At 70.9% G+C, this 49,532-nt stretch carries 48 protein-coding genes and 1 pseudogene; 33 read left to right on the forward strand and 16 right to left on the reverse strand.

The window, feature by feature from the left end; translation table 11 throughout:
• Positions 1 to 152 precede the first annotated feature (152 nt).
• Both ACFCZ1_RS05015 and ACFCZ1_RS05020 read left to right on the forward strand, forming a co-directional pair.
• Complete coding sequence (locus tag ACFCZ1_RS05015; RefSeq protein WP_376676957.1) at positions 153 to 569, forward strand: hypothetical protein; 417 nt, start codon at positions 153 to 155, stop codon at positions 567 to 569.
• Positions 570 to 982: 413 nt separating this feature from the next.
• Positions 983 to 1,315, forward strand: a complete 333-nt coding sequence (locus ACFCZ1_RS05020) for a GYD domain-containing protein (RefSeq protein WP_376676958.1) — start codon at positions 983 to 985, stop codon at positions 1,313 to 1,315.
• Positions 1,316 to 1,656: 341 nt separating this feature from the next.
• Here ACFCZ1_RS05020 and ACFCZ1_RS05025 read toward each other — a convergent pair whose 3' ends face one another.
• From ACFCZ1_RS05025 to ACFCZ1_RS05040, 4 genes are all read right to left on the reverse strand, one after another.
• Positions 1,657 to 2,091, reverse strand: a complete 435-nt coding sequence (locus ACFCZ1_RS05025; protein ID WP_376676959.1) for a VOC family protein — start codon at positions 2,089 to 2,091, stop codon at positions 1,657 to 1,659.
• Positions 2,092 to 2,252: 161 nt separating this feature from the next.
• A complete protein-coding gene (locus ACFCZ1_RS05030) occupies positions 2,253 to 3,542 on the reverse strand; it encodes a hypothetical protein (protein ID WP_376676960.1) in 1,290 nt (429 codons plus the stop codon).
• A gap of 165 nt (positions 3,543 to 3,707) precedes the next feature.
• On the reverse strand, positions 3,708 to 3,929 hold the full coding sequence (locus ACFCZ1_RS05035) for a helix-turn-helix domain-containing protein (RefSeq protein WP_376676961.1): 222 nt from the start codon (positions 3,927 to 3,929) through the stop codon (positions 3,708 to 3,710).
• Positions 3,929 to 4,414, reverse strand: coding sequence for a DUF2975 domain-containing protein (locus ACFCZ1_RS05040; protein ID WP_376676962.1), 486 nt, complete (start codon positions 4,412 to 4,414; stop codon positions 3,929 to 3,931). The genes ACFCZ1_RS05035 and ACFCZ1_RS05040 overlap by 1 nt, the downstream gene beginning before the upstream one ends.
• Before the next feature lie 514 nt (positions 4,415 to 4,928).
• Between ACFCZ1_RS05040 and bla the strand changes: the two genes are divergently transcribed.
• Complete coding sequence (gene bla / locus ACFCZ1_RS05045) at positions 4,929 to 5,843, forward strand: class A beta-lactamase (RefSeq protein ID WP_376676963.1); 915 nt, start codon at positions 4,929 to 4,931, stop codon at positions 5,841 to 5,843.
• 236 nt (positions 5,844 to 6,079) lie between these two features.
• Here the strand turns inward: bla and ACFCZ1_RS05050 are convergent, their stop codons facing one another.
• Positions 6,080 to 6,571, reverse strand: coding sequence for a MarR family winged helix-turn-helix transcriptional regulator (locus ACFCZ1_RS05050; protein WP_376676964.1), 492 nt, complete (start codon positions 6,569 to 6,571; stop codon positions 6,080 to 6,082).
• A gap of 80 nt (positions 6,572 to 6,651) precedes the next feature.
• Here ACFCZ1_RS05050 and ACFCZ1_RS05055 point away from each other — a divergent pair, with 80 nt between their 5' ends.
• Complete coding sequence (locus ACFCZ1_RS05055) at positions 6,652 to 7,599, forward strand: zinc-binding alcohol dehydrogenase family protein (protein ID WP_376676965.1); 948 nt, start codon at positions 6,652 to 6,654, stop codon at positions 7,597 to 7,599.
• A gap of 302 nt (positions 7,600 to 7,901) precedes the next feature.
• Here the strand turns inward: ACFCZ1_RS05055 and ACFCZ1_RS05060 are convergent, their stop codons facing one another.
• Positions 7,902 to 9,518, reverse strand: a complete 1,617-nt coding sequence (locus ACFCZ1_RS05060) for a phospholipase D family protein (protein ID WP_376676966.1) — start codon at positions 9,516 to 9,518, stop codon at positions 7,902 to 7,904.
• A gap of 318 nt (positions 9,519 to 9,836) precedes the next feature.
• On the opposite strand from ACFCZ1_RS05060, the gene ACFCZ1_RS05065 reads away from it, so the two are divergent.
• The 4 genes from ACFCZ1_RS05065 (at position 9,837) to ACFCZ1_RS05080 (ending at position 13,416) form a co-directional block, all read left to right on the forward strand.
• Positions 9,837 to 10,940, forward strand: a complete 1,104-nt coding sequence (locus ACFCZ1_RS05065; RefSeq protein WP_376676967.1) for an endonuclease/exonuclease/phosphatase family protein — start codon at positions 9,837 to 9,839, stop codon at positions 10,938 to 10,940.
• A gap of 247 nt (positions 10,941 to 11,187) precedes the next feature.
• On the forward strand, positions 11,188 to 12,321 hold the full coding sequence (locus tag ACFCZ1_RS05070; RefSeq protein WP_376676968.1) for a molybdopterin-dependent oxidoreductase: 1,134 nt from the start codon (positions 11,188 to 11,190) through the stop codon (positions 12,319 to 12,321).
• Complete coding sequence (locus ACFCZ1_RS05075; RefSeq protein WP_376676969.1) at positions 12,321 to 12,737, forward strand: hypothetical protein; 417 nt, start codon at positions 12,321 to 12,323, stop codon at positions 12,735 to 12,737. Before ACFCZ1_RS05070 ends, ACFCZ1_RS05075 begins: the two co-directional genes overlap by 1 nt.
• Positions 12,738 to 12,873: 136 nt before the next feature.
• Positions 12,874 to 13,416, forward strand: coding sequence for a GNAT family N-acetyltransferase (locus ACFCZ1_RS05080; protein WP_376677103.1), 543 nt, complete (start codon positions 12,874 to 12,876; stop codon positions 13,414 to 13,416).
• Positions 13,417 to 13,540: 124 nt separating this feature from the next.
• Here the strand turns inward: ACFCZ1_RS05080 and ACFCZ1_RS05085 are convergent, their stop codons facing one another.
• From ACFCZ1_RS05085 to ACFCZ1_RS05095, 3 genes are all read right to left on the reverse strand, one after another.
• The gene (locus tag ACFCZ1_RS05085) at positions 13,541 to 13,738 is read right to left on the reverse strand and encodes a hypothetical protein (protein ID WP_376676970.1); all 198 of its coding nucleotides are present in this window, start codon (positions 13,736 to 13,738) and stop codon (positions 13,541 to 13,543) included.
• Between the two features lie 227 nt (positions 13,739 to 13,965).
• The gene (locus ACFCZ1_RS05090; protein ID WP_376676971.1) at positions 13,966 to 14,217 is read right to left on the reverse strand and encodes a hypothetical protein; all 252 of its coding nucleotides are present in this window, start codon (positions 14,215 to 14,217) and stop codon (positions 13,966 to 13,968) included.
• Between the two features lie 37 nt (positions 14,218 to 14,254).
• Positions 14,255 to 14,665, reverse strand: coding sequence for a hypothetical protein (locus ACFCZ1_RS05095; protein ID WP_376676972.1), 411 nt, complete (start codon positions 14,663 to 14,665; stop codon positions 14,255 to 14,257).
• A 355-nt stretch (positions 14,666 to 15,020) separates the two neighbouring features.
• On the opposite strand from ACFCZ1_RS05095, the gene ACFCZ1_RS05100 reads away from it, so the two are divergent.
• Positions 15,021 to 15,518, forward strand: a complete 498-nt coding sequence (locus ACFCZ1_RS05100) for a hypothetical protein (protein WP_376676973.1) — start codon at positions 15,021 to 15,023, stop codon at positions 15,516 to 15,518.
• A gap of 445 nt (positions 15,519 to 15,963) precedes the next feature.
• Here ACFCZ1_RS05100 and ACFCZ1_RS05105 read toward each other — a convergent pair whose 3' ends face one another.
• Positions 15,964 to 16,656, reverse strand: coding sequence for a DUF5701 family protein (locus tag ACFCZ1_RS05105; protein WP_376677104.1), 693 nt, complete (start codon positions 16,654 to 16,656; stop codon positions 15,964 to 15,966).
• Positions 16,657 to 17,178: 522 nt separating this feature from the next.
• On the reverse strand, positions 17,179 to 18,681 hold the full coding sequence (locus tag ACFCZ1_RS05110; protein WP_376676974.1) for a long-chain fatty acid--CoA ligase: 1,503 nt from the start codon (positions 18,679 to 18,681) through the stop codon (positions 17,179 to 17,181).
• Between the two features lie 449 nt (positions 18,682 to 19,130).
• Between ACFCZ1_RS05110 and ACFCZ1_RS05115 the strand changes: the two genes are divergently transcribed.
• The 7 genes from ACFCZ1_RS05115 to ACFCZ1_RS05145 all read left to right on the forward strand — a co-directional run bounded on the left by ACFCZ1_RS05115 (position 19,131) and on the right by ACFCZ1_RS05145 (position 27,409).
• Complete coding sequence (locus ACFCZ1_RS05115; RefSeq protein ID WP_376676975.1) at positions 19,131 to 19,343, forward strand: hypothetical protein; 213 nt, start codon at positions 19,131 to 19,133, stop codon at positions 19,341 to 19,343.
• A gap of 695 nt (positions 19,344 to 20,038) precedes the next feature.
• The gene (locus ACFCZ1_RS05120) at positions 20,039 to 20,275 is read left to right on the forward strand and encodes a hypothetical protein (protein WP_376676976.1); all 237 of its coding nucleotides are present in this window, start codon (positions 20,039 to 20,041) and stop codon (positions 20,273 to 20,275) included.
• A 929-nt stretch (positions 20,276 to 21,204) separates the two neighbouring features.
• Positions 21,205 to 21,690 (forward strand): lamin tail domain-containing protein, encoded by a 486-nt coding sequence (locus tag ACFCZ1_RS05125; RefSeq protein ID WP_376676977.1) that lies wholly within the window; start codon positions 21,205 to 21,207, stop codon positions 21,688 to 21,690.
• A 338-nt stretch (positions 21,691 to 22,028) separates the two neighbouring features.
• Positions 22,029 to 24,551 carry a SpoIIE family protein phosphatase gene (locus ACFCZ1_RS05130; RefSeq protein WP_376676978.1) on the forward strand — a complete coding sequence of 841 codons (2,523 nt, stop codon included), beginning with the start codon at positions 22,029 to 22,031 and terminating at the stop codon, positions 24,549 to 24,551.
• A 68-nt stretch (positions 24,552 to 24,619) separates the two neighbouring features.
• Entirely contained in the window at positions 24,620 to 25,195 is a 576-nt protein-coding gene (locus ACFCZ1_RS05135; protein ID WP_376676979.1) for a hypothetical protein, read from the forward strand.
• Positions 25,192 to 26,055 (forward strand): DUF5995 family protein, encoded by an 864-nt coding sequence (locus tag ACFCZ1_RS05140; protein ID WP_376676980.1) that lies wholly within the window; start codon positions 25,192 to 25,194, stop codon positions 26,053 to 26,055. Before ACFCZ1_RS05135 ends, ACFCZ1_RS05140 begins: the two co-directional genes overlap by 4 nt.
• 130 nt (positions 26,056 to 26,185) lie before the next feature.
• A complete protein-coding gene (locus tag ACFCZ1_RS05145; protein ID WP_376676981.1) occupies positions 26,186 to 27,409 on the forward strand; it encodes an MFS transporter in 1,224 nt (407 codons plus the stop codon).
• A 145-nt stretch (positions 27,410 to 27,554) separates the two neighbouring features.
• On the opposite strand, the gene ACFCZ1_RS05150 is transcribed toward ACFCZ1_RS05145, so the two are convergent.
• Entirely contained in the window at positions 27,555 to 28,145 is a 591-nt protein-coding gene (locus ACFCZ1_RS05150) for a DUF6461 domain-containing protein (protein WP_376676982.1), read from the reverse strand.
• A gap of 100 nt (positions 28,146 to 28,245) precedes the next feature.
• On the opposite strand from ACFCZ1_RS05150, the gene ACFCZ1_RS05155 reads away from it, so the two are divergent.
• Positions 28,246 to 28,863, forward strand: coding sequence for a GNAT family N-acetyltransferase (locus ACFCZ1_RS05155; RefSeq protein ID WP_376676983.1), 618 nt, complete (start codon positions 28,246 to 28,248; stop codon positions 28,861 to 28,863).
• 187 nt (positions 28,864 to 29,050) lie between these two features.
• On the opposite strand, the gene ACFCZ1_RS05160 is transcribed toward ACFCZ1_RS05155, so the two are convergent.
• Positions 29,051 to 30,292 carry a glycosyltransferase gene (locus ACFCZ1_RS05160; protein WP_376676984.1) on the reverse strand — a complete coding sequence of 414 codons (1,242 nt, stop codon included), beginning with the start codon at positions 30,290 to 30,292 and terminating at the stop codon, positions 29,051 to 29,053.
• Between the two features lie 295 nt (positions 30,293 to 30,587).
• On the opposite strand from ACFCZ1_RS05160, the gene ACFCZ1_RS05165 reads away from it, so the two are divergent.
• The 6 genes from ACFCZ1_RS05165 (at position 30,588) to ACFCZ1_RS05190 (ending at position 35,398) form a co-directional block, all read left to right on the forward strand.
• On the forward strand, positions 30,588 to 31,154 hold the full coding sequence (locus ACFCZ1_RS05165; protein ID WP_376676985.1) for a TetR/AcrR family transcriptional regulator: 567 nt from the start codon (positions 30,588 to 30,590) through the stop codon (positions 31,152 to 31,154).
• Between the two features lie 97 nt (positions 31,155 to 31,251).
• Entirely contained in the window at positions 31,252 to 31,812 is a 561-nt protein-coding gene (locus tag ACFCZ1_RS05170) for an SRPBCC family protein (protein ID WP_376676986.1), read from the forward strand.
• 69 nt (positions 31,813 to 31,881) lie between these two features.
• The gene (locus tag ACFCZ1_RS05175) at positions 31,882 to 33,279 is read left to right on the forward strand and encodes a carotenoid oxygenase family protein (protein WP_376676987.1); all 1,398 of its coding nucleotides are present in this window, start codon (positions 31,882 to 31,884) and stop codon (positions 33,277 to 33,279) included.
• A gap of 195 nt (positions 33,280 to 33,474) precedes the next feature.
• Positions 33,475 to 34,050 carry a matrixin family metalloprotease gene (locus tag ACFCZ1_RS05180; protein ID WP_376676988.1) on the forward strand — a complete coding sequence of 192 codons (576 nt, stop codon included), beginning with the start codon at positions 33,475 to 33,477 and terminating at the stop codon, positions 34,048 to 34,050.
• Positions 34,050 to 34,607, forward strand: coding sequence for a hypothetical protein (locus ACFCZ1_RS05185; protein WP_376676989.1), 558 nt, complete (start codon positions 34,050 to 34,052; stop codon positions 34,605 to 34,607). The genes ACFCZ1_RS05180 and ACFCZ1_RS05185 overlap by 1 nt, the downstream gene beginning before the upstream one ends.
• A gap of 236 nt (positions 34,608 to 34,843) precedes the next feature.
• On the forward strand, positions 34,844 to 35,398 hold the full coding sequence (locus tag ACFCZ1_RS05190) for a hypothetical protein (protein ID WP_376676990.1): 555 nt from the start codon (positions 34,844 to 34,846) through the stop codon (positions 35,396 to 35,398).
• A 58-nt stretch (positions 35,399 to 35,456) separates the two neighbouring features.
• Here the strand turns inward: ACFCZ1_RS05190 and ACFCZ1_RS05195 are convergent.
• Positions 35,457 to 36,373, reverse strand: a pseudogene (locus tag ACFCZ1_RS05195) (IS982 family transposase).
• Positions 36,374 to 36,665: 292 nt separating this feature from the next.
• On the reverse strand, positions 36,666 to 37,352 hold the full coding sequence (locus tag ACFCZ1_RS05200; protein ID WP_376676991.1) for a hypothetical protein: 687 nt from the start codon (positions 37,350 to 37,352) through the stop codon (positions 36,666 to 36,668).
• 328 nt (positions 37,353 to 37,680) lie between these two features.
• On the opposite strand from ACFCZ1_RS05200, the gene ACFCZ1_RS05205 reads away from it, so the two are divergent.
• The 6 genes from ACFCZ1_RS05205 to ACFCZ1_RS05230 all read left to right on the forward strand — a co-directional run bounded on the left by ACFCZ1_RS05205 (position 37,681) and on the right by ACFCZ1_RS05230 (position 43,408).
• Positions 37,681 to 38,052, forward strand: a complete 372-nt coding sequence (locus tag ACFCZ1_RS05205) for a hypothetical protein (RefSeq protein WP_376676992.1) — start codon at positions 37,681 to 37,683, stop codon at positions 38,050 to 38,052.
• 261 nt (positions 38,053 to 38,313) lie between these two features.
• Entirely contained in the window at positions 38,314 to 38,523 is a 210-nt protein-coding gene (locus tag ACFCZ1_RS05210; protein ID WP_376676993.1) for a hypothetical protein, read from the forward strand.
• An 85-nt stretch (positions 38,524 to 38,608) separates the two neighbouring features.
• On the forward strand, positions 38,609 to 39,340 hold the full coding sequence (locus ACFCZ1_RS05215) for a restriction endonuclease (RefSeq protein WP_376676994.1): 732 nt from the start codon (positions 38,609 to 38,611) through the stop codon (positions 39,338 to 39,340).
• Positions 39,341 to 39,425: 85 nt separating this feature from the next.
• A complete protein-coding gene (locus tag ACFCZ1_RS05220) occupies positions 39,426 to 39,884 on the forward strand; it encodes a GNAT family N-acetyltransferase (RefSeq protein ID WP_376676995.1) in 459 nt (152 codons plus the stop codon).
• Between the two features lie 440 nt (positions 39,885 to 40,324).
• A complete protein-coding gene (locus tag ACFCZ1_RS05225; protein WP_376676996.1) occupies positions 40,325 to 42,244 on the forward strand; it encodes a hypothetical protein in 1,920 nt (639 codons plus the stop codon).
• A gap of 726 nt (positions 42,245 to 42,970) precedes the next feature.
• Positions 42,971 to 43,408 carry a hypothetical protein gene (locus ACFCZ1_RS05230; protein WP_376676997.1) on the forward strand — a complete coding sequence of 146 codons (438 nt, stop codon included), beginning with the start codon at positions 42,971 to 42,973 and terminating at the stop codon, positions 43,406 to 43,408.
• A gap of 121 nt (positions 43,409 to 43,529) precedes the next feature.
• On the opposite strand, the gene ACFCZ1_RS05235 is transcribed toward ACFCZ1_RS05230, so the two are convergent.
• Positions 43,530 to 44,297, reverse strand: coding sequence for a hypothetical protein (locus tag ACFCZ1_RS05235; RefSeq protein ID WP_376676998.1), 768 nt, complete (start codon positions 44,295 to 44,297; stop codon positions 43,530 to 43,532).
• Between the two features lie 346 nt (positions 44,298 to 44,643).
• Here ACFCZ1_RS05235 and ACFCZ1_RS05240 point away from each other — a divergent pair, with 346 nt between their 5' ends.
• The 4 genes from ACFCZ1_RS05240 to ACFCZ1_RS05255 form a co-directional block, all read left to right on the forward strand.
• On the forward strand, positions 44,644 to 45,078 hold the full coding sequence (locus ACFCZ1_RS05240; protein WP_376676999.1) for a hypothetical protein: 435 nt from the start codon (positions 44,644 to 44,646) through the stop codon (positions 45,076 to 45,078).
• Between the two features lie 278 nt (positions 45,079 to 45,356).
• Positions 45,357 to 45,944: a DUF4232 domain-containing protein gene (locus ACFCZ1_RS05245; protein WP_376677000.1), complete on the forward strand. Its 588-nt coding sequence runs from the start codon at positions 45,357 to 45,359 to the stop codon at positions 45,942 to 45,944.
• A 539-nt stretch (positions 45,945 to 46,483) separates the two neighbouring features.
• Entirely contained in the window at positions 46,484 to 47,572 is a 1,089-nt protein-coding gene (locus tag ACFCZ1_RS05250) for a tryptophan 2,3-dioxygenase family protein (RefSeq protein ID WP_376677001.1), read from the forward strand.
• Between the two features lie 542 nt (positions 47,573 to 48,114).
• Positions 48,115 to 49,532: DUF6777 domain-containing protein (locus tag ACFCZ1_RS05255; protein ID WP_376677002.1), on the forward strand; the 1,418-nt coding region annotated here is incomplete at its 3' end.

The following is a 49,532-nucleotide window of genomic DNA, read 5'->3' on the forward strand; positions in this document are numbered from 1 at the left end:
CCCCGCGCGGCCCGTGGGGGGGCCCGGGCGGGGCGGCCCCCCCCGCCCCCCCCCCCCCGGGCGCCGCCACCTTGCGCCCCCTACCCCGGCCCCACGGCCCCCACTCGATAGACACTGTCTACTCCATGACGGTTCATCAAGGAGCAGACGTGATGCGTGCGAAGAAGACCGCGGCCGTGGCGATGCTGGGAGCCCTCGGCGCGGCCTGCCTGGGGAGTGCCGTGCCCGCCGCTGCCGCGGACGGGGGGATGCTCCCGCACCCCGGGCCCGACGGGCTGGTGTGGGTGGAGGAGTTCCGGGGTGACGGCGGCGTCGCCTCCGGCGGAGCCTGGGAGGGTCTGCCGACCGTCCTCACGGTGGCCTGTGAGGGAGGCGGCAGTCTGAAGGTGACGATGGATTCGAAGGGGTCGGAGGTGGCCGCGTTCGACGTGGACTGCCCGGTGGGCAGCGCCGGGGTCGGCTCGGCGAGCATGAACGCGGGTGTCGTGCGGCCGGGGGACTTCACGATCGTGGTCGACACGTCGGCACAGGACATCCGTTGGTCCCTGACGGTGACGCAGCCGGAATAGCGGCAGCCCGCCAAGACTTCACGACGCCGCCGCGGCCCACCCCGGCGACCCGGCCGACCTCCGTCGGCCCCGGGGTTGACCGACAGCCGGGCGGCTGTGTCGACGGCGTAGCGGGTGGCGGGGACCTCGTGTTCCAGCCACCCGCTGGTCACGTCACCCTGTCGAAGGCGTCGTCCGGCAAGCCGTCCTCACCCGGCGGGAGGTGGCCGACCTGCGCCGGGTTTCCGGGTCCGTCGTCCCCGGACTCGCGGGTGGGGTACGGGCGGCCCGGGGGGGTCCGGCCGTCACGCGAACCCGTCACCGGGTGAGCCGCTGGCGGTCGCCGTCCGCGGCTGTTCGGGGGTACCCGAGAGCCATCCGGCGATTTTGCCGCACGGCGCGGGCATCACTCGCTGAAACGAAAGGGAGACACGATGCCGCTCTATCTGTCGAGGTTCAGCTACACGCCGGAGACGTGGGCGAGGCTGATCAACCATCCCGAGGACCGCGCCAAGGCCGCGCAGTCGTACATCGAGTCCGTCGGCGGGAAGCTCCACGGCTTCTGGTACGCCTTCGGCTCCCACGACGGCTACAACCTGTGGGAGGCTCCGGACAACGTCTCCATGGCTGCGGTTGCGCTGGCGATCGGTGGCGGCGGCGCGCTCAGCTCGTTCGAGACGACGGTCCTCCTGAGCGTCGACGAAACGCTGGATGCCCTGCGCAGAGCCGGGCAAGTCCAGTACCGGGCTCCTGGCTCGCAGGAGTGAGCGCAGCGCCGCCCTTCGAAGCGTCCAAGGCAGCTGCCGACCGCATGTTCCAGCGCGTCGGCGCTCCGCCTGCCCTCCGTACCCGCCGCTGATTCCCGCCCGGGCACCGTGCCGATCGTGGACGGCACCCTGGCCCCCACCCGGAACCGCTCCATCGCCGCACAGTCGAAGAACCATCGCTGCTCGACAAACCGTCAGGTCGTCATCGACGCCGACACCCGCCTGGTCGCCGCCACCGGCCGGGCCGTGGCGGACAACCGCAGCCGCCTGAAGGGCGACGGCGCGCACGCCGCGCCACTCGGCACCGCCCGACTCCACGACCCCGCCGTCTCGGAGGATGCTCAGTCGAGACAGAACTCGTTGCCCTCGATGTCCTGCATGACGATGCACGACTCATTGACACCATCGGCAATCAGCAGCCTCTCGCGCACCGCACCGAGCGCGACCAGTCGTGCGCACTCGGCCTCGAGTGTGGCGAGGCGCTCTTCACCCACGAGCCCGGTGCCGACCCGCACGTCGAGATGCAGCCGATTCTTGGCGACCTTGCCTTCGGGAACGCGCTGGAAATACATGCGCGGGCCCACACCCGAGGGGTCCATGCAGACAAACGCCGCACCCTGACGCTCAGGCGGCAGCGAGCGATTGAAATCGTCCCACGTAGCAAACCCCTCGGGTGGCGGCGGTACGACATACCCCAGCACCTCGCACCAAAAACGAGCGACACGCTCAGGTTCTGCGCAGTCGAAAGTGACTTGGAACTGCTTGATCGATGACATCGGTCCACGGTAGCAGCGGACCCAGTTACTCATTCCTCAACGCCCCGTCATCAAAGGCGTGTTGAGGGAGGAAGGCCCTTGCGGGCCGCTGACGTGCCGTGCGGTCGCAGGGGGGCGAACCGATGACAGCTGCTGCGCGTGAGGGCCGGAGCAGATTCCGGTCAGGTGCGCGGAATCTGGTAACCAGACCTCGAAAATCGGGCAAGCCATCCATTCGGGGCAACAACGACTGAATCCATCCCCGTATCACCAGGCGACATCTCGACCAAATTCTGCCGCTCAAGTTCGGCGGCACATCGCTTCATCTTATCGACACTGGGGAAATTGAAGAGCTCGTAATCCTCAAAATCACAGGATCCCTCATTGTCAACCATGTCGTCCAGGAGCCTCCAGCCGTCCGAAGAGATATTGGGGTTGTTTGCATATTCATCCGAAAGCAGAGTCAGCCAGGATTGCAGAAGCGCAACATGTTCCATCTCCCCCACACCCAGGATCTCTTCATCATGCAGCCAGAAGCTAAAATCCTCGCACTTCTGGAGGGTGTTCCTGAGATTGCACTTCAGAACCTCGTAGAGGTATTGGAAACCGATGGGGCCGACCGGGGGTGCACCACCCGTCGAAAACTCGCCGATCCGAGCCTCCAGTGCGTTGATCGCATCGTCCATGGACAAAGGCTCAACCGCGAGAGGGTGGCACAGGCGGCCCTGAAGGCGCGGTGAGGCCGCCGCCGTGCGGACTACTCCTCGCGCCCCGCAGATCACCCATCTCAAGCCCGGCTCGGCGAGGATCGTATCGCGAATCTCTTCGAGCGCCTGCCGTGCAGAAGTCGAGCTGACGAGAAGCTCCAGGTTGTCCAGTACGCACACAAAGTACCCGCAGCCCGGAGGATCGAAGCACTCACTCATCCACGTTCGAACCGTATGGGCGAGACCAGATTCCGCGAATGCGCTCGAGGCGTTCACGGATTCACTCCTGGACGCGTTCACACTAAACCCGACAGCAGAGACGCCGGCCGCGATCGATTTTATGATAGGCGAATTCATCCATTTGTTTACGTCTGCCACTTTAGGTGCGTCGTAGCCCCATGCCTGGAGTTCGTCCCGGTACCGTATGAACGCTTCCGCGATCGCGCGATAAACTGCAGCCTCAAGCAGTTTCACGCCTTCCCTGGTTGTGATCTGGAAAGGTTTTTCAATGGGGAGGAGGACTGGACTCCTGGCCTTGTCGCTATTTCTCTTCATGCGGTAATTCGCGATGGTGATCAGGCTGGTCTTCCCAACCCCAGACTCACCTTCGACCGTCACGTGACTCGAAGTCGACGCCAGCCGATTCACCAGGCGTCGTATATGCGCCTCTCGCCCCACCAGCAGTCTTTCTCCGATGGCCGTCGGAGGAAGGGATTTAGTGTCGTACGGGCTCTGAGTAAAACCCAAATCGGCCCAAATCGTCATGACGCACCAACTCGTAAGTTGCTGAAACGCCGACAGCTCAAGCTGGACTGAATTGCCCTTGTCGTCAACGGTACGCGGGACTGGCTACGGCCTCAACTGCACGTTACGGTCGTCCGCTTCACGCAACCTTCGCCCGGACGGAGGAGCCGGTCGCTCCCCAGGGCGTCATCCGCCCGCGGCGTCCTCGACCTCCCAGCGCAGCAGGTCGCCCGGCTGGCACTCGAGCACCTCGCAGAGCGCGGCGAGCGTCGCGAAGCGCACCGCCTTGGCGCGGCCGTTCTTGAGTACCGCCAGGTTGGCGGGCGTGATCCCCACCCGGTCCGCGAGCTCGCCCACGGACATCTTCCGCCTGGCCAGCATCACATCGATGTCGACGGCGATCGGCATCAGATCACCTCGTCCAGCTCGGCCTGCATCTGCGCCGCTTCGCCGTCGCGCGCGACGGCCTGGGCGAGCAGCATCCGCAGCACGAGCACGATGAGCGCGACCCCCAGGATGGCCACGCCGACCCCGCCCATGATGACGGTGACGCCCGGGTCGTCCCGCTGGCCCGGCGCGTTGATGGCCGTGACCGCGAACCACACGAGGGAAGCCGCCACGATCGCGCCGATCACACCGTCCACGTACCGGAAGGCGGCGTGCGAGAACACGGTTCCGCGTCGCACCATCGTCACGAGCCGCCATACGCAGACCAGGGCGACCTGGGCCGACACCATGCCCAGGATCGTGATCACGCGCAGCGGGGTCAGCGGGAGCGACCCGTCCTCCGGGTCGGTGGCCAACGCCCACACCATCAATGCCTGTACGAACACGGTGCCGGCGAGCACCACCACGAGCACGGCGCGCAGCGCACCTACTGTCAGCTTTCCCATGACCCAGCCTTCCATCGAGTTACGATGGGAATCTATCGAGTTTCGATAGATGAGGCAAGGGTCGGGAGGGAGAGTGGGCGGCGCTTCCACACTGTGGCGGGACGCCGCCGCCTCCCACGGGATGGCGTTCCCGCGAACCGCCTCGATCTCGTCGCAGTCGGCCTCGCTCGACCACAAACCGGACGCCACCCGACTACGCCGATGCCCTGGACCAATCCCCCGCCTGCGCCGGTACGGCGTGATCGCTCAGGTCGGAGCCTGACCCGGTTCCGCAGGGGTCTGCGGCGAAGCGGCCCCACCAGACCGGGTTCCACCTGCGCGGACATCTGATCCCCCGCACCGTGGCAGACGGCCTCGCCCTCCTCTGGGCCAGGACGTGGACAGGACATCGCGGCCAGGTCGGAGCCGCTCCTCATGCGCTCACATCACGCCAAACGATAGGAAAGCGAACTGGTGGGGCGCCTGAAGGCGTCCTACCTCTCACATGGACCACAGCAGAAGCGGAGACCCGATCATGGAAACCACAGGAGCCCGTCCAACCCGCCGCACCGTGCTGACCGCCGGAGTCGGCGCGGCGCTGGCGGGGGTGCCCCTCAGCGGCACGGCGTTCGCAGCCGGCTCCGGGCGGGAGAAGACCGTCGAGCGGCTCCGTGCTCTCGAACGGGAGCACTCCGCCCGGCTGGGGGTGTTCGCACGGAGCACGGCCAGCGGCCGGACGGTCCTGTACCGGGCTGATGAACGCTTCCCGATGTGTTCCGTGTTCAAAACCCTCGCAGTGGCCGCCGTTCTGCGCGACCTCGACCGGCACGGAGAGTTCCTCGCCAAGCGCATCCACTACACGGAGCAGGAAGTGACCGATTCCGGATACGGGCCGGTCACCGGGCTGCCCGAGAATCTGGCCAACGGAATGACCGTCAGCCAGCTCTGCGCCGCCACGATCTGCCGGAGCGACAACGCCGCCGGAAATCTTCTGCTGCGTGAACTGGGCGGCCCCCGTGCGGTCACTCGTTTCTGTCGGTCAGTGGGAGACGGAACCACTCGGCTCGACCGCTGGGAGCCTGAACTGAACTCCGCGGAGCCCGACCGCCTGACGGACACCACCAGCCCGCGCGCCATCGGCCGGACCTACCAGCGCCTTGCGCTCGGCGACGCACTCACACCCCCGGACCGGGAGCTTCTGACGGGCTGGCTGCTGGCCAACACGACCAGCACGGACCGCTTCAGGGCCGGCCTGCCGGCGGACTGGACCCTGGCGGACAAAACCGGTAGCGGGAAGTACGGGACGAACAACGACGCGGGCATCACCTGGCCCCCGCAGAGTGCGCCCATCGTCATGGCCGTCCTGACGACCAAGGATCAGCGCGACGCCGCGGCGGACAACCTGCTGGTGGCCAGGACTGCCGAGCTGCTGGCAACGGCGCTCGCCTGACGGCCACGGCCGCCAAGCCGACGGTGGTGGGGCCGCGTCTTTCGACCGCGGTCACAAGGTACGGCCCCACCACTCTGCTCTGTCGACGCACCAGGTGTCCCGCTGCCTGTTTCGCCGAAGCCCAGCGGCGCACCGCGCGAGCCGGCCCAGCGGTCAGCCATCGCGGGCGGGACGATCGGTTCCATCGCGGAGCGGGTACGCGGACCTGGGCCCCCGCGCGCTTGACGGCCGCGGGCTCAGCCGGCGGGCGGGGCCGTCGCGTGACGCGTCTGCTGGACCAAGACGGTGGTGGCACGTTCCAGAAGTTCGCAGAGTGCGGCGTGTTCGGAGGGCGTGAACGCGTCGGTGAGCGCGCGCTCCAGGATGACCACCTCCTGGTAGGCGCGGTCCAGCAGCGCCTGGCCCGCCCCGGTGAGGCTGGCGATCTGCACCTTGGCGTGCACGGGCGACGTCTCGCGGCGGATGAGTTCCTTGGTCTCCATGTTGGCCAGCACGCTGCTCATGCTCTGCTGCGTGACGCCGCAGGACCGGGCCAGTTGGGCGCCGGACAGGCCGCCCTCGCGCGCCAGGATCAACAGCACGGTGTACTGCGTCATGGTCAGCCCGTAGACGCGCAGCACTCCCTCGTGGTGCGCCATCAGCGCCTGCTCCGACCGCCTGATCCGGGTGCAGAGGTCGTTCTCGATCGGGGCTTCCACCGCGCACTCCCACTCCATTAACAGGTTCATGGGTTGACTCATGAACCTTATACATCTACCGTCTCGACTGTAAGGATACTGAGACTGGAACAACACAGGGGGCCGTGACCATGAAGGCTGTCGTTCTCGATGCCGATGACCACTACCGCGTCGCCGAACTCGATGAGCCCGTCCCCGGCCCCGGCCAGGTGGCGATCCGTGTGGCCTACGCCGGGATCCAGTGGGGAGACACCATGGTCCGGGACGGCCACTTCCCCGTACCGCGTCCCTTCGTCCCCGGCTTCGAGGCCTCCGGCCACATCGTCGCGGTCGGCGAGGGCATCGACGCAAGCCGTGTCGGCGAACCCGTCACCGCGCTGACCACGGCGGGCGCCTATGCCGAGGTGGCCCTGGCGCCCGCCGTACTCACGTGGGGAATCGGTGACATGCCGCTGCGGACGGCCGCAGGACTCGGGTGGGGCGCACCGACCGCCTACGACCTGATCAACACCGCCGCGCGGGTGCGGCCCGGCGAGAGCGTACTGATCCACGCCGCCGCCGGCTCGGTCGGCACGCTCGCCGCCCAGTTCGCCCGACTGGCCGGAGCCGGCCGGATCGTCGGTGTGGTCGGCACTGCCACCCGGGCCGAGTACGCGGCACAGTTCGGCTACGACCAGCTCCTGCTCCGCAGGGAGTTCCCGGCCGGGCTCGGCGACGAGAAGCCCGACGTGATCCTCGACCCGGTCGGGGGCTCGACACGCACCGCCGGCATCGAGCAGCTCGCGGCACACGGCCGCCTGGTGGCATACGGCAACCTCGCCACGCACGATCCGGTCCTGGCCAGTACCAACGACCTCCTCATGCACGGCAAGTCGCTCCTGACCTACAACAGCAACCTGCTCGGCCAGACCCATCCCGAACGGCTCGCCGACAGTGCCCGCCGCGTACTCTCCCTCGTCGCGGACGGCAAGGTCCGCACGGACATCACCACCGAGTACGCCCTCGAAGACCTGGCCGTGGCCGTGCAACACCTCGCCGAGGGCACGACCCACGGCAAGAGCATCCTCCGCGTCGCCTGACACCGCGCAGAGAGCGGCGGCCACGAGGGGCTCCCACGATGAACCCCACCAGGACATGAAGGACCTGCGTCCGTCATCGGTGCCTGGGCAGCGGCCCAGGCCGCTGCCCAGGCACCTGGCCCGGGCCTGAACCGCCCCCGCCGGTCCCGAGCGCCGCAGCCGCAGCCGCAGCCACGGCCGTCGACGCAGAGCTTCCCGGTCCGCCGCTGCCGGGTCAGGGACCCCCGGAGCCCGGCGTGGCGCACGGCCGCGCCGGGATCATCGTTCGGCTCCGCAGCGGATGCCCGCGTGCTCCCGCCCTCTCAGAACGCGTTGCGGCGCCGCAATCCCAGCGGACGTCCGTCCGGGTCGACCAGGACGTGGTGCAGCGGAGTCGCGAGCAGCCGCTTCGCCGTGGACAGATCGGGCGGTGCGTAGCGCCGCAGACGGCCCGGCGGCCGCGGGCCGCGGCCGCCGCCCTGATGCCAGGCGTCCAGGGCGGCGGCGGCCTCGCCGAAGGCGTCGAACGCGGTCACCGGGTCGCACAGCACGTCCTGCGCCCCCTGCCCCGTCCCGTCCTGTGCGTCCAGGTGCTCGCGCATGAGCTCCAGGCGCAGCTCGCGTGCGAAGGCGCGAGCGCCGTCACCGAGGCCTCCCGGGTCGGACGGCTCCCGCAGGTCCGGCCTCTGGTCGAGCGCCACGCAGCTGAGCTCCGAATCGTGCGTCCATGAACGGAGGTTGATGTTGTCGGAGCCGACGGAGGCCCACACGTCGTCGATCACGCACACCTTGGCGTGCACGTAGACGGGGGTTCCGGCGGGGTTCTCCAGGGCGTACACCGCCACGCGGTCGCCGCCCGCGCGGCGCAGTTCGTCCAGGGCCGTGATCCGCCCGATCAGGTTCATCGGCAGGGTGAGCCGGCCGTCCTGCTCCGGGACCATGGGAATGATGCCGATCAGTCGCAGCTGTCGGTGCGCGCTCAGCGCCTGGGCGAAGCAGTCCACGACCCGGGGGGACCACAGGTACTGGTCTTCGAGGTAGACCATTGCCCGGGCCCGCCGCAGCGCTTTGAGATATCCCCGTGCGATGCTGCGCTCGCCATCGGGTGCGTAGGGGTATCCGTGCAGGAGACGGTTCGGATACGTGCGCAGTACCTGCACGGTGTGCGTGCCGCGGGGCGCCGGGTCGGCGGCCTGTGGCGGCAGGGTGTCCGCGCTGGTGTCCTCCCGGTGCGCCAGCTCCCGCAGGCGGGTCAGGGGGCTGCGGCTGAGCGGCGCCGGGTCCTGCCAGCGCTCACGGAAGACGGCCTCGACGTCACCGACGGCGGGTCCCCGCAGGGCGAGCTGAACGTCGTGCCACGGCGGGTGCGGCCCGTATGCGGCAGCCATGGGCAGCGACTGGCGGTCACCTCGGTGGGCGGCGTCGTCGTTGCGGTTGTGGCAGAGGTCGATGCCGCCGACGTACGCGACATCCAGCTCGGGGCGGCCTGGGTGGCGCAGGACCACCATCTTCTGGTGGTGTGAACCGCCGGGCCGGACCCTCAGGTCGAGCAGGCACTCGCCGCCGGCCTCCTCGATTTCCTCGCCGAGGTGGCGGTTCTCCTCTTCGCTGAATTGGAGGCTGTCCAGGTGCGAGCGCCACAGCAGCCCCTTGACGATGACACCGCGCTCCGCCGCCCGGCACAGGACGGAACCGATCTCCGTGCCGGGTCCGTCGAGCCGCTCGTCGGGGTCGCCGCGCCAGTCGGTGAACAGGAGCAGGTCGCCCTTGTGCATCGCGCGGATCCCCGCCAGGAGCTCCGCGAAGTACGCGGCGCCATGGACCAGGGCCCGTACGCGGTTCCCGTCGGACCAGGCCGACCCGTCCGGGTGACGCCCGTCCAGGCGGGTCGCGGGGTTGCCCCGTTCACGTGCTGTCAGCAGCCAGTCTGCGCGGGTCATGGCGATAGCCCTCCGGTCGGCGCCTACCCACCGCGGGACGCCCCACTCGCTGGATCGAACGAAGGTACGTTGCAGGGGCCGCCGTGGGCGGGTAGCGGGGCCGGCCGGCCGGCTGTGGCGGACCTCGGAGGCTCCCGTAACGCCTGTCGTCGTGCCGGGCGAGCGGGGCACTCCCGCCCCGAGCCGGATCGCGCGATGTCGCGGGCGAGGCGCATCGGCTGCCCGGCCCACATCCGGATCGCCGCATCCCCTCGGCCGCCTTAGATTCCGGTGGAGATGCCGGCTTTCGTCCGGCGAACAGCCGAAAGGTCCGCCTGTATGCCTCGCCGTTGGTTCACCTCCGCCCTGTGCGCCCTGCTGCTCCTCACACCCGGTTCGGTCACCGCGGCGCGGGCCGCCGAGGCCCCGGCCCCTTTGCGGGTGCTGACCCGCAACCTCTACCTGGGTGCCGACCTCGCGCCCGTCCTCGCCGCCACCGGCCCGCAAGCCCTCGTCACCGCGGTGACCGCGGCGTACGCGAACGTCCAGGCGACCGACTTCCCCGAGCGCGCCGACGCGCTGGCCGACGAGATCGCCGAAGGCGACCCCCATCTCGTCGGCCTCCAGGAAGCCGTGCTCTGGCGCAGTCAGACGCCCGCGGGACCGGGCAGCGCGACCCACGTCGAGTACGACTTCCTGCAGATCCTCCTCGACAAGCTCTCCGCCCGCGGCAAGCACTACGCGGCCGTGGCCACCGTCACCGTCGGCAGCGACTTCGAGGCTCCGCGGTCCACGCCCGGCGGGCTGCAGGACATCCGCCTCACCGACCGCGACGTCCTCCTGGCCCGTACCGACCTGCCTGCGCACGTCTTCTCCGTGGCCAACGCGCAGACCGGCCAGTTCCAGAACTTCGTGCCCATCTGCCGGCCGGTGCTCGGCTGCCCGCCCAGCCCCGCCCTTCAGGTCCGACGCGGCTGGGTCGCCGCCGACGCCACCGTGCGCGGCCACACCGCCCGGGTGGTCACCACGCACCTGGAACCCGCCGCTCCCGCCGTCCAGGAAGCACAGGCCGGCGAACTGCTCGCCGGTCCGCTGAACACCACCCTCCCCAACGTGCTGCTCGGCGACCTCAACTCGGCCGCCGACGGCGTCGGCGCAACACCTGGGACGGCCACCCAGAGCCACGCCAACCTCCTGGCCGCCGGCTTCACCGATGCGTGGAGCGCGACCCGCGCACGCAGCCCGGGGTTCACCTGCTGCCAGGCCGCCGACTTGCGGAACTCGGCCTCCAGCCTCTCCCAGCGCATCGACTACGTGCTCCTGCGGGGCGCAGTCACCGCACGGGCGAGCGACCGTGTGGGCGAGGCGCAGGCCGACCGCACCCCGTCCGGCCTGTGGCCGTCCGACCACGCCGGGGTGTGGAGCCTGCTCCAACTGCGCTGACCAGCGGGCCGCACGGACACGCGCATGCGTCGAGCGCGGAGAGCGCAGCGCGGAGGGCGCAGGGCGCAGCGAGGGCTCCACCGCTCAGCAGCAGTGGGGCCAACGCTCGTCCGCCGACCGTGCACACCCACGTCGACGCCGATCCGACGAGCGCGTCGCGCCCTCGCCACCGCGCCTGCGAGTGCCGTCAGGGTTTCGTAAGGCGCTCACGGCCCCGCGAAGGCTCCTCGGCGGGTGTCATGGGCGCATGAAACTGCATGTCCATCCACCGAGGTTCTCGGGACGGCTCCACGATGCCCGGACGGCGACGGCGATCGGCCGCTGGCTGGCCGTGGCCGTCGCGGTGTGCTTCGTCACCGGCGTGATCAGCCACTACCTTCAGCATCCGCCCGGCTGGCTCGTCGGAGACCTGCCAAGCCGTCCCTCGTGGGGCTACCGGCTGACCCAGGGGCTCCACGTGGCGAGCGGTATCGCCGCCCTTCCGCTGCTGCTGGCGAAGCTGTGGGCGGTCTATCCGCGGCTGTTCGAGTGGCCTGCCGTGCGTTCGGTGCGCCACGCGCTGGAGCGGCTTTCGGTGGCCGTGCTCGTCGCGTCAGCCGTCCTGGAGGTGTTCACCGGGCTGCTCAACACCGTGCAGTGGTATCCGTGGCCGTTCTCCTTCGTCCAGGTGCACTACGCCCTGGGCTGGGTGTTCATCGGCGCGATGGTGCTGCACCTGGCCGTCAAGGCACCGGAGATCAAGGCACATTGGAGCCGCAGGTCGACGGGTACGCTCGCGCTGCCGAGCGAGGACGGACCGGATCGTCGGGCTCTGCTCGCGGGAGTCGCCGCCGCGGCCGGCGCCGTCACCCTCGCGACGGTCGGCCAGTCCTTCACCCCGCTGAAGCGGTTCGACCTGCTGGCCCCCAGGCACCCCGACCACGGACAGCAGGGCCTTCCGGTGAACCGCACCGCCGTCGCCGCCGGGGTCGCCGCGGTGTCCGCAGCACAGTGGCGGCTCACTGTTGCCGGGCCCCACCCGTACCAGCTGACCCTCGACCAACTCCGGGGCATGAGGCAGTACGACGCGACGCTCCCGATCGCGTGCGTCGAGGGCTGGAGCAAATCCGCGCACTGGAGCGGCGTACGGATCCGGGACCTGCTCGACCGTGCAGGGGCTCCCCCCGAAGCCCGGCTGCGGGTGGTCTCCATGGAGCGGGAGGGCGGGTACGCGGTGACGGAGATGGGCCCCACCTACGCCCGCGACGGGCTCACCCTTCTCGCCCTGAGGCTGGGCGGCGAGGTGCTGTCACCGGATCACGGCTTCCCGGCACGCGTCATCGCCCCCAACCGGCCGGGCGTGCTGCAGACCAAGTGGGTTCACCGGCTGGAGGTCCTGTGATGCGCACGGCTGCCGGTGCGGTCGGCGCCGTCCTCCTGAGCTACGGCGTGCTGCTCCTGTTCGAGGGTGGGCAGTACGCCGATGTCGCCATCTGGCTGGCCGGTGCCGTCGCGCTGCACGACGGTATCGTCGCTCCGCTGGTCCTGGCCGCCGGGCTGCTCCTGGCCGGCGGCCGCGCGAGCCGCGCGAGCAGTACGGTGCGCGGTGCGCTGATCGTCGCGGGCTCCCTCACCGTGATCGCACTGCCCGTTCTCCTGCGACCGGGCACGCCGAACAACCCCTCCGTGCTGCCGCTGGACTATCCGCGCAACTGGTCGCTCGCCCTGGTCGCGGTGGCCGTCCTGGCCGCCCTGTTGCACGCCGCCCGGTGGGTGCGGGGTCGCAGGGGCAGTCGGCGGCCGGGTCGGAGCACGTGACGCTGCCTCTCGCTGCGGGTTCACGGCTGGTTCCCGGAGCCGGGCTCCGCGTCAGAGCCGGTTCTCGTACGGCATGACCGGCCCTGTCGGAGCGGGTGGGACGATCTCCCCCATGAGCACCCCCATGAACATCCGCATGAACGGTGGCCCCCTCGACTTACGACAGGTCGCAGCTCCGGGTGATGTCACTCCGGAGTTGCGGCGAGCCCTCGTCGAATGCTGGATCGAGGTAACCAACGCCGGCGGGGCAGCGGGATTCCCCTTCCCGCCCATCGACGTGCGCCAGGCCGCCCCGGCGGTCGACTCCCTCGTCGCGAGCCTTGCCCCTGACACGAGTCGTCTCGTCATCGCATCCGTCAACGGCCACCTCGCAGGCTGGCTGAACGTGCGGTGCGACCCGTTCGAGCTCGTCGCGCACTGGGGCACGCTCCACCACGTTCAGACACGGACCGGCCTGCGCGGCAGGGGCATCGGGGCTGCCCTCGTGCATCACGTTCGCGGGATCGCCCGCGACGAGATGGGGCTGGAACAACTCCGCTTGGCCGCACGCGGTGGCGACGGGCTGGAGGATTTCTACGGCCGCCTCGGCTGGCGGGAGACAGGCCGTTGGCCCGGCGCCCTTCGCCTCGCCCCGGGGGACGATCGCGACGAGGTCCTGATGATCCTGGCGCCGCTCTGAGTCTCACGAAACCCGGAGACGGTGTTGCGCACACCCGGCAGCACAGAAACCGCGGAGTGCGGTCGTCTCGGCCCCTACGTCGCGTCTGCCCTGCCAGGTGCGGGCCTCACTGCCTCACCATGCCTCACTCCGGACCCTTCCGGTGGGGCGGCCGGGCCGGCTCGTCCGCCTGTCCCGGCCGGTCCAGGCGACTCGCCTCGTCCTCCGCCTCCCGTATCGTCGGTCTGATGTCGCCCTTGCGCGGGACGTGCGGGGCGCGGCGCCGCTGCTCTTCGTCGTGGCCGTGCAGGGGGGCGCCTCCAGCGCCGCCTTGGTCGTCCATGGCCGTCTCCTTCCGTGGGTCGGCCCCCTGTCGTTCGTCAGGTCGGACCCTGTCGTCCGGCGCGTGCCCGGACACGCCTGCGGGAAACCTGCGGCGCACCGGCCTTTTCAGGCTCCGCCGAGCAGCGGAGCGCGGCGGCGGGCGGGTGCCCGGTCGGGGGTGAGCGGTGCGGTGTCCATGCCCGCGCCGGAGCGCAGTCCGGCCACGAACTCCTCGACGGCCTCCACCTACGTGTGCACGAGCTCCCACGAGAGTTCCTCGCGGGCCCGGGTGGAGTCCATCAGGAGCAGGCGCAGCAAGGCGTCGAACAGGTCCGGCGAGGCACGTACGAGGCGTATCCGCCATGCCGCGGCGAGCGCGGCCCGCACCGGGGCCGCCGGCACCGCCACGTGTCGCGCGTCGAGCACGCGGGCCGGCACGGCGGCGTCCAGCGGGGGCTCGGCCGCCAGGTTGAACGCTCCGCGCACCGGCCGGGTCACCGCCGCGAGGAGGGTGCCGCGTGTCCGCTCCGAGCGGTCAGCGCCCGGACCCGCCGTCTCCGGCCTTCCGTTTCGAGGAGGCGATCAAGAGCGAAAGGCCGCCGGTCACGACCAGGCTCCCGATCATGACCATGCCCACGCCGATCGCGAAGAGCCCGCTGGAGTCGTCCGACCAGTCGTAATACGCGGCGACGGTCAGCCCGATGGTGGTGCCGAACACAGCGGCCGGGACGTGCTCCCGGAAGGCGGCCCAGCACACCGGTGCCAGCAGAGTCAGCCCGAGCCCGATCACCTGCCACGCCTCGTAGGGGCCGGTCGTCGAACCGTCAGGGTGCACGTCACGGTGCTGGTCCCAGCCCAGCCAGGCAGCCCACGCCGCCATCGCCACTCCGGCCAGCACCAGAGTCACCGAGAGTCGGGGAGCTGGTTTCGTCAGTCGTATGCGCATGACCCCAGTGTTCCGGTTCACCCGAACGCAAGTCAGAGCGCTGCTACTCAACTCCACCCGAGTATGAGCGCCTTGACCGGCAGCCGACGGTCACCGACGACGCAGAGGCGGTCGTGGCCGGGTTAGGCCATCGGGTGCACCGCCGGGTGACCCGCCGGACTTCCGAGGCCGCCGACATCCAGGTGCCTAGGGTTCGCGACGCCTGTTCGACAGCAGTCGGCCTGTCGGTGACCGGTGATCCGTCAAGATCAGCGGGATGGGACACTGGTCGGCCGTGCAGAGACACAAGAGAACAGAGAGGCAGGACGTCATCGTGCGACGGCGACATGGGCCCACAGCCCTGGCGTCCCTGGTCATGGCGGCGCTGATGACGGTGACGGTGGCGGCCTGCGCCCATCCGCTGCAAGACCTCGGCCCGCTGCCCCCGCGGTTTTCGGGTCCGCCGCTGCCTGCCGACACGGTGGTGTCGGAGATGACGTCGGTACTGGCGGCGGAGGGCATCACAGTGGAGAGGGAGCCTTCGAACGTTCGGGGCATGTGCTCCGAACGGCTCTCGGGGCGCCACGCGCCGGAGACCGTGGACGCCGCCCTGAAGGCGGCCTTCGCGCGAGCCCGTTCCGAGCACGGCTGGCAGACCGGTCCCGACATGGGAAGCGAGACGCTCACCCTCACAAAGGGCAACTGGACGCTCGTGGCCGGCTTCCCGCCGAAGCCGGCAAACGGCCTTCAGGCACCGGTTCTCATGTCGTTGATGTGCGTGGACGGCGGCGGTACGTCTTCTGCCCCCACGGCACCCTCTTCGTCTCCCTCCCCCTCTTCACCGGCGCTCACACCCCCACCGGCCTCGCTCTGAGGGCGCCCGCGCCCGCGCCGTGCCGCGCTCGCCGAACCGCGACGCGGACGGGCACGCCGACCGGGCGTGACCCCACGTCCGGCCGGTCGTTGAGCCTGACGGTCAGCGAAGTGACACAGCCGGGCCCCGGGACCTGCGTCCCGGGGCCTCGTCTGTCAGAACAGCGAGCGGGGGACCCACCGGCCTGGGGTGGGCAGTGGGTTACGAGCCGGGCGGGCCGAACCGGGGGCACCGCCAGGGCCGGCGCGAACCGCCTCGTCCGCGCGTTCTGGCGCTGCACGGGTAACAGCGGCCGAAGACGGTGACCGTACGGGCGAGCCGGAAGCGACGGCCCAGCCCGGGCACCGCACGCGACCGGCCCCCGGCGACCTCGCCCGTCCCGTCCCCGCCCGTCCCATCCCCGCCCGACCTGGGCCGGGCTGGGCGGACCGCACCTCCCGCGGACCTAGTGCCCTCGGCCCGTGGCGGAGGCGAAGCCCAGCCAGGTGTGGCGGTTGCCCCACCAGCACCAGCCGATCTTCGGGGCGTTGCGCCGCTCGCGGCCGTCCCGCCCGGTGCCGTTGCTGATCCATATCGCCGGGGTGCGGGCGTCCAAGGCGCCGTTCGCCTTGCGCAGCCGGGAGCCGATGGTCATGAAGCAACGGTTGCGCTCCAGTACCGCCGGCTGCTGGAGCACCCAGTGGATGCCCTCCGTGAGCAGCAGCGGGGTGCGGTCCTCCTCGGTGAGCGCGGGAAGTGCCTCGTCCGGGCTCCAGTTGGCCATGTGGTCGCCGCGATCGAGGCCGGTGACGAGGTAGAGCGGGGTGTCGGGCAGCTCGACGGCGCTGGGGGCGAAGCGGTCGACGTCCGGCATGTCGGTGACGACGAAGCCGGGCTTGCCGTCGTGGCGGAGCAGCGGTGCGAGGGCGGAGGCGGGAACACGGTCCGGGTGGACGGCGAGCAGGACGTCGCCGTGCCCGCTGTCGGCGTCTTCGGCGAAGGTGCGCAGCCGGTCGGCGGGCATCACCGCGAGCTCGTGCACCCCGAGCCCGATCAGGTGTTCTGCCTGGGCGGCGAGCGGCGGGAGCAGGTGCGGGAGCGGGAGCGGGAGCGGGAGCGGGAGCGGGAGCACGCTGGCGGTGGACGAGGTATCGGGCAAGGTACTCATCCATTCCGTCGTGTGAAGCGGTGGACCTGGGATGAACGAGGCGGCCTTCCAGATCGTTCCCGGAACCGGTTCGCGCAGCACGAAGGGCGCCGTCCGTGGGTTGATCCACGGACGGCGCCCTCACCGCGGTGGGCCTGGATCCAGTTCCGTGCGGTCGTCCCGACCTCGCCGTGCTTCCCAGGTCTTCCGGCGAGTCCCGATCGGTTCTATCCCCGTTCCCAGAAGGTGCAGTTGCGGCGGGTGTCCGGGGCGCCCGGGCCGAGGCTCGGACAAGGCACCGGGTCCTGCGCGGGTGGGGACGGGCGCTCCCATCGCGGCTGCCCGGCCGGAGTGCTTTCCGAGCCTTCCAGGTACAGCGTGGCCGCCCCGCCGGCCAGGACGAGCACCGCCCAGCCGGCCACCGACCACCGCCGGATCGACCTCGACAACGTCCGCCCCCTGCCCTCGCCGCCCTCGGGACTCCCCCGGTCCCCTTCTCCCTGCCATGATCGCAGGGCCTCGTGCCGGCGGCCGTCAGTTCTCGATCGTGATCTCACGCTTGAGGATCTTGCCCGTCGGGCCCTTCGGCAGGCCCGGGACCAGCTGGACGACCCTGGGGTACTTGTACGGGGCCACGCGGGCCTTCACGAACTCACGCAGTTCGTCCGCGGTGACCCCGGCACCCGGCTTCAGCGTGACGACGGCGGCGACCTCCTCTCCGTGCACCTCGTGCGGGACTCCCACGACGGCGGCTTCGGCGACGGCCGGGTGCTCGTAGAAGACCTCCTCGATCTCGCGCGGGTAGACGTTGTATCCGCCGCGGATGACGAGGTCCTTCTTGCGGTCGACGATGAAGTAGAAGCCGTCCTCGTCGCGTCGCGCCAGGTCGCCCGTGCGGAACCAGCCGTCGGCGAACGCGGCCTCGTCGGCCTCGGGGCGGTTCCAGTAGCCGGGCATGACGTTCGGCCCCTGCACCGCGATCTCGCCGACTTCGCCTGCGGCGACGTCCTTGGCCTCGTCGTCGATCAGGCGTACCCGCACGCCGGCGATCGGGGTGCCGATCGAGCCGGGCTTGCGGGGGCCGTCGAGCGAACCGAACGTGACCACCGGGGCGGTCTCGGACAGGCCGTAGCCCTCGACGACCGGACATCCGAACGTCGACTCGAATCGGTGCAGCACCTCCACGGGCATCGCCGAACCGCCCGTCACGCACAGCCGCAGGCTGCTGCTGTCGCCCGTCAGGCCGGTCGAGCCGTTCGCGTCGGCGGCGGCGAGCAGGCCCAGGAACATGGTGGGCACGCCCTCCATCACCGTGACGTGGTCTCGGGAGAGGATCTCGAGTGCCTTCGCCGCGTCGAAGCGCGGAAGCAGGGTGACGCGGGCGCCCGTGAGCACCGCCGCATTCAGACCACAGGTCTGGCCGAACACGTGGAAGAAGGGAAGGCCTCCGAAGACCGTGTCCGAAGCCGACATCTCCAGCACGCGTGCCACGGTCGCGGTGTTGCTGCCCAGGTTGCCGTGGGTGAGCCGGGCGCCCTTGGGCCGGCCGGTGGTACCGGACGTGTAGAGCAGCACGGCGAGGTCGTCGCCGTCCCGGTCCACGACCCCGGTGCGCGGCTCGGTGGCGGCCAAGGCGGCGCCGAAGGGCTCCGCGGTCACGTCGACGCAAGCGATGCCCAGCTCCGCCGCCGCGGCACCGGCCTCGGCCAGCGCCGGCCCCCAGGCCAGGATCAGTCGGGCACCGCAGTCGCCGGCGCCGTAGCCGATCTCGGCGGACTTCAGCAACGGGTTCATCGGGACGGCGACCGCGCCCGCCCGCAGGATGCCGTAGTAGGCGACCGCGAAGTGCGGGATGTTGGGCAGCAGGATCGCCACTCGGTCGCCGGGCCCGACGCCCTGGGTGGCCAGCCAGCCGGCGACGCGCGCACTGCGCTCGTCCAGCGACCGGTAGTCGAGCGCCAGGTCGTCCAACTGGATCGCGATGCGGTCGGGGTTCGCCGCGGCGGTGCGGGCCAGGTTGAGGGCGAGGTTGGTCATCTTGACCTCTTTCTGATGTTCGGTCTTCAGGTGGGCGCCGGTCGCCACTGTGCCGGCCCGCTGTCAGCGGGCCGGCACAGTGGGGTGGTGCATGTCCGCTGAGAACTCGGCCGCTTCGGCCCTGCCCTGCTCTTGATCGCCAGGCTATCGGCCAGGTGGCGGACGCCGACGCGCGAGGGCGGTCACGGCCGCGCGGCGGGTCGGTACGGGCATCGAGTCTCCCTGTTCGATCCACGCCGTCCGCTGACCGCCGGCAGGGGGCAGGTCCAGGCCGCGCCTCAAGCCGACCACCGCATCAGCGGGACCTGGGCCTCGATGCGCCGGCGCAGGCATTCGGGTGGCGACGTGCCGTGTCGGACTGCCGGGGCCGCCCGTGTTCGCCATCCTGGGCCGGGCGCGGCATCGCAGTCGCTGCCGCGCCCCTCCCCCACGGCGAGAAGGAGTACGGCATGCCGACGGACGCGGTCAGGCGTTTCCTCGCGGCTTTGGAACCGCACCATCGGGAGGCCTTCACCAGCAGACCGGACGAGGAGCAGGAGCGACTCGCGGCCGCTTGGGAACAGGAGCTGGAGTCGGACGACGAGCTCGACACTCTCGATGAACTGTCACCACCCGCCGCGGAGGCCGAAGCGGCCCGCCGCGTCATGGGCCGCGAACGTTGACACGTCCTCATCACGCACGACGGTGCCCCGGGACGAGCGCCCGGGGCATCGTCTTGCCCGGAGATCGGTGGACGCGGCCCCGGGCACCGGCCGGGACGGAAGCTCGGCTGCTCAGGTCGGCGTGAGAGTCGCCTACCCGAAACGTGGCCAGGGCCATGACGGAGTGCGGCACAGCGGCTCCTCACCTGGGGCGCAGGCGGTCTGCGCCTGCGCATGATGTCGGCGGCCCGTGGAGCCGGGTGCCGTCGTCGCACCAGTAGCCCGCCGCCGCCAGATGGCGGAACGCGCGTCGCCGCCCGGAAGACAGGTTCACGGCCGCGGCACGCGTTCCGCCCTCACGGTCCTTGAGCTGGTGCGCCGGGCCTGCCGGAACGTCGGCGGGCAAGGTGAAGGTCACCGGCTCCCTCTTCTCCGTCGGGCAGGGCACAGACCAGACCACCATCGTCAACCCCGTAGGTCCGAGCAGCGGTGCGGCACGAGCACCACACCCCCCCCCCGGGGCGACCACCGGATCCGCCGCACGGCCCTGTCCACACGCTCCGTGCGCCCGGCGGGCGTCAGCCACCGCGAGCCGGACCGCCGAGACCGGCATGCCGGGGGACGGCCCCGCCGGCGCCCCGACCGCACCACGCGGCGGCGTACACCACCGGCTGGCCGCGGTTACGGCAGGGCCGCGACGTGGAAGCGATCTCCGCATGACCGAAAGCGCGAGTCCCTACATCTCCTCGGCGCGGGTCACCGTACTCGCCGTACAGCCCGGTGCCCCGCCGTTCCGCATTGTGGAGATCGACGGCGAGGTCGTCGGCACGGCCAGGTCCATGACGGACGTGGTCCTGACCGCCGCTGCCGCCGGCATCACGATCCACGACTTGGACAATCCGGGCGAGGTCCGGTGGGTCGGCGGCGGAAAGTACCACTGGCGTACGCACTGACAGGGCGGCGCGGACACGCTCGCCCCCATCGAGGCCGGGCTCGTATGACCGTCGTCCAGGGGTGGAATGCGGCCGCGGCCGCGCCTACGTCGCGGGCAGCCCTCGCGTGGCCGCCGCAGCCTGCCGGAACGGAGAGCCGGACGGGCCCACCCGGCGCCCTCGCGGCTCCGGCCGGGGCGACGGGGCGGGCCGTCCGCACCGAATCCGAACGAGCCGACCCGCTCGACCGCGGGAGACGCGCCCGAGCATCGCGCGGCCTGCGTCGGCACGGCACCGGAGCAATTGCGGACCGCACGACGCTGCCCTGCGTGGGCGGGGACCCCCCTTCGTGGGCGCGGGCACCCCGGCGCGGGCCGGCACATCCGACGCATCGTCGAGCAGCCGCCCCGCCCGGGCCGCCGCACCAGGACGGGGCGCTCACGAGACACCCGATCCGCCGCTCCGGCCGATGACCTACGGCATCGCGTTTTCGCGCCGCTCCGCCCACGCGTCCAGCCCTGAGGATCGTCCGGCCACGCCTCGATGGCCGCCCATGCCTCGGCTGCCGCCCACGTCTCGCACACCAGAATCGTTTCCGTAGGTGCGGGCGAAGGAATGCGGGAAGCGGCTGTTACAGGGCCTTGAACCCGTTCGGCGCAGGGGCGGGGGCCGGCGTCGGAGGTGTGAGGTCCGCTGCCGGGAAGCGCTGTGCGCAGGCCGCCCACCGGCTCGCGTCGAACTGTCGCGACATCCGCGTCAACACAGCCCTGACGGTTGTCCGTTACAAGGGAGAGTTACGGACATGTCCGGATTAGGCAACACGCGCCGAATGAGCTGTATTCAGGGGCGGTTGAGGGCCAGAGTGTGGCTCCTCGGCAGGACGCCGGGAACCGTTCGAAGCCCGCCCGGCTTGCACGAGGCCGGGCCGGGCCGTCTGTTGAAGGGGTCACATGTCTGCTTCTCTCGCCACCCGCCGTGCTCTCGCCGCGCTCCTGGCCGCCGGCGGCCTGATCGGCGCGGCGGCACTGCCGGCCGCCGCCGACGACGACCACCGGCGCGACCACCGCGGCACCCACTCCTCGATCGTCATCGGCGACGTCCAGTACGACAGCCCCGGCCGCGACGACCGCTCCAACCGTGCCCTGAACCGCGAATGGGTCGAGGTGAAGAACACCGGCCGCCACAGCGTCAACCTGCGCGGCTTCACCCTCACCGACCGAGACGGCAACCGCTACCGCTTCACCGACTTCCGCCTCGACGGACGCTCCAGCGTCAAGGTCCACACCGGCCAGGGCCGCGACAGCCGCCACGACGTCTACCAGGACCGCCGCCGCCAGATCTGGGACGAGCGCGACACCGCCACCCTCCGCGACAACCGCGGCAACGTCGTCGACACCGAGTCCTGGGGCCGCCGCGGACACCAGCACCGAGGCTGACCCAGACCGGCGGCTCCCCCACCCGCGGGAAGGGTGAGCCGCCGGCCACCGGGTGTGGTGTGGCGTGCCGACGGCAACCCGGCCGCGGCACGCCACACCCAAGCAGGCGCCGGTCGCCCATGACCGGCGCCCACGACCGTCGCCCGCCGGACCCATCGGCACCGGCCGCGCCCCTGTGCAGCCGCACCTCCTGCGCGCGGCACCCTTGCCGTTGCCCGCACCCTCCGCCGCCACAAGAGGCCTGGTCAGAGCGGGTGTGTGCGACGTGCGATCGCCGCACCACCCTGCGTGGCCACCTCGGCCGGGCTGACCTGCGATTCTCTGCGCACACTGGAAACATGCCCGGGATGACGGTCGGCGAGACGGCGGAGCGTGAGGACCTGCTCTCCGCGGCTGCTGTCGAAGCCGTCGAACGGACCAGTGCCTACGCCGGGAGTGTCTTTCTCCGTTCCCGCGACCGCCGGTCGGTCGTGCTCGCCGCGGCCTGCGGGGTGCCGCCCTCCCTGCTCGGTGGCTGGCGCCTCATTCCGGTCAACAGCCCCATCCCGGTTGCCGTGGCGTACAGCGCCGGGCGCACGGTCCACCTGGCCGACGCGGAAGAGACCATGCGCCGGTATCCGCAGGTCGCACTGGCTCTGCCGTACGCCTTCGGCTCTTGTTCCGTGCCGGTGAGCGCGGGAGGCGAGGCCTTCGGAACGCTGGCGATCGTCTGGGCGGCCTCCCCCGGCAGGGGTGGGCTCTCCAAGGCCGAGCGCCGCCGAGTGCGGACCATCGCCAGACGGCTCGGCGACTCCCTCGCCAGCCTGCGGGCACGTACGGGCGATCCCGTGGAATGCGACCCGGAGACGGCGCCCGTCGAGGTTCCGGCTCCCTCGCCGTCGGCCGTACGGGTCGGCTTGTTCGACTGGGATCTCACCGCCGACACCGTGACCATGGACGATCAAAGCTGCGCGATCTTCGGGCTTGACGCCCGTACGTTCGACGGACGAGCCGAAACGCTCGCTTCCAGCCTGCACCCCGGCGATCTCGCCGCTTTCCGGGCCTACGCGCGGGTGGCCACCGACGAGGGCCAGCCCATAGCGCGGCGTCTGCGCGTACGGGTACGGGCCGGCACGGGCAGCGGCGGAAGCTACCGCACGGTCGAGCTGTGGGGCCGCACGCCGGAGGCCGAAGCCGGGTGGGCGCGCGCCCTGGCCGGAGCGGTCGTGGACGCGCGGGCCGGGCACCTGGCCGCCGCCGCGATCGAGCGTCTGTCGGACGGACTGTTCTCGCTCGCCCCCGACGGACAGGTCACCTACGCCAACCGCAGCGCCCTGCACCTCTTGGACGTGCACGGCGAGACGCTGCTGGGCCACTGCCTCTGGGACGCGCTGCCGTGGCTGTCCGATCCCGACATCGAGTACCGGCACCGGTCCGCGATGATCTCCCAGGCGCCGGCCTCCTTCCTCGCCACCCCCTCGCCCGGCCGGTGGCTCGCCTTCTCCCTCCACCCCGCCCCGGACGGGGTGACCGGCCGGGTCGTGCCGGTCGGCCAACCGCCTCCGGACAAGACGCCGCCCGCCCCGCCGACCGTGGCAACACCCGCCACCGCACCGGCACGCATGGGCGTCATGTACCACGTCCTGCAGCTGGGCAGCGCGCTGACCGAGGCGGTCACCGCCCGGGAAGTCTGCGAAGTGGTCTCCGACCAGCTCCTGCCGGCCTTCGGAGGCCAGCGGCTCGCCATCTACGTCGTACGCGACGACACGTTGCACCTGCTCTTCCACACCGGCCACGACAAGGGCTTCCTCGACTGGCTGGAGGGCGTACCCCTGCACGCCCACCTGCCGGGCACGGAAACCCTGACGTCCGGCGCTCCGCTCTTCATCGAGTCGCAGCAGGACCTCGCCCGGAGCTATCCGGACATTCCCACGGGCGGGGTGAGCTCGTGGGCGTACCTGCCGCTGATCGCCTCCAGTCACCCCGTCGGCACCTGCATCCTCGGCTTCGACGAGATCCATCAGTTCACCGAGAGGGACCGCGGCGTCCTGACCGCACTCGCCGGGCTGATCGCCCAGGCTCTGGAACGCGCCAGGCTCTACGACTCGGAATTCACCCTCGCGCGCGGCCTGCAGCAGGCGCTCCTGCCGCACCGGCTCCCCGTACTCCCGGGCATCCGTACCGTCATGCGCTATCTGCCCGGCACCAGCGGAATGGACATCGGCGGCGACTGGTACGACGTCATCCCCACCGACAGCGGGGTCTGCCTCGTCATCGGAGACGTCGAGGGCCACAGCATCGCCGCCGCGGCCACCATGGCCCAGCTGCGCAGTGCGGTACGAGCCTTCGCGGCCGTGGGGCACACGCCCGGCGATGTGATGGCCGGTGCCAACCGAACCCTCATCGACCTCGACCCCGGCCTGCTCGCCAGTTGCTGCTTCATCCACCTCGAACCCGACGGCCACCACGCCCACGCCGTCACCGCCGGCCACCCGCCACCCCTGCTGCGCCACCCCGACGGGACCACCGACATCCTCGACCTGGACGTCGGCCCGATCCTCGGCGTGGAGCGCACGAGCGCCTATCCCGAAACCCTGATCGTGCTCCCGCCGGGTTCCGTCCTCGCCCTCTACACCGACGGCCTGGTCGAGGAGCCCTCAGCCGACATCGACGTGGGGATCGACCGGTTGCGGGCCTCGCTGGCCCACGCCCGTGCCGACTCCCTGAACGCACTCGCCGACCGGCTCCTGCACAACGCCCGCGGCTCTGCCTACCGGGCCGACGACATCGCCCTGCTCCTCATCGAGACCACCACCGACCAGCACGCCGCTCGACCGCGGCACCGTCCCGGCCGCGACCTCAGCCGGGCCGAGTCACCGTGAAGGGCGGGGCGGGAGACACGCCCCCGCACTCACGTTCCGTGCACACTGTCGACGGTAGGCTACACAGGGTGACGAACCATGCCGACAGCGCGCCGTCCCGCTCAGACGCTCCCAGTCACATCTACTACTTCGACGTGGGGGCCGGGGACTGGCAGGGGGAGTTCACCTTCCGGGTCACCTCGTGGCGACGCCTCCGCACCACCCGAGGCATCGGGCTGCGGAACCGGGCGCTCGTCATCGCGATGGCCCTCACCCAGCGGCTGACCGGAGCGTCCCGGCTGGAGTCGACGATCATCGCCAGCCCGTCCGCGGGCGCCTTCGGTGTGGCCGACAACGTGGTCAGGGTCTCCAAGTTCGGCGTGACCCTGTACCTGCTGAAGGAGCGTTATCTGCTCGCCCCCGACGGCAGAGGCGTCACCGTAGAGGCGAACGAGCAGTTCAGCCCCGTGCCGGGGATCCTGACACGGAAGTTCACCTACCCCGCGGAGATCCAGCCGTCCGGCATGGGGTCCACCTACCACATGCCGCTGCTGGGGAGCCCATGGACGGCGACGTACCGGGTCGGGACCGACCGGCAGAGCCTGGCCGGGGAACTCGTCTGCGACTGGGCGAAGGCCACGGAGAACGCCCGCCGGGTCTCATGACGGGGGACACTGCCGCCGCTGCCGCCGCCGAGAGGGTCGCCGGAGTCGCCGGGGAGCTCGCCGTCCGCGTCACGCGGTACGAGGCCCAACGGGACCACCGCGCGGTGTTCGCCTACACCTACTTCCGGCTGACCTCGGACCTCGCCGCCGGCCTGCGCACGAACAACCTGTCGTTCACGGCACCCGATTGGGTCGCCGACCTGTCCGTCTCCCTCGCCGCGGCCTATTTCACGGCGATGGACGCCATCGACACCTGGCTGGGGCTCGTCCCCGATGCCCGCTCCCGGCCCGGCCGCGAGGTCCGCTCCGCCGATCTTCCGGAGACCGTCCCGAGACCCTGGCGGGACGTCTACGCCGCTTCGACCGTGCGGCACTCGTATGTCCTGGAGGAGGTGCTCTTCTCCATGATGGCGCACATGTCCTACGACCTGCCGCTGGCGCTCCGTGCGCTGGCCACGCATGCGGACGTCCACCACCGCATCGCCGACTTCCACCGGATGAACGATCTGCTGGCCTCGTCCATCGACGTGGTCCAGGACGAGATCGCCGCCCGCTACTGCCGTCGGCTCCATTCACTGGACCGCGTGTTCGTCCACGACGACGAACTCTTCACCAGCTACGGGATCCGGGTCGCCCGGGGCATGGCCTGGTTCAATTGCGACAGGCTCCTGGATCCGGACGCGAGCGCCGAGGCGATGGGCTCCATCAGCAGGTCCACGGCCGCATTCATCGCCGAGTTCCGCTCCCCGGACGACTGGAGGCGCCGCCACGCCTTCCGGGTCCTGCGGGCGCTGGTCCCTTCCCGCCGCCAGTGGCCGACGTCGCCGAGCACGCCTGCCGACGTGGGCACCGTGCGCTGAGCCCGTCGCGGGAGATTCCCCCCAGGGCCTGGGCACGGGCGCCCGGTTGATCGACGGCAGGGGCTGACTGGCTGTTAGAATGGACGCGTTGGCCTTCGGCGCCCCAAGGGTGCGTCCGGAGGCTTTTTTTATGCCATCCGACACCTCTCCACCCACCACGCCGCCCTCCGTCACCGGCTACCGCGCCCTGCTCCGCAACCGGGAGTTCGCCGGCCTGTACGCCGGCTTCACTCTGACGACCGCCGCGACCACCCTTTCGGGCTTCGCCCTCGGCATGCTGGTCAGCCATCAGACACGGTCTCCGTTCCTGACGGCCGTCAGTATGTACGGCGCCACGTTCGCGACGGTGCTCGGCGCGCTGACGCTGATGTCGGCAGCGGACGGGGGCCGACCTCGCCGGACCCTCGTGGCGCTCCAGTGCGTTTCGTTGGCGGGTATCGCGGCACAGGCGATCCCGGGGCTGCCGCTGGCCGTCCGGTTCGGTCTCCTCCTGGTGCTGGGGTTCTTCCAGTCCCTGGGGACCGGAACGCGGATGGGGCTGCTCGCCGAGGTCTCGCCGACTTCCACGTACGCGCTCGCACGTTCGCTGATGAACATCACCTCGGGCGGCATGGCGGTCCTCGGCTACGCCCTCGGCGCCCTGCTGCTGCGGTACCTGAACCCGCAGGGCGTCTTCGTCATGGCCGCTTCCCTGACCGGACTCGCGCTCGTCGTCGTGGCGACGACCGTCCGGGAACACTCGATCCGCCTGACCCGCCGCCCCGGACTGCGTCAGACCTGGACCACCAACGCCGCGCTGTTCTCCCACTCCGGCCAGCGGGCCCTCCTGCTGAACCTGTGGGTCCCCAATGGCCTGGTGGTCGGGTGCGAGGCCCTGTTCATCTCGTACTCCCCGCGCCACGCGGGCGCCCTCCTGGCCGCCGGATCGGCCGGCATGCTCCTCGGAGACCTGGTCGTCGGGCGGCTGCTCAGCGCCGACGGGCGGCGCCGCCACGCGTTCGCGCTGCGGCTGCTGCTGGCCTTCCCGTACCTGCTGTTCGCCGCCCACCCGCCCCTTCCGGTGGTGATGGCCGCGGTGTTCATCGCGAGCGTCGGGTTCGCCGCCACCCTGCCGCTCCAGGAGCAGCTCCTCGCGTCGACCCCCGACGCCGTCCAGGGCCAGGTGCAGGGTGTCGAGTCCGCCGGCCGCATGACGTGGCAGGGCATCGGAGCCGCGATCGCCGGCTCCGTCGCCCAACACTTCACCGCCGGCACCGCGATCACCGCCCTGGCCGCGATCTCCGTCGTCATCACCGTCGCCTCCCGGCCCTTCGTGGCGGAGCGGCGGCCGAGGCCGGTACGCGCACGTCAGTGACGGCTGGGCAGCACCGCGCCGGCGAAAGCCCGCTGCGGCCGGTGAACCGGCGCCGGCGAACGGTACGGCGCAGCTGGGCGGATCCTGCTCGCCTGACCGAAGGGACGGTTGCCGACGCGGGCACGGCCCTTCCGGGGTCGAGGGCTCAGCCCGGGAGCGGATCCAGTCTTCCGCTCCAACGCGCGTCGTCGACATCGCCGGGTTTCGTCAGGCGGATCCCGAACGCGTCCTCCGCCAGCGCCAGGACGCCGTACAGGGGCGCGACCCGGCCAGGAACGAGCCCGAGCGGCCTCATGTGCTCGTCCAGCCTTGTCGGGTCCTGTCCGGTCGGTTCGAGTTCCTGGAGCGTGTGGAAGTCCACGACGGTCTCGCCGTTGACCGCGTACTTGAACCAGTGCATCGGCTTCTCGTTGTAGTGCAGCACCACGGCCTCGGTTCCCGTGGAGACGGCCTGCAGGATCCGCTCGTCCAGCCCGTGCATGCCGCCCTGTTCCCATGCCCACGTCCACGGGCCGTCAGTGCCGGTGGTGACGACCGGTTCGTCGTCGTCGAGAAAGTCGTCGTCGAAGTCGTCGGACAGGTCCGTGGCGTCGCGCAGCGCCAGGGTCGACGGGTCCACGCCCATGCGGCTGAGAACCTCAGCCGGCGCCACGCCCCGTACGAACGTCAGCGTGAAGAAGGGGAAGTCCCCTTCCCGGAACAGGTCGAGGCCGCCGCCCCCATGGGTACTCGTCATGCGGCGGATGCTGCCACATGCCGGTCGAGCCGCGTTGTCGCCGGCCCCCTGTCCCGTGAGCTGACACCCGCCGGAGGTTGAAGATCATCAAGGGTGCAGAATGATCTATATGGCGATAACGAACACCGTGACGAAGGCAACGGTCGCTGACGCTCAACTGATCAGCCGAACCCTGGCCTTCGCCTTCGACGACGACCCGATGATGCGCTGGTTCTTCCCCGAGGACTCCACCCGTGAGGCGGACCTGGGCCGATACTTCACCACCCTCTTCACCCGGCAGTACGTCCACCACGGCGTGTGCGAGCGCACCGGCGCAGCGGCCGCCTTCTGGGTGTCGCCCGAGGGGCAGGCAAAGGCCGTTCCCGACGCGGAGACCATCGAGGAGCTCCAGAACATCCTCGGTGACCGGGCTCCGCTCTTCCGCGATGCCGTCGTGGCAGCGGCCGAGCACGCACCGACGGAACCTCACTGGTACCTGGCGGTGATCGGCGCCGACCCGGCCGCCCGGGGCCAGGGACACGGGGCCGCGCTGCTGCGCTCGGGGCTGGCCGAGGCCGACGCGGCGGGCCTGCCCGTCTACCTGGAGTCCTCCAAGCCGTCCAACCTCCCCTTCTACGAGCACTTCGGCTTCGCCGTGCGCGAGGAGGTGCGACTGCCGGGTGGCGGGCCGGTGCTGTGGGCCATGCGGCGTGAGCCCCGTCCCCCGGCCGGCGAGTAGAGAACCCCTGGCCGGGCGATCCCGGAGGCCGGTGCTGCCGCTCACGGGCCGCGTCGTCCGCTCGTCGGCCGTCGGGCTGCGTCGCAGAACTCCTCAGTGCGTGCCGGTTCTTAGGGCATGCGGAGACGGAGTCGGCGGCGCAGCCCGGCGACGGGTGGCGCCCGCGGCACGTCGGTCCCGCGGAGGCTCAGGCGGACAGTGGCGGCCGCCCGCAGTTGACGGCGTCGCACAGCAGTTTCGCGGCCACCGCCGCCCCGTCGGTGCGGAACTCCGCGGCCACGGCGGCCGCCCGTTCGCGGGTCTCGGGGGTCAAGGCCGTCCGGAGCGCGGCTGACAGCGACCCGGCGGTCGGAGTCGGACCGTCATGCGCCGCACCGATGCCCAACCGGGCCACCCGGCCCGCGAAATACGGCTGGTCCCCTCCCTGGGGCACCACCACCTGGGGCGCGCCGGCCCAGGTGGCCGTCGTCGTCGTTCCCGCACCACCGTGGTGCACGACGGCGGCCACCCGGCGGAACAGTGCCTGATGGTTGACCTCGCCGACGACGAAGCAGTCCTCGCGGTCGTCGATCAGGTCCAGGTCCGCCCAGCCGCGCGAGACGACGGCGCGTCGGCCCTGCGCCCGGATCGCTTCGACGACCTCCCGGGCGACGCCCTGGGGATCGCGCATGGGGATGCTGCCGAAGCCCACGTACACCGGTGGTGTGCCGGCGTTCAGGAACGCCATCAGGTCTGCGGGGAGCGGGCGTCCGTCCGGCAGGACCCACGCGCCGGTCTGCACCACGTCGAGGTCGGCCGGCCGCTGCCACGGGGCCAGGACCGGGTCCGTGGCCAGCCACGGCGTGTCGGTGAAGACGTGGTCGCGGACGTTGCCGACCGGCGGCAGGCCGACCGAGGCCCGGTGGGTGTTGACCGCCTCGCCGAACACCGCTTGCGCGTCCTGGGCGTCCCGGTCCCACAGCACCTGGTTGTCGGTCACGTCCGAAGGGAGCGGCCGGCCCGGCCGCGGCATCGGCGGGTGGTGCGGCGACGGCAGGCTGACGGGCTGGTAACTCGCGTACACGTACCGGATGCCGAGCTTCTCGGCCGCCGCCTTCACGCCCGCCACCGCCGGCACGAGGCCGGTCGCCACCAGCACGTCACACCCCTCGGCCGCTGCGGTGACGTTGTCGTAGAACGCGGCGGCCAGCTCCGCGGCGCGCCGGGGCACGCCCGCCGGCGAGGGCGGCGTCCTGCCGGTCACCAATGCGCGCACCGACCGGCCGGTGGGCACCATCTCCACGCCGACCCCTGCCAGCCGCTTCGCGAACTCCTCGTCCGGCGGCGCGCACACCCGCACCTCCGCACCCAGTTCCCGCAACCGCACAGCAAGTCCCACCAGCGGTTCGACGCCCCCGCGCGAATCGTACGCGGACAACAGCACACGCATTCCGTGACTCCCATTCCCCCAGGTCTTGGCCTCGGTCGGCGATTCTGCGGCACGATCAGGGGCTTGCCGCAAGCCCCCCGGTGCGCTGTACGTTGAGAACGGGAGAGGAGTGATCACTCCCTTTTCCTTGATCATCCGCAGTGTACGGACCATCCTCCCTCCCACACCCCCTGCACACCGCTGCGTTGACCGCCCGGCCCCCTCGCCGCTCGCGGGATCCGGGCCGGAGCGGACAGGAGCAGGCAGGAGCGAGCAGCGGGTTGACACTCATAGGTGTGAGTGGTTGAGTACTCACATGAAGACGGAACGCCCCCGCCAGCTGTCCACCGCCGAGGAGCGCCGCGAGACGGTGCTGCGTACCGCGATCGGCGCCTTCGCCGCCCGCGGCTACTGGGGCACCACCACGACCGAGGTGGCCAGGGCGGCCGGCATCTCCCAGGCGTACGTCTACCGCCTGTTCCCGAACAAGGAACTGCTGTTCACGGCCGTGGTTGAGCACTGCTTCGTACAGGTGCGGGCCGGCCTGGAGCGAGCGGTGGCCGACGCGACGGGCAGTTCGCCGGAGGTGGTCCTGGGCGCCATGGGGGAGGCGTACGCCCGCCTGATCAGCGACAACGACCTGATGCTGATCCAGCTCCACGCCCAGGCGGCGGCCGTGTCCGAGCAAGCCGTGCGCGAGGCGGTCCGCCAGGGCTACGCCCGGCTGGTGGAGTACGTACGCGGCGCCTCGGGCGGGACCGAGGAGCAGGTCCAGGAGTTCTTCGCGCGCGGCATGCTGTGCCACCTCATCGTCTCCATGGGCGCCGACGAGGTGGACGCCCCCTGGACCCGGACGCTGGCGGCGGGCATCAGGCACTACTGATACCCGTTGCCGCCCACGGCCTGGCTGTCGGCGGGGTGAAAGCCCCGCCTTTCTTTAGGCGTCATTTGTGAGTGGTTAACCACACATGGAGTATGTCGTGAAATCCATCGCCCTCAGCCGCAGCCCCGGCGCCGCGCTCACGACCGACACCGCCGCGCCGTCCGACCCCGCGCCCACCGACCCCATCACCAGATCCACCGAGAGGACGACACACACCATGTTCACCATCGACGAGACCGCCCCCGTCATCGTCCGCCTGTCCACCGCGATCAACGCCCCGCTGGAGCACGTCTGGGCCCTGCACACCGACATCGACGCCTGGGCCGACTGGAACGCGGACGTCGACCAGGCCGAGCTCGACGGCCCGCTGCAGCCCGGAAGCTCCTTCCGCTGGAAGACGTACGGCCTGGACATCACCTCCACCATCCGCGAGGTCGTCCCCGGCGAGCGCCTGGTCTGGGGCGGCCCCGCCAACGGCATCGAGGGCGTCCACGTCTGGACCTTCGAGGAGACCGGCGGCCAGGTCACCGTCCGCACCGAGGAGTCCTGGAGCGGCGCCCCCGTCGACGCCGCCGTCACAGAGCTGCGCCAGGCCCTCGACGACTCCCTGACCGCCTGGCTCGCGGCCCTCAAAGCCCGCGCCGAGCAGACTGCCTGACGTTCCATCAGCCTGCGCTCGGCGCCCCTCCCCCGGCCGACTTCCACCTTCGAGAAGCGAGGTTCCACCATGACCAGCAAGCCCTATCTGACCGGCCACTACACCCCCGCGGCCGACGAGATCACCGCCACCGGGCTCACCGTCGAGGGCAGCCTGCCACCGGAGCTGACGGGCCGGCTGATCCGCAACAGCCACAATCCCAAGCCGGGCGTCACGCCCTCGCACTGGTTCAAGGGCAGCGGCATGGTCCACGGCATCCGTCTGCGGGAAGGCCGCGCCGAGTGGTACCGCAACCGCTGGGTGCACACCCCGGCCCTGGACGGCGCCCCGTACATGACCGAGCACGGCCCGGACTTGACCGCCAGCACCGCGGGCACCCACGTCATCGAGCACGCCGGACGCCTGCTCGCCCTGTGCGAGGCCAATTTCCCCTTCGAGCTCACCCGCGACCTGGAAACCGTCGGCGCCTACGACTTCGACGGCAAGCTGCGCAGCGCGATGACCGCACACCCCAAGTCCGACCCGCTCACCGGTGAGTTGCACTTCTTCGGCTCCTCGCCGTTCCCGCCCTTCCTGACGTACTACGTCGCCGACGCGAAGGGTCGGGTCACGCACAGTTCCGAAGTGCCGGGAGCCACCGCCGCCCTCAAGCACGACTTCGCCCTCACCCGCCATCACGTGGTCTTCGTCGAGGGCACCGTCACCTTCGACCCGGCCGAGCACTCCGGCATCCCCTACGGCTGGAACGACCAACAGCCGGCCCGGATCGGCGTCATGCCGCGCGGTCCGCAGGGCGCCGGGCAGATCCGCTGGTTCTCCATCGAGCCCGGCAACATGCTGCACGCCGCCAACGCCTACGAGGACGCCGACGGCCGCATCGTGCTGGAAGGCCCGTCCGTGGACCGGGAGGGCTTCCGGCTCTCCTGGAACTGGTGGGTCGGCGCCCCCGGCCGCGGGACCGAGCCCAACACCCGTTCGTACAGCCGTCGCTGGGTCATCGACCTGGCCGCGGGCAGCGTGGGCGAGCAGGTCATCGACGACCTCGCCGTCGAGTTCCCCACCCTCAACGAGGACTACCTCGGCGCCGAGCACCGGTACCAGTACGCCGTCTCCTTCCCCGATCAGGACGGCCAAGGCGGCTACGGCGTCGTCAAGTACGACCGCACCACCGGCACACGCCGCATCCACCGGGCCGGCGACGCCCGGCTGCCCAGCGAAGCCGTCTTCGTCCCCGCCGCAGGCGCCACCCGCGAGGACGACGGCTACCTGCTCACCGTCATCTCCGACCTCAAGCAGGACGCCTCACAGCTCCTGGTCCTCGACGCCTCCGACCTCGACCGGATCGCCACCGTCCACCTTCCGCGCCGCGTCACCGCGGGCATCCACGGCTCGTGGATCCCCGACCCCGACGCCGACACCGACGCGGACGTGCACGTGGACGCGGACGCGGAGGCCTCCGACAGCTGAACCGGCCGGCCCTGGAGGACCCCCGTCCCCCGGGGCCGGCTGCGTCTCCACCCACCTGCGCCGCCGACGCCCGAGGCCGGCGCCCCGCCGGCTCGGGAACGCACGAACGACCACAGAACGCCTCACCGGCGATCTGATCACCCACACGAGCGGCGTCGCGCGGCGTGATCACCACCGGCGCTACGCTGCCGCGCCATGACCCATCCCCGTGCCCGCCCGCTGGGCCTCGCCGCGGCTACCGCCGCCGTCGTCTTCCTCGCCGTACCGCACCCCGCGACGGCCTCAGCCCCGTCCACGCGCGCGGCGGCCCCGTGCATCAAAGGCGAGACCGAGACGCGCCACAAGAGCGCCGTGGACGAGGGAGAGATCAGGTGGACGGACGAGACCGGCTACGACGACTCCCGCAAGTGGGCGATCTCCAGCTGGTCCTACTCCGGACACAAGATCAAGGTCGCGGCGGACGGTGCCACCACCGTCAACGACCTCGCGTTCCGGGACGTAGACGGCGGTACCGGTGACGCCGTGGCGCAGTACGTGTGGGACGACCGGATCGGGGCGACCGACATCATCCGCTTCAACCGGAAGAAGATGACCGGCCGCTCACGGGACTTCCAGCGCGCCGTGGGCGCTCACGAACTCGGCCACGCCCTGGGGCTGTGCCACAAGTCGGACGCCATCGCGTCACTGATGTGGACGAAGGTGCGTGACGACCCGCCGATCACCGGACCGCAGCCGGTCGACAAGGACAACTACAAGAAGCTCTGGGGCTGATGATGAACCGCAAGACCACCGCTGCCGTGGTGTCAGCCGCCGCCCTGTGCGCTGCCGGGGCCTCGGCGTACGCCTATTGGTCGGGCGAGCCGGCCACGGTCCACTCCCTGTGCTCCCCGGACCTGTCCCGGCCCGAGTACGTCGCCGCCTTCGCCCATCAGGTCGCCATCGGCACCGTGACCGAACGCGTCGGGTACCGCGCGAACGGGCCGGGGCGCGGGGACGATCAGGGCGGGGTGATCGTGTCGAAGTTCAGCGTGGACCGGGTGCTGAAGGGGGAGCCGCCCGCCGTGGTCACGCTCGCGCAGGCCGCCCGGCGGCAGGCCGACGGATCGTTCACGACGTACGAGCCGCAGATCCAGGTGCTGGAGCCGGGGCAGCGGTACACCGTGGCGATCGGGAAGAGCGTCGAGGAAGGCGGGATGTGGGTGTGGGGGGCCGACGAGATCAGCGGGCCCGGCGCCGTCTCCCGGGAGGAAGCGTGGGTGAAGGCCGTCGGCTCCCGCACACCGATCCCGGAGTCGACGGCTTGCGACGACGTGATCGACGTCGGCTAGAAGATCGATTCCAAGGGGTCTGTCCCTTGTCAATAAATCCAGCATGTTTGGCGGGGAACCCAGCCGCCGCTGGTGACCGCGTGCCGGAGAAGCGCGGCAGGCGTCGTGGAGGACATGGCCTTGGAGGATGACGGCGGCCTCCCCCACCCGGGGGAAGCCACCGTCCCGCTCTCGTTCCACAGGGCCGTCTGAGTCGGTCGCGCAGGCTGATGAAGCCTTGTTGGCGGCGCGTGACGATGAGTGGCATGAGCATTCAAACGAGCGCCTCGCCCGTCATCTCCGCAGCGGCGCCACCCCGCTGGGCTGTCTGGGCTGCGCATCTGACGACATGGGTAGTCCTGCCGAGCGGACTGTGGCGCATTGCCCTGGTGCTCGGATACCCCGCCGGGTACACCGACGTTGACTTTGAGAGCTTCCAGACGATCGGCGCGAAGGTATGGATGCTGTCACTCAGCGTGCTCTGCGAGCTCGCAGCCTTCCTCACGATTGGTCTGGTACGGCCGTGGGGCGAGGTCGTGCCCCACTGGGTACCGCTGATCGGAGGGCGAAAAGTCCGCCCCATGGCTGCTGTGGTTCCTGCCGCCCTCGGTGCGGCGGCCCTGACCCTGCTCTGGGCCTTCGTCCCCTGGTGGTGGACCTTTCCACACGATGACATGACGCACAGCGGAAACCTCGTCGTCGGCATCCTTTACCAACCGTTGTTCCTCTGGGGCCCGCTCCTAGCCGCCGTCACCGTCTCCTACCACCGCCGCCATCGCACCCCGCGCCGCCAAGCGGAGATCGCCGAGTGAGCACCCGCCCAGCGGTAATCAGTGACAGACGGGCCGGTTCCGTTGGCAACGGACATGGTCAGTGGTCGTAGGCGGTCAGTGAGCGCAGGACGGGCTGGCCTGTGTGGTCGTTGTGCCAGATCGCGGCCGTAAGAGCGAGGATGCGCTGCATGACGCGGGCGATGACACCGCCGGGTGTGCGTCCTCGGTGCTGTTCGAGGTCGAGCTGGCCCTTGAAGGTCTCGTTGACCGACTCGACGACCTGCCGCAAGGGCTTGAGAACAGTGGTGCGCCGGGCCGCTCTGGCTCGCCCTTGCGGGCCGGTCGCAGCAGCCGGATGCCCTGCTCGGCCAACGGACGCTCGAAGTCGCGGCCGAAGTAGTTCTTGTCGCCGATCAGCGTCTGGCCGGGCCGGGCGGCGACGAGGCCCGGTTCGGCCGCGAGCAGGTCCAGCAGGGTCTCGCGTTCGTCTGTCTTCGCTCCGGTGAGGGCGAAGGCGACCGGCAGGCCCTGGAGGGTGCACACCAGGTGCAGCCGAAGGCCCCAGAAGAAGCGGCTGTGGCTCGCGCAGTACCCGTACTGGGCCCATCCGGCCAGGTCGGGGCGTTTGACGGTCTCCTGGGAGCGGCCGCACTCCACGGGTGTGGAGTCCACGATCCACACGTCGTCGCTCCACACGGAGGTGCCGGTGGCGAGGGTCCGGGTGACCCGGCGAAGCAGATCGGCAGCCTTGCGCAGTCGCTTGTTGTAGCCGGGCTGCTTCGGCAGGTAGGGGAAGAGATGCCGCAGGTGAGCGTGGGCATGGCGGAGCCACCTGGCCTCGGAGGTGACGCCGAGCATGGCCTGCATCATCGCGAGTGTGACTAGCTCGGCATCGGTCAGCCGCGGAGCAATCCCGACGACCGGGCGCGAGGGTGCGAGATGCGGCGACGCCTTCAGCAGGTCGTCGGTCTTCACGTAAATCGCGGTCGCGAGGGAGTCCAGCTCTGTCTTCACACACTGACGTTGGGCTCGCCCGCCTCATGCGCGCGGCCGATCCCTTGGAATCGATCATCTAGTGCTGTGGCCGGAAGGGTTTGCCGGGTCGCGGCTCCCCCAGCCACCGCTGGGAGGGGCCCCCAGGCGCCGTGCATCGCAAGGCGGAGGGCCGCGGCCCGTACTGGACGTACCGGCGTGGTCCGACAACGCGGCGAGGTGCCGTGCCGGGGGCCGCGACCCGGTGGACCTTGCCGGTCACAGCACTAGCTAGTCCCCTCTTCTGGATCTTGCCGGTTAAAGCCCGCGGCCCTCAGGCGAGGACGTTGACGGCGCGGGCGATGACGAGGCCGAGGATGAGCAGCGAGACCAGGGCCTGGACGCTCATGGCGATCTTGGCCCAGGCCGCCAGCGGCATGACGTCGGTGGGGCTGAAGGCGGTGGCGTTGGTGAGCGCGAGGTAGAGGTAGTCGATGTAGCGCGGCCTCCAGTGCGGATCCAGCTCGGGGCTGAGGTGCTGGGGGAAGGCGAGTTGGGGTGTGTGGGGCATGCGGTGGGCACGGGCGGCGGCTCCGCCGCTGTCGAGCTCGAAGTACAGCAGGGAGAAGGCCAGAACGGTGGTTGCCCAGACGGTCCCGCCCACCTGCAGCAGGCTGGCGGCGGAACTGGTCTCCTTCCCACCGTGGATGATGTCGTCGACCAGCCGGATCGTCGACCACACGGCACTGAGCGCCAGGACGCCGACCAGCGCGATCGAAGCGGCGCGCAAGATGGTGGAGCGGCGGTCGATGCGGCCGGGATCGCCTGCGATCAGCGCCACAAGAAGCAGCCCCTCGACGGCAGGGAGCACCCAGCGTGCTGCCAGACGCATGTCGTCGGGCAGCAGCAGGGTCAGCGCGATCGCGGCCACCACGGCAGCGGCCATGGGCCAGCGGGCCTCACCGACGACCGTCTCAGGGGTCTGCGGTGCGAACGGGCGGGGGGCGTCGCGTCCACTCACCCGAGGTGCTCCTGGCGGGTGGCAATGAGCTGCGGTGCGCGCAGCGGGTCCCCGCGCCGTGTTCGCGTCAGGGGCAGATGCCGGACGCGCGGGTGGCGGAGCGGTGGCGGACAAGATCGTCGGCGGTTTCGGGCGGCGAGCCTTGGCATGGGTAGATGGTCTCGCCGATTGCCCATCGGGTGGTGATGCCGCGCCCTTGAGCTGACCTGAGATCCGGGACGCTCCAGGGCACGGCATCTTTCAGGGCGCCTGCCTGACGTGGGACACGGTCACGGACGAGGACGCGCTGCCGGGGCAGCGGAATCGATTCTGCTGCCAGACTCGCCCCATGCGAGTCCGGTGCATCAAGATCATTCATCCGCAGGCCGACATACCCGTCCAGGAGTACGACGGAATCCGGGTCGGCGGCATCTACACGGTGCTGGAGATCGAGGTCCTCGCCGGCAGCGAGGTGCAGATCCGCGTGCTGGGCGAGCATGCGCAGGGGCCGGGACTGATGTGGGACGTCGCCGACTTCGACGTGCTCGACACCCGCGTGCCACCGTGCTGGGCCCTCGCCCTGGAGGAGGGCGGCCTGAGTCTGGCTCACGCACTGTGGCAGCGACCCGGCTTCTGGCGCGACTACCACCGCCGCGACCCCCAGGCACTGGCCGATTTCGAGGCCGTCAAGCGTGAATTGCTCGACGACGACGCGCCGTAGGGCTCACCAGGGCACAACCGTCCCTGATCCGGGACCGGCAGCGGGCTCGTCCCCGTGCCTGCGCCGGTGACGCACGCGCTACGGCCTGATCCTCACGTGCCCCGGGGCGTCTTCGAACGCGCGGCCCCGCGGATTCGGCCAGCGCATCGCGTTGCCGCCAATCACCGGAGATCCGACCACAGCGCCGCCCGCCTCGGGCTACACAAGAGGGAGGGGCCGTCGTCCGCTGCCCCGTGGGGATTCAGGCGGGGGGCTGGGCGCTTGTTGACGATCAACGTGGCGGTACTGCTGGTGGTCATCGTCGTCCTGCGGCTGCGCCGCCGCACGGAGGCCCGGAGCCGCTTCGACGAGAAGATGACCGTGATCATCGTTCTGGCGCTGGGGATCGTCCTCGCACCCACGGAGGTCGGTCAGGGCGCTGCCGACTTCCTTGGCCGGCTCGTCAGCGGCGTCTCCCAGGCCGGCCAGTGACCACAGGAGACCGCCTCGACCTCCCGGCCGGGAAATGCCCTGCGGCCTCGCACCGCGCTGCCCGTCCCCGCCCGGGGAGCATCAGGTGAGCGGGCGTCGTCCCGTCCGGCGTTCCGGTCGGCGGCCGCGGCGGCAGCCCCGCCGACAGTCCCGGCGGCAGCCCCGGCGGCAGCAGAAGCAGCGCCTGGAGCAGGTGGTTCTCGCCGCTCTCGCGGCCGCGGTCCTGTTCAGCCTGGCGACAGCCGCACTGCGGTGGCTGTCCGCCCGCCCCGGGACCGTCGTTGCCCTGCTGCTGACGGCAGCCGCGGGTGCCGCCGCGTGGGCGTGGCGCCGCGGGGAGGCCGCCCGCTGGGCGCAGGTACGGGCGAGCGGCCTGCGCTACGCGCTCGGACAGCTCGATGGTCTGCATCACCGGGAGTTCGAGTTCGCGGTGCGGGACCTGATGCGCCGAGACGGCTGCGCGGACGCGCAGCAGGTCGGCGGGCACGGCGACAACGGCGCCGACGTCAAGGCCACCGACCCGTACGGGCGCCGGTGGGTCATCCAGTGCAAGCACCGGAAGGACGGCTGGTCCGGGAAACCCGTCGGCACCCCCGACCTCCACGTCCTCAACGGCACCGGCAGGCAGGTCCACCACGGCGACGTCCTGGTCATGCTCACCAACGGCCGCATCACCGACAACGCGGCCCGGTTCGCGAAGTCCCAACGACTCCACCTGGTGGACCGCCACGTCCTCGCCGAATGGGCCGGCGGATCCCGACCGCTGTGGGACCTCCTGCGCGCCCTGCCTCCGGCCGGCCGGCAGGTCGGTCCCTGAACGCACGCCGCTCCCCTGCCACGCCACGGCCTGGCAACATGATCGGATGATTGAGATTCGTGACGCCGGTCCGGATGACGGCCGCGTGCTCGGCGAGATCCATGCCGCCGCCTGGGAGGTGGCCTACGGCCCCTTCTTCGAGCCGGAGTTCGCCGCCCGCGGGGTCCTCAGCAGGCGAAGCCGATGGCATGCGCGGCTCAGGGAAGGCGCGGGGACGATTCTGCTCGCCGTCCTCGACGGCCGCCCCCTGGCGCTGTCCGTCTTCCTGCCGTCGCCGGCCGGGCCAGGTGTCGCGGAGATCTGTAGCTTCTACAGCCATCCGGACAGCTGGGGCAGCGGGGTCGCCGCCGTGTTGATGACCGGGACGCTGCGCCGTCTCCGCGCCGAGGGCTACGCTGCGGCTCATCTGTGGACGCTGCGCGACACCCCGCAATCCCGCCGCTTCTACACCAAGTGCGGCTTCACCGAATCCGGTGCCGTACGAGTGTTCGATTTCGGCGACGGTCAGGCGCTTGACCAGGTCGAATACGAGCGCGCCTGTTGATGTCAGCGAGTGGGCTGCGGGCGGGCGGAACGGTTCGGACCTCTGACGGATCAGCGGCGCGGGGCGAGCGTCGGTGAGCGCGGACAACGGCACGCACCGTCAACGCCGGCTGCCTGCTGGCCGACGGCGTGCCGGAGACCGGCCGGCCGCGGACCCACAGCGCGGTCGAGCCGCGAAGACCCGGATCGCGGGGTAACGGTCGACCGCCTGCGCCGGCGAACGGAGGACTCGCGACGGGGAGTTGATCCAGGCGACAACGCGCCGGATCCGCCTGCCGCTGTTTCTGTCACACGATCGGATGTCGTTACGGCCCCATCCGGTGGGACACGTCCCGACTCCCCCGCCCCCAGGTCCGGATGCGTGCAAGGTGGGTCCAGCTTTCGGCGCCCCGGCACCCTCCGCCCGGCGCGCCCGTCGAGCGACGGAAGGGCCTGTAACCGATGGCGATCGCGAGGGCCCTGCTGCCCACCCTGCTCTCCTTGGCGTTGACGGGCGTTCCCGCCGCGCTCCCCCGCGCGGCGGCAGCCGTGCCCTACGACGGGCAGGCCCACCGCGAAACCGCCCTGTTCAGCGTGAAGTCCACCAACAACGCTGCGGCCCAGGCCTTCACCGTTTCCGGCACCCGGCTCTCCCGGGTCAGCGTCTACCTGGGCAGCGGTGCGGCGACCGGGACGGTGACGGCCCAGGTCCGCCGGGTCCGCACCGACGCCGGGTCGACGGTCGCCTCGAAGACGCTGAACCTCGCCGCCCTGGGCGGCGCCGGCGCGGGCTGGGTCGAATTCCCGGTCAGCGCCGCCGTCACCGCGGGCGCCACGTATTACCTGTTCGTCCAGGCGACCACGACGGAAAGCAAGCCCATCGCCTGGTACGGCACCCGGCAGTCCGTACCCGGCTCGCTGACCAGCTGGAACTACGACGAGGCGTACTGGGGCGGCTGGCACGCCGACGCCTCACGGACGGCCTTCCACGTCAATCCCACAGGGAGCGAGCGCTGTGGGGAGACGGAGCCCTGCTACGTCCCCGCTTCGGCACTCGCGGCCCGTACCGCGGGGCTGCTGACCAACCGGGTGGCCACCGAGGCCGTGCTGCCCTCCTTCGCCGTCGGCGCCTCCTACGTCGACGGCAGCAACGTGCTGCGTCTTCCCTCCGGCCGGTGGCGGTACCTGCCCGACGGCTCCTCCGCGTCCACCGTGGTCGCGGCGGACGACTCCGGCGCCCTGGCACAGATCGACGAGAGCCGCGCCTGGCTGGCCGCGGGCCAGGTGCCGGGGACCACCGCCGCGCAGCGAGCCGCATCGCAGCGCGCGCTGCTGTCGATGCGGGCCCTGCTGAAGCCGGACGGCGCGTTCGCTGCCGGATGGTCGCCGGCCTGGCAGTACTCCTGGCCCCGGGACGGCGCTTTCGCCGCCGTCTCCTTCGCCGCCACCGGGCACGACGAGGAGGCGTACCGGATCCTGGGCTACGACGCGCGCACCCAGCGGGCCGACGGGACCTGGGAGGCCCGTACCGAGCTGGACGGCAGCGGACCGCCCGACGCCCGGAAGTGGCAGCTGGACGGCAACGGCTGGGTGCCCTGGGCCACCTGGCAGTGGTACCGGGCGGCGGCGCCGGGCGGACGGGACGAGCGACTGCGCGCGCTCTACCCGATGGTGCGGAAGGCGGCCGACTACGCCGCCCGGTCCCTGGGGCCGGACGGGCTGCCGCCGGCGTCCCCGGACTACTGGGAGCTGGACACCGCGACCACCAACATCGGCACCGCCGCTCCGCTGCTGGCCGGGCTCAACGCCTCGGCCGACCTGGCGGCCCGGCTGGGCTTGGGCGAGGACGCGGAGCGCTGGGGGGACGCGGCCCGGCGGCTGTCTGCCGGTATCGCCTCCGCCTTCGCTCCGCTGGGATACGGGCGGACCGTCGACGGCGAGCACGGCCGGGACAGTGCGGTGGCGTTCATGGCACCCCCGTTCAACGCCGCCCCGCCCGGCCTCGGCGGAGCGCTGGACTCCACCTACCGGGCGCTGCTGCTGCCCAACGGTGGCGTCTCGCCCGGCAACGACCCCGGTTTCAGCTGGGGACCGTACGCCTGGACGGCCAGCACCTCCTTCTTCGCCCTCGCCTGGTCGGGTACGGGCGAACAGGCGAGGGCGGGCAGGGTGCTGGACTGGGTCCTCTCGAAGCGGAACGGTCTGGGAGAGCTTCCCGAAACCGTGAACGGGGCCGGGCTGCCGTCCTCGGTCGCGCCCCTGGGCTGGACGGACTCACTGGTCGTGCTCACCGCCCTGGCCCTGCAGGGCTCCCCGCAGCCCACCCCGCCGGCGCGGGCGAGGGCGGCGCGGGCCACTACCGCGCCGACCGGCGGGAACTGAGGCCGGACGCGCCGGCCGACCCGCAGCCGGCGCAGCCCGGGACCGCACCGGCAGGGCTGCGGTCGTTCTGCCGGTCGTCGCGGAGACACCACCGTTCAGGGTGAGGACGCCGGCCGCCTTGAAGGTGCCGGCCGCGGCCGGTCGAGCCCGGCCGGTCATGAGCAACCCGCCGCCGGCTTCCCGGCGTGATCCGTACGGGGTGTGCGTACACCCCGTACGGATGGCGAGGGGGACGGGGCGCGTGGCGAGCGCGTCGTGGACGCGGCTCGCCCGGGGCTTGCGGCGTTTGCGGTGCGGACCCGGCGTGACCGGCTGTACCGCGGGGCGACGGGTCGTCCGGCGGGCGCTGAGGTGCGCGAGGGCCGGGTCCCGACGCGTGGCGTCGACCACGACGGCGGCCGGGGCGGCCACGCACTCACCCGCGCGCACGGCGACACGGCCGTCGAGCGCCTCCGCACCGAGAAGGGCGACCCCGTCCGGAAGCGGTCCCGGTCGGCTCGGCGGCCTGGGCGCGAGAGCAGGAATTCACGCCGGCCCAGGCTTTTACCAAGATCGATTCCGGACGTCAAGCCACGTATTCCAGTGGTGTGACACCCGCCCCGTCGCAGGGTTTATTTGAAGTACGCCCCCACCGGAACCCCCGGAGATACGGGCCGAAAACAATTACCCCGGCCCGTTCCGCGGGACGGTATTTCCCCCTCTTTTTACACCGAATGGAGAATTCCCATGTTCGAGCGTTTCTCGACCCGTCGTATCGTTCTGGCCGGAGCTTCCCTGGCGCTGGTGGGTGGCGGTGTCGCCCTTCCGGCGACCGCGATGGCCGCCCCGGCCGCCGCCCCGCAGCAGGCCGTCACCCTCGCCCCTGTCGACGACAGCGCCGACGGCATCGGTACCGGCGGTGACGCCAACGCCGAGAACACCACGGTCGGCGGCACGGCCACCGGTGGCGCCGCGAACTCCGGTGTCGGCAACTGCAAGGGCAAGTGCGTGATCACCACCGGCAACGCCACCGGCGGCAACGCCAGCGCCGACGCCACCAACCTCGGTGACGCCACGGCCGTCGGCGGTGACGGCACCGGCAAGGGCGGCACCGTGAACAAGGTCAACAAGCAGGTCATCAAGAACCAGATCAAGCAGGACCTGAAGGCGAAGCTCGGTAAGTGAGGGCCCTGAGAGCCCCGCAGCCCCCGGGAGTCCCGTCCCGGCGAGCCGCCCCACGCACAGCAGACGCCGGAGAGGCCCAGGGCCTCTCCGGCGTCCGTTGCGTAGTGAGGTGATCCAGGGCCTATGAGCCCGCAGCGGTCGCGTCACCGCTCACTGCGCTGGCGTTGCCGGTGTTGGTCGCGTCTGCGCTGGCATCGCCGCTCGTCGCGTCACCCGTGACGATCGTGCACCTGCCGATGCAGGTGCCGACGCCGCCGGAGGTGGCGGAGCCGCTGGTCGCGGTACCTCCGACGGTGGTGTTCTCGGCGTTGGCATTGCCGCTGACGGCGCTGGCGCCGCCGCCGTTGCCGGCACCCTTGGCGCCTCGGGCCTGCGGGCCCTGTCCGACCGAGGTCACGGACGCGGAGCGGCCGCCGCTCACCACGTCACCGCTCAGAACCTCACCGTTCCAGACGGTGTTGACACTGTCCTGGCACAGGCCGCTGCACGAGGTGAAGGCACCGTCTCCCACGGAGGTGTTGGTGCTGGTGCCGCAGAGGCCCGTGCACTCGTTGAACGCACCGGTCCCTAGCGTGGTGTTGGTGCTGCCGCCGCACAGGCCCTCGCACGCGCCGGAGGCGCCGTCGCCCACCGCGGTGTTGGTGCTGTCGTGACACAGGCCCTTGCACGCGCCGGAGGCGCCGTCGCCCACCCCGGTGTTGGTGGTGCCGTGGCACAGGCCCTCGCACACGCCGGGGGCACCATGGCCCGCGGTGCTGATGAGGCTGCCGTAGCCGTACTGCGGAACCGCCGCTGCGGCCACCGCGGTCGCCGGCAGCGCCACGCCGCCGGCCAGTGCCACGGAAGCCGCGGCCAGCACGAGACGACGGGTCCAGGAACGCTCGTTCATCGGAATTCTCCGGGATTCGTGTGTGAGGTCTCCGCCTGTGGCAAAGCGGGCGGCTATTCGAGGCCCGACGTTATCGTGCGGATCATGCCATGAGCAGGAACTGGTGAAGTGCGGCGTGTTCACGCGCCCTTCCCGGCCTTCGAGGGTGCGGCGACGGTCAACTACCAAGATCGGTTCTATGCGTCAAGCCACGTATTCAAGTGGCGTGACGCGCGTTCCCGCGCAGGGTTTATTTGAAGTGCGCCCTCACCGGGAACTCCCGGAGAACGTGAGGCCGAAGAAATTGCTCCCGATCTGTTTCGAGGGGGCGGTGTGCAGACTCTTTTGATATTGAATGGAGAATCCCATGTTCGAGCGTTTCTCGACCCGTCGTGTCGTTCTGGCCGGAGCTTCCCTGGCGCTGGTGGGTGGCGGTATCGCGCTGCCGGCGACGGCGATGGCCGCCCCGGCCGCGGTCCCGCAGCAGGCCGTCACCCTCGCCCACGGCGACAGTGCCGACGGGATCGGTACCGGCGGTGACGCCAACGCCGAGAACACCACGGTCGGTGGCACGGCCACCGGTGGTGCCGCGAACTCCGGTGTCGGCAGCTGCAAGGGCAAGTGCGTGATCACCACTGGCAACGCCACCGGCGGCAACGCCAGTGCCGATGCCACCAACCTGGGTGACGCCACGGCCGTCGGCGGTGACGGCACCGGCACGGGCGGCACCGTGAACAAGGTCAACAAGGGGCAGATCAAGAAGCAGCTCAAGGCGGACCTGAAGGCGAAGCTCGGCAAGTGAGGGCTGACGGCCCCGCAGGCCCCCGGGGACTACGTCCCGGCGAGCCGCCCCACACACACGCACGCCCTCGCACTGTGGACGCCGGAGGCCCACAGCCTCTCCGGCGTCCGCAGTGCGAGGGCGCGCGGTGGCGGCGCCCCTCCCAGCACACGGCCAGGTCAGAGCGCTAAGCGCGCCGTCCGTCCGGGGCGGTGCGACGCTGGGGGAGGATGCGGCCGAAGGGGAGCCAGGTGCGCGGTCGGGGTGAGCGGGCGTCCTGCGATCCGTGAGGAGACTCCATGAAGGGCACAACGCTGAAGGGCACGATGCATGGCCGCGTGGCCGGCGCCCCGACCCGGTGGCTCGTGACGGGCGCCGTGACGTGCGGCCTGGTGCTGGCCGCCGGTCCGGGCGCGGTGGCGCAGCAGCCGGCGGGGCAGCAGTCGGCGGGGCGGCAGGCACCCGTCGCCCCCTGTACGAGCAATCAGCTCATCGCGAACAGCGCGCAGCGGACCGGTGGCAGCCAGGTGCGGATCACCGTCATCAACGACGGCCCGAAGGCCTGCGTCCTGAAGGGGTATCCCACCGTGGCCCTCGCCGGCCAGGGGTCGCCGGACCGCAACAAGCCCCTGATCGTGGTACGTCAGGGCCAGGCGCGCCCCGTGCTCCTGCCGGTCGGCGGCCAGGCCTGGACCCGGCTCACCTTCACCCCGGTGCTCGGTGAGGCCGACGGGTACTGCGCCTCCGGTGCCGAGCCGACCGTCGCACCCTCGATCGTGCTGGGCGTGGGAGGGGGCGGGCTCCAGCTGGCGCCTGACGACGGTGGGGAGTTCGCGCTCTGCGGCACCACCGTGCGCGCCACGGCCTTCCGCAGCGGCAGTTCCTGACGGGGCATCCCCTTTCGCGTACTTCCGGCTCCCCACGACGCCGGGCCTCCACCACCGTGGTCGTAGGTGGCGGAGGCCCGGCGTTCGTGCTCCGGCATCACGCTCCGGAATCACGTTCCGGCATCGGCGGTCGGAGCGCCACGAGCGCACCCGTACCTGTCAAGCCACGAATTCCCGAGACATGACGCGCGGTCTCCCGATCAGGCCTAGTGGAATCCGGTACCCCGCCCGGCAGACGTGAGGCCGACCGTCGGCCGGCAGCGTTCGTGCGTCGCACTGCGGCACACCGACATGGGAGACGAGTGGCGATGACTTCTGAGAACAGCACGATGCGATGCCCCGGGGGAAGGTCCGACGGCTGCACCTGCCCGCTCCGCGAGAAGTGCGGAGTACGTACCTCGGTCCTGCGGGGACTCAAGCGCTGGGCGCCAGCCGATCAGGTGCCGGTGGAATCCGACGGCTTCTCCCTGGCCCGGTCCCTCACGGAACACGTGCGTCGGACGGGAAAACATTTCCTGCCGGAGCACATGTTGGCCCGCTTGAGCCATGTCCGGCGCCGGCATGCCGCAGACCGTCCGTTGCTCAACGCCTTTCTCGACTGCATCCTCGACAAACACGAGGGACGTTTCTGGAACCGCACCTACCTCGCGCTGCCCGTCCTGGAGCTCCTCATGGACGAACGGCGCTCCGGGCTGAGCGCGGACCGGATGTCCATCATGCTCATGGCCGACGTCGTCCGTTTCGAGGTCAAGGCGGCGGGCGGCTCCCGGGAGGGGCCCAGCCGGGGCCGGCCGGATCCGGCGACGCTGGGCACGAGGGTGCGCCACGCCCTGAGGTTCGTGACGCAGGGACCCGGCCCGCCGGACGTCGGCGACCTGCCGTCACGGGTGGCACACACAGCCCGGCCCCGCCTGGAAGATCTCCTCGATCACCTACCCCGGCCCCCGGCGACGAACGCCTGGCGGTGGTTCGACGTCACCGTGCAGCCCGTCTACGTACTGCACGACGAGTACTTCTTCATCCGGGTCCTGCAGACCCACGAAATGCTCTTCACCGCGATGGCGGCAGACATGAAGGCGGCCACCGGGGCATTGCGCGCGGGGCGCCCCGAGGAGGGCGCGGAACGAATAGAGCACGCGGTTGAGAGGTTCGAGCGGGCTGCCGCACTGTTCCGCGTGGTCGCCACGATGCGGGCGGAGCAGTTCTCCGCTTTCCGGCAGTACACCCAGGGCGCCAGCGCCATCCAGTCCGAGCAGTACAAGCGGTTCGAGAGCCTGTGTGGTGTTCCGCCCGTTCCACGCCTGCGTTCGGCCGCCTTCACGAGTGTGCCCGCCGTACGGGCCGAGGTGGTGGCTCCCGGCCACGACACCGTTTCCCAGGCGTATCGCGACCTCGGGAGCGGGGGAGGCTCCGACCGCATGCGGTGGGACCGCCTCGACGCGGCGCTCGGCCGGCTGGAAGCCAGGCACCAGCGGTGGAAGGCAGCCCACCGCGGCCTCGCCGCGCGCATGCTCGGCGATGCGCACGGCTCCGGCCACACCGATGGCGTTCCGTACCTCACGGAATGCCTGGAGAACCGGCTCTTCCGGCGACCGGGCCCGGGCTCGGGCCCGGGCCCGGGCCTCTGAGCCGTGCGCCGTCACGGAGGAGCGGCCCATCGGGGCTCCGGTCACCTGTCAAGTCCCGAAAAGCCGCGACATGACGCGACCGCTGAGCCAGAGGCTTACTCAAGACCTGGGTTCACGCACGGCAGGGGCCCACCCGCGTCGATTCGTGGAGGCCGGGCCCGTCCGGCCGCCTCTTCACCTTTTTCGCGGGAGTCGAATTTCCATGATCCGCGCCTCCTGGACGCGGAGGCCATAATGACTGTAAGGAGCGCGCAGATGCGAACAACCATCATTTTCCCGATGTCCTGCCTCAGGGGGAGAGTGTCGTGAGTTCCCTACCTCCTTCGGGCGAGCGCCCCACCGGCCCCCCGTCCGGTCCGCTGTCCGATCGGCCGACGAACGAACATCCCCCGCCGCCGGGGCCTCCGTCATCAGGGCCCCCGCCCCCGCCGGGTCCTCCTGGCCCGCCGACCGTCAGTGGCGAGCCGGGCGAGCCGGGTGGGCAGGACGAGCCGGGTGGGCGTCGCGGAGCGCCGGCTCGCGGATGGCGGTCACGCAAGACCGTGCTGAGCGCCACCGGCGTGGTGGCCATGGCGACGGCGGTGGTCCTCGGCTTCACCGTCATGGGCGGGAACAAGGCAGCAGGGGGCGAGGTCTTCCTCCAGGCCACCTCGGCGGCCGGCCCCAATCCGTTCACCCCCTCGACGGCCACGGAGTCCGAAACGACCGAGGTCACGCCCGTCACCGCTGCCACTTCGAGGGACACCAATCGCACGCTCGAGGTCAACGGTGCGTACCCGGGGCTGTACGGGGGCACACGGAACGTCGCGAGCTGCGACGTCGAAAAGCAGATCAAGTTCCTCGGGGAGCACCCGGCGAAAGGGAAGGCGTTCGCCGCCCCCCTGCGTATCCGGCAGCCCGAGATTCCCGCCTATCTGCGCTCGCTGACGCCCGTCCGGCTGGCCTGGGACACCCGGGTCACCAACCACGGGTACAAGAACGACGCGCCCGTCGGCTATCAGGCGATCCTGCAGGCCGGCACGCCCGTCCTGGTCGACGACCGCGGTGTCCCGCGCGTGCGCTGTGCCTGCGGCAACCCGCTGGCTCCGCCCGTCGCCGTCAAGGGCAAGCAGACGTACAGCGGCAAGCAGTGGTCGTCGTTCAGGTCCTCCGGCCTCGTTGCGGTCAAACCCGCCGAGAAGCCGGTGAAGGCCGTCACCATGTTCGACCAGCACCGCAAGGGGTGGTACGTGCGCCCGAGCGGAGACGTGCAGGGCAGGCACGACCACGAGGTGCCTCCTCCCCAGGGCCAGAAGCCGGACTCGCCGTACCCGGTCCTGCCCCCGCCCCACGAGGAGACGGAGGAGAGGCATCCGGGCCAGCACCCGGGGAAGGTCCCGGGCCAGGACCCCGATAAGCAGCCCGGGAAGGTGCCGGACACGAAGCCGAGGGTGCCCCACGAGGACCCGGAGAAGGTGCCGGACACCAAGCCGGAGAAGGTCCCCCCGGACCGGAACCCCGAGAAGGTTCCGGACCGTAACCCGGAGAAGGTGCCGGGCACGAAGCCGGAGAAGGTCCCGGACCAGAACCCGGAGAAGGAGAAGGTGCCGGACACCAAGCCGGAGAAGGTTCCGGACCAGAACCCGCAGAACAAGCCGGAGGACGTCCCCGACACGAAGCCGGACAAGGTCCCGGGCACGAAGCCGGAGAAGGTCCCGGACCAGAACCCGGAGAAGGAGAAGGTCCCGGACACGAAGCCGGAGAAGGTCCCGAACCAGAACCCGCAGAAGGAGAAGGTCCCGGGCACGACCCCCGAGAAGGTCCCGGACCAGAACCCGCAGAAGGTCCCCGACACGAAGCCGCAGAAGGTTCCGGACCAGAACCCGCAGAAGGTCCCCGACACGAAGCCGCAGAAGGTTCCGGACCAGAACCAGCAGAAGGTCCCCGACACGAAGCCGCAGAAGGTTCCGGACCAGAACCA

Origin of the sequence: Streptomyces sp. NPDC056224 (genome assembly GCF_042267665.1) — a bacterium.
In the GTDB taxonomy this organism is placed as follows: Bacteria; Actinomycetota; Actinomycetes; order Streptomycetales; family Streptomycetaceae; genus Streptomyces.

Bases quoted from the DNA above. Each gene is read 5' to 3' on its own strand.
- ACFCZ1_RS05015 (WP_376676957.1), top strand. From the start codon at position 153: ATGCGTGCGAAGAAGACCGCGGCCGTGGCGATGCTGGGAGCCCTCGGC.
- ACFCZ1_RS05020 (WP_376676958.1), top strand. From the start codon at position 983: ATGCCGCTCTATCTGTCGAGGTTCAGCTACACGCCGGAGACGTGGGCG.
- ACFCZ1_RS05025 (WP_376676959.1), bottom strand. From the start codon at position 2,091: ATGTCATCGATCAAGCAGTTCCAAGTCACTTTCGACTGCGCAGAACCT.
- ACFCZ1_RS05030 (WP_376676960.1), bottom strand. From the start codon at position 3,542: ATGACGATTTGGGCCGATTTGGGTTTTACTCAGAGCCCGTACGACACT.
- ACFCZ1_RS05035 (WP_376676961.1), bottom strand. From the start codon at position 3,929: ATGCCGATCGCCGTCGACATCGATGTGATGCTGGCCAGGCGGAAGATG.
- ACFCZ1_RS05040 (WP_376676962.1), bottom strand. From the start codon at position 4,414: ATGGGAAAGCTGACAGTAGGTGCGCTGCGCGCCGTGCTCGTGGTGGTG.
- bla (WP_376676963.1), top strand. From the start codon at position 4,929: ATGGAAACCACAGGAGCCCGTCCAACCCGCCGCACCGTGCTGACCGCC.
- ACFCZ1_RS05050 (WP_376676964.1), bottom strand. From the start codon at position 6,571: ATGAACCTGTTAATGGAGTGGGAGTGCGCGGTGGAAGCCCCGATCGAG.
- ACFCZ1_RS05055 (WP_376676965.1), top strand. From the start codon at position 6,652: ATGAAGGCTGTCGTTCTCGATGCCGATGACCACTACCGCGTCGCCGAA.
- ACFCZ1_RS05060 (WP_376676966.1), bottom strand. From the start codon at position 9,518: ATGACCCGCGCAGACTGGCTGCTGACAGCACGTGAACGGGGCAACCCC.
- ACFCZ1_RS05065 (WP_376676967.1), top strand. From the start codon at position 9,837: ATGCCTCGCCGTTGGTTCACCTCCGCCCTGTGCGCCCTGCTGCTCCTC.
- ACFCZ1_RS05070 (WP_376676968.1), top strand. From the start codon at position 11,188: ATGAAACTGCATGTCCATCCACCGAGGTTCTCGGGACGGCTCCACGAT.
- ACFCZ1_RS05075 (WP_376676969.1), top strand. From the start codon at position 12,321: ATGCGCACGGCTGCCGGTGCGGTCGGCGCCGTCCTCCTGAGCTACGGC.
- ACFCZ1_RS05080 (WP_376677103.1), top strand. From the start codon at position 12,874: ATGAACGGTGGCCCCCTCGACTTACGACAGGTCGCAGCTCCGGGTGAT.
- ACFCZ1_RS05085 (WP_376676970.1), bottom strand. From the start codon at position 13,738: ATGGACGACCAAGGCGGCGCTGGAGGCGCCCCCCTGCACGGCCACGAC.
- ACFCZ1_RS05095 (WP_376676972.1), bottom strand. From the start codon at position 14,665: ATGCGCATACGACTGACGAAACCAGCTCCCCGACTCTCGGTGACTCTG.
- ACFCZ1_RS05100 (WP_376676973.1), top strand. From the start codon at position 15,021: ATGGCGGCGCTGATGACGGTGACGGTGGCGGCCTGCGCCCATCCGCTG.
- ACFCZ1_RS05110 (WP_376676974.1), bottom strand. From the start codon at position 18,681: ATGACCAACCTCGCCCTCAACCTGGCCCGCACCGCCGCGGCGAACCCC.
- ACFCZ1_RS05115 (WP_376676975.1), top strand. From the start codon at position 19,131: ATGCCGACGGACGCGGTCAGGCGTTTCCTCGCGGCTTTGGAACCGCAC.
- ACFCZ1_RS05120 (WP_376676976.1), top strand. From the start codon at position 20,039: ATGACCGAAAGCGCGAGTCCCTACATCTCCTCGGCGCGGGTCACCGTA.
- ACFCZ1_RS05125 (WP_376676977.1), top strand. From the start codon at position 21,205: ATGTCTGCTTCTCTCGCCACCCGCCGTGCTCTCGCCGCGCTCCTGGCC.
- ACFCZ1_RS05130 (WP_376676978.1), top strand. From the start codon at position 22,029: ATGCCCGGGATGACGGTCGGCGAGACGGCGGAGCGTGAGGACCTGCTC.
- ACFCZ1_RS05140 (WP_376676980.1), top strand. From the start codon at position 25,192: ATGACGGGGGACACTGCCGCCGCTGCCGCCGCCGAGAGGGTCGCCGGA.
- ACFCZ1_RS05145 (WP_376676981.1), top strand. From the start codon at position 26,186: ATGCCATCCGACACCTCTCCACCCACCACGCCGCCCTCCGTCACCGGC.
- ACFCZ1_RS05150 (WP_376676982.1), bottom strand. From the start codon at position 28,145: ATGACGAGTACCCATGGGGGCGGCGGCCTCGACCTGTTCCGGGAAGGG.
- ACFCZ1_RS05155 (WP_376676983.1), top strand. From the start codon at position 28,246: ATGATCTATATGGCGATAACGAACACCGTGACGAAGGCAACGGTCGCT.
- ACFCZ1_RS05160 (WP_376676984.1), bottom strand. From the start codon at position 30,292: ATGCGTGTGCTGTTGTCCGCGTACGATTCGCGCGGGGGCGTCGAACCG.
- ACFCZ1_RS05165 (WP_376676985.1), top strand. From the start codon at position 30,588: ATGAAGACGGAACGCCCCCGCCAGCTGTCCACCGCCGAGGAGCGCCGC.
- ACFCZ1_RS05175 (WP_376676987.1), top strand. From the start codon at position 31,882: ATGACCAGCAAGCCCTATCTGACCGGCCACTACACCCCCGCGGCCGAC.
- ACFCZ1_RS05180 (WP_376676988.1), top strand. From the start codon at position 33,475: ATGACCCATCCCCGTGCCCGCCCGCTGGGCCTCGCCGCGGCTACCGCC.
- ACFCZ1_RS05185 (WP_376676989.1), top strand. From the start codon at position 34,050: ATGATGAACCGCAAGACCACCGCTGCCGTGGTGTCAGCCGCCGCCCTG.
- ACFCZ1_RS05190 (WP_376676990.1), top strand. From the start codon at position 34,844: ATGAGTGGCATGAGCATTCAAACGAGCGCCTCGCCCGTCATCTCCGCA.
- ACFCZ1_RS05205 (WP_376676992.1), top strand. From the start codon at position 37,681: ATGCGAGTCCGGTGCATCAAGATCATTCATCCGCAGGCCGACATACCC.
- ACFCZ1_RS05225 (WP_376676996.1), top strand. From the start codon at position 40,325: ATGGCGATCGCGAGGGCCCTGCTGCCCACCCTGCTCTCCTTGGCGTTG.
- ACFCZ1_RS05230 (WP_376676997.1), top strand. From the start codon at position 42,971: ATGTTCGAGCGTTTCTCGACCCGTCGTATCGTTCTGGCCGGAGCTTCC.
- ACFCZ1_RS05235 (WP_376676998.1), bottom strand. From the start codon at position 44,297: ATGAACGAGCGTTCCTGGACCCGTCGTCTCGTGCTGGCCGCGGCTTCC.
- ACFCZ1_RS05240 (WP_376676999.1), top strand. From the start codon at position 44,644: ATGTTCGAGCGTTTCTCGACCCGTCGTGTCGTTCTGGCCGGAGCTTCC.
- ACFCZ1_RS05245 (WP_376677000.1), top strand. From the start codon at position 45,357: ATGAAGGGCACAACGCTGAAGGGCACGATGCATGGCCGCGTGGCCGGC.